The following is a 57671-nucleotide window of genomic DNA, read 5'->3' on the forward strand; positions in this document are numbered from 1 at the left end:
TCCCTCGCGGCTGCGCGAGCTGGTCTTCCTGCGCGTGTCGCAGCTCAATGGCTGTGCCTTCTGCATCGACCAGCACTCGCGCCACCTGCTCGAGGATGAACTGCCCTTGGAGAGCCTGTTGTTGGTGCCCGTCTGGCGAGAGGCGGGCGAGCGGTTCTCCGCGCGGGAGCGCGCCGCGCTGGAGTGGGCCGAGGTGGTCACGCGCGTGGCCGACACGGGCGTGCCGGATGCGGCCTTCGAGGCCGTCTCGGCGCACTTCCAGGGCAAGGAGCTGGCGGACCTCACGGTCGCCATCGGGTTGATGAACAGCTACAACCGGCTGGGCGTTGGCTTCCGCCTGGCGCCCGGCGCGCCGAAGAAGAGCTGACGGCCGCCCCTACTGGGGATCGGGCGTCGTCAGGTTCGGGTCGTCGGAGTCGACGACGAAGACGGCCAGGAGCCTGGCGGGCCGGGTCGCGCTGGCGTTCTCGCTCACGCCGTGGTGCGCGCCGGGCGCCTCGTAGAAGTTCTCTCCGGTGCGATAGACCCGCGCGGGCTCGTCACCGACCTGGCTGCGGACCTCACCGGACAGGACATGGGCATAGATGAACGCCGAGGGCGCGTGCCGGTGGGCGGGCGAGCTGCCTCCGGGCGGGTACTCCACCACGACGGTCTTCAAGGACTTGCCGGGCAGGTTGGGAATGGGCTGGGAGAAGATGGGGGTGACCTTCGCGTTCTTCGCGTCCTTGCCGCTGCCGTGAGCGAAGGCGAGCAGGGGCAGGGACAGGGCGCCAAGAAGAGTCAGGATGCGGGTACGGAGCTGCATGTCGTCCTCCGGGGGTGATGTCCCGGCAAGGTACGGGCGAGGTCCGGTGGCCGGTAGAACCAAGACCCGCCGACCTCGCTGTACCAAGACATGCTGGGGCACCTGCACGACGACATCACCCTTGCCACGTATGCCCACTCGTCCTATTATCGAAACCCATCCGTTTCGTTAATTGAGGACAATGGCCATGACCGCGAAGAGAGCACAGCGAACCCTCGACCAGCTCGCCGCCGGAACGACCCTGGCCGAGGCGCTGGACGTTTACGACTCTCTCGCTCCCGCTACGCCAACCCAGATGATCGGCTCGTGGAAGGGTACCGGCATCAATACCGGCAACCCCTTCGACGGACTGCTGGAGCACTTCGGCTGGCACGGGAAGCGCTTCGAAAGCCTCGACGAGGCGCACCCCCTCATCTTCCGCTCCGGGCAGGGTCGGTTGGTCAGCGTCAATCCGGGGCTCATGCCGATCGGCCTCGTCGCGCGGCACGGACAGCGGTTCCTCGGGTCAGGTTGGGCGACGGCGTTCCGTCTCGCGCGTCCACTCCTCACCACGACCGCCCCCAAGGCGCGTCTTCGCCCCGTCGAGTACCGCGGGGTCGTCTCCATGGCGATGAGCTACGACCAGTTGCCGATCATCGATGTGTTCCGTTCGGTCGACGAGGACACGCTCATGGGCGCCATGGATATGCGCGGCCTCGCCGCTCCCTTCATGTTCGTCTTGAGACGCGAAACCGACTCGGCCGCTGGGAGCGTCGCGTGACCCTCCGCACCGCTATCGTCACGGGAGCCGCGAGCGGCATCGGCGCCCTCGCGGTGCAACGCCTGCGAGCGCGCGGCGTGAACGTCGTCGCCGCCGACCGCACGCCGGCGCTCACCGAGTTGTACGCCGGTGACCGGGGCATCGTCACGGCCGTCGGCGACGTCACTGATCCCGGCTACGCGCCCGACCTCGTCCGCACGGCGGAAACAGCTTTCGGTCCTGTTGACCAGCTGTTCCACTCGGCGGGGATCATGCCCGCCGGCGAAATCGGCGACATCCCCATCGAGCAGTTCCTCACTGTCGTCGACGTCAACTACATCGGAACCGTGCGCATGACCCGCGCCGTGCTGCCCTCGATGCGCGAGCGCCGTAGCGGGCAGATCATCGTACTGGGCTCCATCACGGGCTACATTCCGAGCAAAGGCTTCGCCGCCTATTCGGCGAGCAAGGCCGCGGTCAACAGCTATACCGAGACGCTCGACCAGGAGGAGCGCGGGCACGGCATCCATGTTCTTCTTGTCGCCCCGAACGCCGTCAAGACACCGCTGCTGAGCCAGATGAGCGGAGGGCCCGCGGCCATCGCGGCGCTCGCCCAGAAGGAGTCCTCCCCGCTCATGATCACCCCCGACAAGGTCCTCAATGACATTGAGCGCGCCCTGGCCCGGCGTCGGCACCTCTGCCTGCCCGGTGCCCGCGCGGCCTACACTCTGCGCCGACTCTCCCCCGCCCTCGCCTGGGCATTGAACAATCGGCTCAATCAGGCGTGAGCGCCGCACGATGAGTCCCGAACAACCTGCCGGCCGCAAGAGCCGGTTCAGCGAGGAACGACGTGCCGAGGTGTATCGCGCCACCATCGCGCTGATCGCGGAGCGCGGTTACCAAGGAGCGAGCATCGACGAGATCGCGGTCCGCACACAGACGAGCAAAGCGACGCTCTACCGTCAGTGGGGCGACAAGTCGAACCTGGTGCTCACCGCGTTACGGGCCGAGAGCGGTCTGGCCGTCGAGACCATTGACACCGGTTCACTCGACGGCGACCTCACCGCCCTCATGGACATGTTTGGTGCCCGCGCGGGCCAGAACGTGCGACTGGTCCTGACGATCGCCGATGCCGCTCAGCGCGACCTGGAATTGCACACCACGCTCGTGCGCTACGGCATGCCCGAACTTTCCGGCATCGAGCGTATCCTCTCGCGCGCGGTGGAGCGCGGCGAACTGCCGGCCGACCACCCGGCGATCCCCCACGTGCCGCACCTGCTCATCGGCGCCCTGTTCGGCGTCGCCGTCATCGAAGGGCCGGAGGCGCGCATCGACGCCGAGCGCATGCGCGGATTCCTGAGTGACGTCCTCCTGCCGCTTCTCGGAAGGTGCGAGTAGCAGGGGTTGGCGGGAGCGGCAGAAACCCTTCCTCGAAACGCGGATCGAGGACTGACTCGGTGGTATGTCGTCGGCATTGTGGAGGGGAACGGGGCCAGGGGCAGGGCAGCACCCAGGCCTTGGCACCCGGTCGACATGGAGCGGGACATGAAGGTGCTCGTCACGGGAGCCGCGGGCTTCATCGGTTATCACGTCTGTGAGCGGCTGCTGGCCCGGGGGGACACGGTCATCGGGGTGGACAACCTGGACGTGTCGGGAGACGTGACGCTGAAGGCGACGCGGCTGTCGCGGCTGAGGTCGGCGCCGAACTTCGGCTTCCACCGGATGGACATCCGGGACGCGAGGGCCTGCCGGGAGCTCTTCACGGGGGCGCGGCCGGAGCGCGTGGTGCACCTGGCGGCGCGCGTGGGGGTGAGGGCGGAGCCGGTGGACTCCCAGGACTACGCGGAGACGAACGTCTCGGGCTTCCTCCAGGTGTTGGAGTCCTGCCGGCGCACGGGGGTGGGGCACCTGGTGTTCGCCTCGTCGAGCTCGGTGTACGGAGCGGACACGCCGGTGCCGTTCTCCGAGCAGGCGGCGGCGACCCACCCGCTGAACCTGTATGCGGCGACGAAGCGAGCGGACGAGCTGCTGGCGCACGCCTACAGCTACCAGTACGGCCTGCCCATCACCGGACTGCGGCTGTTCTCGGTGTATGGCCCGTGGGGGCGGCCGGACATGGCGCCCATGCTGTTCCTGCGGGCGATGCTGGAGGGCCGCCCGCTGGTGCTGCACGGCGAGGGCAAGCCCCAGCGCGACTTCACCTACGTGGACGACGTGGTGGAGGCGCTGATGCGGGTGCTGGACGCTCCGCCCACCGGCGGCGTGCCGCGCTCCCGCGTGTTGAACGTGGGCCGGGGAGTGCCCGTGGCGGTGGCGCGGCTCGTGGACCTGCTGGAGGAGCTGCTGGGCAGCAAGGCATGGGTGGAACTCCAGGCCGCGCCCCCCGGAGAGATGCACGTGACGTGCGCGGACGTGACGGCGCTGGAGCACGTGACGGGCTTCCGTCCCTCCATCCCTCTGGAGCAGGGGCTGACCCGGCTCGTGGCCTGGTACCGGGGCCACGAGGGCTGAGTAGCCACGATCGAGTTTCGCACTTATTTGAGGACATCCATGGGACCCAGCAGCCAGTTGCCAGGAGCGTTCGGGTCCGCACTCAGGTAGTATTCGAAGAGGGCCTGATGGAACTCCGCACGACTGATCTCGCCGTCGCTGTCCCGGTCGAGCCTCCTGAAGGCCTCGGTGGAGGTGGTCGGAGGGATTCCAAGCGCGTCGTACATCCCCACGTACTCTTCCTTCGAGAGGCTGCCATTGCCGTCGCGGTCAAGAGCGCCCAGCAACCCGTCGACGATGTTGCCCACGGCAATCTCGAAATTCTTCGGGGCGATCACGACAGCATCCATGATGCGGATGAACTCCTGCTTCCCGATCTTCTCGCTCGCCTTGTTCTCGCGGGCCTCCAGCAGGAGGTTCCACCAGTTCATGAACCCCTTGTTCATCGCACTCTTGTTCTTTTGATCCTTCTCGTCCGCCAGGGCGGTGAACAGCTTGACCATTTTCTCGATGTCGTCCTGGGTGATCCATCCATCGCCATTCTGGTCGAACCACTTGAACACGTAATTGAACTTCTTGGCCTGCAAATCCGTTGTCACGAAGGCACCCCTCTGGATTGATTTGTCACTGTCTGAAGCCGTCTTGGCTCCACCATTGCCACGTATCGGGCAAGCACACAGGGCACGGCAGTTGGAGCGTAGATAGTTCCTGGCAACACGGCAAGGAAAAATGAGGGATTTACGCAATACTTCCAATGGCATTGCCAATGAACGTGAAGCATGGTGGCAGCGAGAGTGCCATGGTCGAAGAGCGCGCGGATGAGAGGGGCTCCATCACGGAGAGTCAGTTCGATGATCTCCCGGGACTTTACGAGAGCATGGCTCAGTGGCCCTTCCGTAAAGAGATAGAAACTCCAAGTGTGCTGCAGCGTCTCGGGAGCGTCGAGCAGATGGACGTGCTCGATTTCGGCTGCGGGTCGGGACTGTACTCCCGCCTCTTGAAGGAGCGGGGCGCGAGGCGAGTGGTTGGCTATGACGAGGCGGAGGGCATGCTTCGCTATGCCTCCCGGCGCGAGGAGAAGGAGCGGCGAGGGATTGAATATACGTCAAGACTTGCGGACCGCCTGGAGGGGCAGTTTGACGTCGTCCTGGGGGTCTATGTATTGCCTTACGCGTCCACGCGTGAGGGGCTGCATGCGATGTGCGCGAGCATGTCTCGGCTCCTGCGTCCCGGTGGGCGACTCCTCACGTTGCCGATTCATCCCGCCTACGAGGGGGACCCGGAGTATTACCGGCCCTATGGCCTGCGCCTCGTCTCCGACCGCCCCCACGAGGAAGGCGGCGCGGTCCAACTGGAGCTGAGCTACGACCACTTATGCATGATGCGACCGGAACACGGGCCGGATTGGGCCACAGCAGGCCATGTTCAAGAGGAGCGGTGATGTCCATCGCGATTCACATCAAATTCAAAGCAACAACTAAAGACTTACTTTCCATTCCGGTAGCTACCCAGGGGACGTATCACACGGTGTGGCTTCCCACGGCGGAGAAACTGGGCCTCAAGTGGGTGCCCCTGTTCGAAAACGGGCCCATGGTCGATGTGAACGATCTGGCTGTCGTGATGAATGAATTCCGAAGGCTACGGGAGGCCCTGGCAATCAACCCGAAGAATGTCTCCATCCTGGAACGCATCGATTTCATCCTGGAGGAGCTTGGTGACGTGCCCCTCGGCGAGGTCTCCGAGATCTTTATTGGTTGAAGCCTCTAACAGGGCCAGGCGGGCGAACGGCAGCTCCTCCTCCCCCTGCACCGGCCCACTGCCCAGCAACAGGGCCCCCATTCCGCCTCTATGCAAGACAGCCAAGAGTCCTGGAACTTCGCGGACTCGCACCCTATGCTGCCGCGCAGCACGCCATGAGCCCAAAACCGACTGCAGAGGGAGTTACCGAGGGCATCGACCTGGCGGGGCAGCGATTTCTCATCACGGGGGCCTCGAGTGGCCTCGGCCTCGAGCTCGCCCGGGTCCTCGCGCTGCGGGGCGCGAGCCTCGTCTTGCCCGTGCGCAGCCTCGACAAAGGCCGTCGCGTGCTCGACAGCGCGGGGCTTGACGAGGAGGCGCGTGGCCGCTGCGAGCTCGTCGTGTGCGACCTGTCGCGCTTGGAGGCCGTGCGCGCCCTGGTCGACTCCCTCGTCCAGCAGGGGCGGTCCTTCCAGGGGCTCGCGCTCAATGCGGGTGTCTTCGGCCTGCCTTTCGAGTTGACGCCCGAGGGCCTCGAGTTCACCTTCGCCTCGAACTTCGCGGGCCACTTCGTGCTCCTCCATGGCCTCCTGCGGCACCGGCTCCTGGTCCCCACCGGCCGGGTGCTGGCGACGCTCTCGGAGGCCGTTCGGCTCAACCCGTTCCTCCGTCCGGACGTCCGCCTGCTCACCGAGCCTCGCGCGCATGCGAAGCGCTTCGGCGCGGCCTCGAGCCCGACGGCGAAGGTCCTCCTCTCGCTCAGTCTGCTGCACCTCGCGCGGGCCGTCCGGGGAACCTGGGCGGAACCGATGGAGTTCTTCGGAGTCGACCCGGGTGCGACGCTCACGGACAACATCAACCAGGGAGGCCGGGTGGCGCAGGCGCTGATGCGCGTGCTCGGGCCTCGACTCCTCAAGCCGGTGGGGCAGGGCGCGGCGGTGCTTGCCTGGGCCCTCACGACGCCATCGCTGCCCGGCGAGCGCGGCTTGCGCTACTTCACGAACGAGCTCGCGCCCGTATCGATCCCACGGCGCTGGCTGGATGCGGACCTCGCCGAGCAGGTCTGGCGCGCCAGCGAAGCGCACCTGGCCACGGGTCCGCTGCGGCTTTGAAACCCCAGAAATTCACAAGCCCAAGTCAGGCATGCGGAGAAGGTGTCAGACACTTCGCGTGGGCTCTGGGCTCCTATCTGGGGGAGCGTCACGCGCCTCTCCTCCGCACCTGCTTGGGGGAGTCAAGAGCGCCAATAACTCCGCATGAGTTCCGTGATCCACTGGGGCTGGAACACCTCTCCCCGCGGCGCGAACTCCGCCACCCAGGGCTTGATATCCAGCACCGGCGAGCCATCGATGGCGTCGAGGCCCTCGAGGTGCAGCTGGATGCCATCCACCTTCAAAACCCGGCAAATGGTAGCCCCCATCTGGTTCGGCCGGTTCTTTCCCCTCTGGGCGAAGATCCCAACCTTCGGCCAATCCGTATTGTTGCGCGGGTGCCTGGCCGTCTTCTCCACCTTGGCGGGATCCACCTGGTCCATATGGAAGAGGATTTCCACGTGGGAAAAATCCGTGAGGCCGGCCAGGGCTTCGGGGGTAAATTGAGTAGCGTCTAGTTCGATATAGACCTTCTCCTCGTCCCAATTATCGTCTTCCGCTTTTCCGCGGGTGGAATGCACTCGGCCGACGGCTTGTAAGGTGATGGTTTTCATAAGCTCCAAGCTATCACCACTCTACCCCTGCGCCTGTGGGAAGTAGGTGGCCGCGCATCGCCGGGGAATGTCGCTCCAGTCCTCGTCGCGTGAAGGCGATCTCACTCTCCGACAACTGGCTTGCAATTGTCACTGAGTTGCATTTAATCCTCGTGATGGGACAGGGGGGGCCGCGGGTGATCGCGGTTCATTCGGAGCGAGGAGAGCATGTCCGACATCGTGAACACCGGTGCGCTCGAGGCCGTCGGGCTCGAGCACCGCTATGGCTCGAAGACCGTTCTTCGAGGGCTGAACTTCACCGTGGAGCCCGGGCAGATCTACGCCCTGCTCGGCGGCAACGGCGCGGGCAAGTCGACGACGCTCGGCATCTTCCTGGGCCTGGTACGCCCGACGGCGGGGCGGGCCCGGGTGTGTGGCCAGGAGGTGGCGGCCGATCCCCAGGCCGCGCGGTCGCGCCTGGCCTATGTCCCCGAGAACGTGGCCCTCTACGAGCACCTCAGCGCGCGGGAGAACCTCGACTACTTCCTGACCCTCGCGGGGAGCGAGCAGAGCGCGCCGTCGGACATCGACGCGGCGCTGGAGGCAGTCGGCCTGGCGCACGAGGCGTGGGGCAAGCGCGTGGGCGGGTTCTCCAAGGGCATGCGCCAGAAGGTGGCGATCGCGCTGGCCATCGCCCGGCGCGTGCCCGTGCTGCTCCTGGACGAGCCGACCTCGGGCCTGGATCCACGGGCGACCGGGGACTTCAACCGCCTGCTGGACACGGCCCGCTCCCGGGGGGTCGCCACCCTGATGGTGACGCACGACTTGCTGAGCGCCGCCGAGATCGCCGACCGGATCGGCTTCCTGGCCCAGGGCCGGCTCGAGGAGGAGCTGGCCGCCACCGGCGAGGGACGGTTCGACGTCCGGGCCTTGCATCAGCGCTACGCGCGGGCAGGGGAGGCGGCATGAGCTTCCGACACACGAAAGTGCTCCGGGTGGCCGCCGAGGAGTGGCGCGCCCTGGTGCGCAACCGGGTGGCGGTGATCGCCAGCCTCACGCTCGTGGCCCTGCTGGTGACCTCCGCCCTCCTGGGCCTGGAGCAGCGCGAGGCCACGCGGGCGGCCCGGGCCCGCTACCAGGCCACGGCGGACGAGGCGTTCGACGCCCAGCCGGACCGCCATCCACACCGGATGGTGCACTACGGACAGTTCGTCTTCCGGCCCCTCTCGGCCCTGGCCTTCTTCGATCCGGGAGTGGATGGCTTCACCGGCAACACGGTGTTCCTGGAAGGCCACCGGCAGAACAGCGCCAACTTCAGCGAGGCGCGGCAGTCCTCACTGCTGCTGCGCTTCGGCCAGTTGACGCCGGCCTTCGTGCTGCAGACCCTGGCGCCGCTGCTCATCGTCTTCCTCGCCTTCGGGGCCGTGGCACGCGAGCGCGAGCAGGGGACGCTGCGGCTGCTGCTGGCCCAGGGCCTGCGCCCGTCCGAGCTCGCCGCGGGCAAGCTGTTGGCCCATGCCGGCGGGGTGGCCGCGATCGCCGCGCCGGCGCTCCTGGTGCTGGCGGCCGTGGCGCTCGCGGGCTGGGCGCCCCCCGTGCCCAGCCTGCTGCTGGTGTCCGGCTATCTCGTCTACCTGTTCATCTGGGCGGTGGGGGCCCTGCTCGTGTCGCTGCTGGTCCGGCGCGCCCGGGATGCGATGATCGTCCTGGTCGCGGCCTGGATGGGCGTGGTCATCCTCGCACCCCGGCTGCTTCCCGAGCTCGCGGTGGCGCGCCTCCCCACGCCGACGCGCATCGAGACGGACGTGACGATCCACCGGGAGCTCAAGCGGATCGGCGACAGCCACAATCCAGACGACCCCTACTTCTCCGAGTTCAAGGCGAAGACCCTCGCCCGTTATGGCGTCGACAAGGTCGAGGACCTTCCGGTCCAGTGGGCGGGGCTGGTCGGCATGGAGGGCGAGCGCCTGACGAGCGGGCTGTTCGATCGCCACGCGCGAGACGCCTTCGCCCGCGAGGCGGCGCAGAACCAGCTCGTGCGCCAGCTCGGAGTGCTCAGCCCGCTCATCGCCGTGCGCCAGCTCTCCATGAGTCTGGCCGCCACCGACACCGAGAGCCATCAGGACTTCCTGGAGCAGGTGGAGCGGCACCGCTACGCCTTCGTCCAGGCGCTCAACCTCCTGCAGGTGACGAAGATCCCGAACCAGAACGCCGGAGCGGACCCCCGGATCTCCGCCGAGCATTGGAAGACGCTGCCGGGCTTCACCTACCGGCAGCCGGACGTGCTCCAGCTCGCGGGCGAGCGGATCCAGGCCAACCTCCTGGTGCTGGTCTGCTGGCTGGCGGTCTTGCTCGCCGGCTGCGGCCTCGCCGCCCGGCGCCTGGAGGAGGCCTCGCGATGAGCACCTGGACCGCGGAACTCCGATTGTTGTTCCGGGCGCCGTTGAGCGCCGGCGCGCTCGTGCTGCTCCTGCTCCTGACGACCCTGTCCGTGGCGGCTGGCCTCGCGGCGACCGCCCGGCAGTCCGCCGTCATCGAGCGGGTGGAGGCCACGCAGGGACTGGACCTGGCCTCGGTGACCCAGGAGTACGGCAAGCCCGGCGCGGAGGCGGGCTCCGCCGCCTACTACACCTTCCACCTCACCACGGATCCACCGTCGCCCCTGGCCTTCGCGGCGCTCGGCCAGCGGGACGTGCAGCCCTATGTCCTGCGCGTGCGGCTGTTGGGCCTGCACTCGCAGCTCTACGAGTCCGAGACCCTGAATCCGGAGCTCGCGCTCCCCGGCGCCTTCGACTTCGCCTTCGTGCTGATCTACCTGGCGCCGCTGGTCATCATCGCCCTGATGCACGAGCTGGTGTCGGGCGAGCGGGAGGCGGGACGGCTCCGGCTCCTGGTTTCCCTTCCAGCCTCCGGTCTCGGGGTGTGGGGACGCCGCGGCCTCCTGCGCTACCTGCTGGTCCTGGGTGCCTTGCTCGTCCCGTTCGGGGTGGGCGCCGCGCTCTCCCGGGCTCCGGTGGCGGGGACCCTCGCCATCGCCCTGGCGGCGGCGCTCTATGCCGCGTTCTGGTCGGGACTGGCACTGGGGGTCGCCACGCGGGGCCGGAGTTCGGCGGCCAATGGCGCGGCGTTGATGGCCTGTTGGATCGCGCTGACCCTGCTGGCGCCCGCGCTGGCCAACGCCGTCATCTCCCGCGCCATCCCCGTGGCCCAGGGCGTCGATCTGACCCTGGCCCAGCGCGAGCGGGTGCACCGCGCCTGGGACATTCCCAAGGAGGAGACCTTCCGGCCCTTCTTCGTCAAGCATCCGGAGTGGCGCGACACGACGCCGGTGCTCGGCCGCTTCCATTGGAAGTGGTACTACGCCATGCACGAGGTGGGGGATGACGGGGTCGCCGCCGAGGTCGCGGACTACCGCCAGAGTCTGACGGCCCGCGAGGAATGGGCCACCCGGCTCGGCTGGCTCCTCCCGGCGGCCGCCGTCCAGACGTTCCTCCACCGCGCCGCGGACAGCGACCTGCGGGCGCAGCTGGCCTACCAGCGCGGCATCGAGGCGTTCCACACCCGGCTCCGCGACTTCTACTACCCGTACCTGTTCCACGAGCGGCCGTTCCAGCGGGCCGACTTCGAGCGGCTGCCTCGCCATGAACCCCGGCCATCGAGCGCCTCCCTGCCACTGGCTCCGCTGCTCGGGCTGCTGCTGCTGACGGCGCTCGCCTCTGGCGCCGCCATCCGAGGCGTCCGGGCCCTGTCCTCGTTCGCGGCCCAGGAAGGACGGTGAACCTCAGTGGGAGGTGCGCGTAGCGGCGGAGGCTGCTGGCATGTTCCACGAGGTAGGAACAGAATGAGCGCCTTTGTGACGTGAGGCGAGCGGGTGCGGCGCGCCGCGAAGGAGTGAGGAATTCATGACGGGTCGAGTTCACTCCCGGAGGACGTTGCTCCAGGGCGCGTTGGTGGCCATGGCATTCAACCCCGCGAGCCGGAGCTGGGCCGCCACGCTGGAGCCCGGCTCCGTCCCCCTTCCTCCGCTGGAAGGGGCGCTGCTGATGGACGCGGCGTCGCTCACCGCGGCTGCGGAGGACTTTGGCCACATCGTCCACCGCACGCCCTGGGCTGTGCTCGTCCCGGGCTCGGTGGGAGACATCGTGGCCATGGTCCGCTTCGCGCGCCGCCAGGGCCTGCACATCGCCGCCGCGCGAGGGCTCGGCGAGAGCCACAGCACTTACGGCCAGTCCCAGGTGCCGGCGGGCATCGTCATCGACATGTCCGCGCTTTCGACCATCCACGAGATTGGCGAGTCGAGCGCTTGGGTGGACGCGGGTGTCCGGTGGCGTCAGTTGCTGGAGGCCACGCTTCCTTCCGGCAGGAGCCCTCCGACACTCACCGACTACATCGAGTTGAGCATCGGTGGGACGCTGTCGGTGGGTGGCATTGGTGGGCAGGCGTTTCGCTGGGGTCTCCAGGTGGACAACGTCCTGGAGCTGGATGTCGTCACGGGGGAGGGCGAACTCGTGCGGTGCTCGCCCTCATGCGAGCGGCACCTGTTCGACGCCGTGCGGTCGGGGCTGGGCCAGTTCGGCATCATCGTGCGTGCCCGGGTACGGCTCGTCGAGGTGCCTCCCCGTGCGCGGACCTACACCGCGCTGTACGGCGACCTCCACCGCTTCCTGGACGACCAGCGGTGGCTTATCGAGGACGGCCGTTTCGACTATGTCGAGGGTGCCGTTGTCTCCTCCGCTGGCGGATGGGCCTTCCAACTCGAGGCGGTGAAGTACTTCACCCCTGGCGCCGAGCCGCGGGACGACAGGCTGCTCGCGGGCCTCGGCTTCCAACCCGGGACGCTCCAGGTGACGGACAGCAGCTACTTCGACTTCGCCAACCGACTCGCGCCGTTGGTGGCAATGCTCCAACAGCTCGGTATCTGGGAGTTTCCGCACCCGTGGATGGACATGTTCGTTCCCGCCCGGTCCGCGGCCGCGTTCGTGGAGGAGGTGCTATCGCAGACCACCGAGGCAGACATGGGGCAGGGGCCCATTCTGCTCTACCCCTTCCGCTCAGCAGCGCTCACCGCCCCCTTCCTCCGAGTCCCCACGGATCCGCACGTCTTTCTCTTCTCGCTGCTGCGTACCGCCATTCCGCCGACGCCGGAGAACGTGGCGGCCCTCGTGCGGAAGAACCGCGCCATCTTCGAGCGGCTCACCGCCATGGGCGGAAAGCTGTACCCCGTGGACGCCGTTCCTCTGAGTCGTGCCGACTGGCGCCGCCACCTGCACCCCTATTGGGAGCGCTTCGAGTACGCGAAGCGTCGCTTCGACCCGGCTCGTATCCTCACGCCAGGTCAGGGCATCTTCTGAGTCAGTCCGCCCTTGCGGTGTCCCAGGTCCTCAACGGCACGGGCATGGCCCTGCTGCTGGTGATGCTCGTCTGCTGCTACCTGCGTTTGACCGGACGCTGGTTGCCGCCGTCCGTGGCCCGGTAGGCCGCCACGCTCCCTTCACAAACGCTTGGAGCAGCTCACGAAGGCGCGCTCTCCCTTGCCGAGGTGCGGGAGGCCTGACAACTTCCGGAGTTCTTTGACGCCTTTCCGAGACACCACCTCCGAGGTTTTTTGTCACCATCCCGGGTTATAAGCGCTTACTCCCGCTGATGTGCGGCAAAGGAGAACATCAATGCGTCAATACGCGGTGTCTTGTCTGGTGGCGATGGCGTTGTCCGTGGGGTGCGATGAATCAGGTGCCCCGGTCAATCAGGGCGCGGTGCCTCTCCACGACACGCCCATGGATGTGTATGGCAGAGCGCTCGTTGGCGCGGAGGGGCCCATGCGCTATCGCGACGGCTCGGGCTCCCCCGCGCCTGAAGCTTCCAACTCGTCGCCGGACTCGGCCCTTCGGAGCAGCCTCGTGGGTGTCCAGTTCTCCCTCGGCGCGTACACGAGCCGTCCCGTCGGCAGCTCGCCGGAGGCGGTGGCGATCGGTGATGTCACCTGCGACGGGCGCCCCGATGTCGTCATGACGACGACCTATTATTTCGATGCCGCGAATGATTACCGCGTCTTCGTCTTCCCTCAGCAGGCGGGTGGTGGCCTCGGCGCGCCGGTGTCGTATCCCTACGCGGCCACCGCGACTCGGAATGGAATCGCGCTGGCGGACCTGAACAGGGACGGTTGTCTGGACGTCGTCGTCGGTCACGGGTCGGGGATCAGTGTCCTGCTCGCGGACAAGGCGACAGGTGGCCTCCGGCCCGCCGTCGTGGTCGCCGACCGTGATGCGGACACGCTCGCCGCCACGGACGTGAACCGCGATGGCAAGCTCGACATCATCTCCCTGGGCTGGAGCCGCGGCGCCTCCCTCTTCCACGGCGACGGCACCGGGGCCTTTTCGCGGATCGTCCCGTTCGCCACGAAGGCGGCGGGCTACAATGACCATGAAGTCGGTGACCTGAACGGCGACGGCATCCCGGACCTCGCCGTCATGTCCGGGCAGCTCTACGCCGTGCCGAACCTCTCGGTCCACCTGCATGATGGCACCAGCGCCCTCGGCACGACCCCCAACAGCTACTTCATGGGGCAGAGCGTGCTGACCGGTGGAATTGGACTCGGTGACGTGAACGGCGACGGACGGACCGACGTGGTGTTGTCGAAGCCCGGCAACAGTCCGACGGTCCTGTGGCTCATGGTGCAAGACGCCAACGGCAACCTCGTCGGCCCCACGGCCATCTCGTCCTACGACATCCCCGAGTCCGTCCAGGTCGCGGATATCGACAAGGACGGAGACGACGACGTCGTGGTGCTGCACGGTGGATGGTTCAAGGTGGGCGTCTACCTCCAGGAAGCCGGGGCGTTGCGGCCGGAGATGCTCTATTCCATTCCGTATGCGAGCCATTACGCGCCGCAGGGTCTGGCGCTCGGTGATTTCTCCGGAGACGGCTGCGGTGATATCGCCATCGCGGACTACAACAACGGGCTCGTGACGCTCCACGGCAAGTGCCTGCGCTAGTGCACGAGCGCCCCGGACGGGACCGCCCGCGACGACGGCGATGACCGCGCGCGCGCCGCACCTGATGGGGTGCGTGCGCCACACGCCGAGGTGGAGCGACTGCCGCGAGGTGCTGTTCCGCGCCTTGCCCTCACTCGACCGTGAGAACGATCTTCCCTTGGATGTGCCCTTGGGTGGCGCGCTCATGCGCTTTGCGCGCATTCGCGAGCGGAAACGTGCTGTCAATCGCGATGCGAACCGTGCCGGCGTCCAGCAAGGCTCCGAGATTCGCGAGCTGAGCCCCGTTCGAGCGCACCTGCGTCATCGACACCGTCACACCTCGCTTCGCGGCCTCCTCCGCGTCGGAGAAGCCCAGGTACACCGGAAAGAGAGCGCCGCCAGGCTTGAGGGTGCGCAGGAAACGGCCGGTCGTGGGACCGCCAAGGGTGTCGAGGACGAGATCGACGTCATGCGCGACGTCCTCGGGCGGGCCCTTGGTGTAGTCGATGAACTCGTCGGCGCCGAGATCGCGCAGGAACGCCTCATGCTTGCCCGACGCGACCGCGATGACGTGGGCGCCCTTCCACTTCGCCAGTTGCACCGCGATGTGCCCCACGCCGCCCGCGGCACCATTGATGAGCACGGTCTTGCCGTCGAGAGGTACCGGGCGGTGCCTCTCCGGTTGAAACGGGTTGGCTGCGTCGTGCCCAAGTTCGATCAGGAACTGCCACGCGGTGAGCCCCGCCATCGGGGCACCCGCGGCATGGACGTGCTCAATGGCAGTCGGCTTGAGGGCGAGATCCGACGCGGGCGCGGAGATGTATTCGGCATAGGCGAGGCTGCCCCCGAAGCTGGGAAAACGGATCATGCCGAAAACCTCGTCTCCGACCGAAAAGCCCCGCACGTCCGCGGCGACGGCCTCGACGATGCCGGAGACGTCAGACCCCGGAATGACGGGCAAGGGCACCTGCGGCCGCCAATCGGGCGGCAGCGACTTGTAGCCTTCGCGCAGATACCAGTCGGGGGGATTGATGCCGGTGGCGTGGACGCGGACCCGCACCTCGCCCGGCTTCAGCTCGGGCTTCGGCGCATCCTCGTAACGCAGCACTTCAGGGCCACCGAACTCGTGGAGCCGGATCGCCTTCATCGTTTTCATCGACATTGCTTTCCCCTTCGCGAAAGATGCGCTATTGGATTCGGAGCAGTGCTCCGTATATGTGGAGCACCGCTCCGCTTGTCAAGTCGAGGTCATGCGAGCCGACGCGAAGAAGAACTACGATCAGCTGCTCACCGCCGCGCGCGAAGTCGTCACCGAACAGGGCGCCGACGCGTCGCTGCGCGACATCGCTCGCAGAGCCGGCGTCGGGCTCGGCACGTTGTACCGTCACTTCCCGACGCGAGAGGCGTTGCTGGAAGCCTTGCTCCGCGTGTGCTTCGACGAGCTGACGACGAGGGCAGGCGAACTCGAAACGTCGAGGTCCCCCGGCGACGCCCTCGTGTCGTGGCTGCGCGAAGCCGTGACGGTCTCGCGAAACTATCGCGGAGTGACGGAGTCGATGATGGCCGCCATCGCCGACCCGGACTCTGCTCTCCATGCTTCGTGCGTCACGATGCGCACGGCAGGCGCGCGGCTTCTCGCCCGCGCTCAGGACAAAGGCCTGGCTCGACCCGACATGGACGGCACGGACCTGTTCGCACTGATCGGAGCGCTTGCGTGGCTCGGAGACCAGGCCGCGCTCGCGCAACGCGCCGATCATCTTTTCGGTATCATCGCGAGCGCGATCCTGACGGAGCGAGCAGGGTCCGATCGCGATCGGACGTGAAGCCCGATGGAGCGCGAGTTGGCCCGTGCCCCCTGGAGCAGAGGCTCGCCCGGCTCGTGGCGTGGTACCGGGGTCACGAGGGCTGAGCCTGGCGGAGCATGCCGCCCCCTACGCTGGGTGAACCACGAGGGGAGGTGAGGCAGGCGGCCGAAGGTCGGGATGCCATGACGGCTTGCGCCCAGGTGGCGCGGGTCGTCTTCCTCTCGCTACGCCCCACCTGGGGCGGCATACGATTCGGTGTGCTGGCGCCACGCCTCCCCGAGGAGCGACTCCCGCCACGAGGACACCTCTTCATGTTGGACATCCCGGGTTTCAGGATTCTCGGCACGCTGCGCGCGACGGGTTCGAACGTGCTGTTCCACGCGGTGCGCGAGGCCGATGGCGTCCCCGTCATCCTCAAGACGCCCATGTCCTCCTCGCCCGGCGCCAGGGAGAACGAGCGGTACCGACGGGAGTTCGTCCTCCTGCGGCGACTCCAGGACGTGCGTGGGGTGGCCAGGGCCTATTCCTGTGAGCGCATCCACGAGCGGCCCGTGCTGCTCTTGGAGCGGGTGCAAGGCGAGCCCTTGTCCGAGTCCAGCGGTCAGCCGATGGAGATCTCCCGGTTCCTGAGCCTGGCGCGCTCGTTGGCCTCCACCCTGGCCGAGGTCCACAACCGCGACATCATCCACAAGGACATCAAGCCGTCGAACATCATGCTGGAGCCATCCGGAGAGGCACGGCTCATCGACTTCGGCCTGGCGACGCTGCAACAGGTGGAGCGCCTGGAGGCGGCGCCCGCGCACCTCATCGAAGGGACGCTGGCGTACATGTCGCCAGAGCAGACCGGACGGATGAACCGCGCGGTGGACTACCGCACGGACTTCTATTCCCTGGGCATCACCTTCTATGAGCTGCTCACGGGGCGCAGGCCCTTCCAAGCGAAGGACGCGCTCGAGTGGTTTCACGCGCACCTGGCGCACAACCCGAAGCCGCCCCACGAGTTGAATCCCCAGGTGTCGCCGGCCTTGTCCGCGCTCGTCATGAAGCTGCTGGCCAAGGTGGCCGAGGAGCGCTACCAGAGCGCCGAGGGCTTGAAGGCCGACCTGGAGCGCTGCGACGAGACGTCGAGCCGGAGCACCCAGGAGGTGTTCCCGTTGGGAACCCAGGACGCGCCCCAGCGCTTCCAACTGCCGCAACGGCTCTACGGGCGTGAGACGCAGGTGAGCACCCTGCTCGAGGGCTTCGAGCGGGTGGCGCGCACGGGCCAGCCGGAGTTGCTGCTCATCCGCGGGTACTCGGGCATCGGCAAGTCCTCGGTGGTGCACGAGTTGTACAAGCCCGTGGTGCAGCGGCGCGGGTTCTTCCTGCGTGGCAAGTTCGATCAGTTCCAGCGGGACATTCCCTACACCACCCTGGCGCAGACCCTTCGTGCACTGGTGCAGCAACTGCTCGCGAGGAGCGAGGAAGAACTCGCGAGGTGGCGCGAGCAGGTGAACCGGGCCTGGGAAGGGCAGGGACAGGTGCTGGTGGACCTGGTGCCCCAGTTGGAAGCGCTCGTGGGCCCTCAGCCCGCGCTCCAGGAGTTGCCCGCCAGCGAGGCGCAGCAGCGCTTCTTCCGGGTGGTGCGCCAGTTCGTGTCGGTGTTCTACACGAAGGAGCACCCGGCGGTGGTGTTCCTGGATGACTTGCAGTGGGTGGATCCCTCCAGCCTGTGGCTGCTCGAGCAGATGTTGTCACGGCCGGGGGGCCCCACCGTGTTGTGGCTCGTCGCCTACCGGGACAATGAAGTGAGCCCTTCTCACCCGCTGATGGCGATGTTGGAGAGGGTGCGCGAGGCGGGGGCGCGTCTCACGGACGTCCGGTTGGAGCCGCTGAGCGTGGCGCAGGTGGAGCAACTGGTGGGCGACACGCTCCCGGGAGCGGGCCGGGAGGTGGCCGCCCCCCTGGCGGTGCTGGTGCACGAGAAGACGGGGGGCAACCCCTTCTTCCTGCTGCAATTGCTGGTGACGCTCCACCAGGATGGCTTGATCATGCGCCTGCCGGAGGGCGGGTGGCGATGGGATGCCGAAGGGGTCCGTGCCCGGGGCTACTCGGAGAACATCGTCGACTTCCTGGTGGGCAAGCTGCACCAGCTCCCCCCGGGCACGCAGAATCTGCTGCGGCTGGCGGCGTGCGCGGGCAGCGTCTTCTCGCTCCAGATGTTGGGCATCCTCTCGGAGCTGTCCGAGGTGGAGGAGGTGGAGCAGGGCCTCGAGCCCGCGCTGCGTGAAGGCATGCTGGGGCGCGTGGGGGTGGAGAAGTTCCGCTTCCTGCACGACCGCATCCAGCAGGCGGCGCATTCACTCAGCTCCGAGACGGAGCGCCAGGAGGTGCACCTGCGCATCGGCCGGTTGCTGCTCGCGAGCCTGTCCCCGGAAGAAGTGCGCGAGTCGCTCTTCGAGGTGGTGAGCCAGCTCAACGCCGGGGTGGCGCTGATGGAGGACCCCACCGAGCGCCACCTGCTCGCGCGACTCAACGCCGAGGCGGGCAGGAAGGCCCGGGCCGCGCTCGCGCTGCGCCCCGCTCGCACCTACTTCGCGACGGCCTTCGCGCTCATTCCCGCGGACCCCTGGGAGACGGACTACGCCCTGGCCTTCCAGGTTCGACTGGCCCAGGCGCGCGTGGAGCTCATGAACGGCGACCCCTCCGCGGCACAACGTCTCGGCGAGCCACTCCTCTCCCAGGCACGCACTCGCGCGGACACCGTGGCCGTCTACTTCCTGTGGCAGGAGATCCACCTCGCCACGGGTGAGTTCCTGGAGGGAATGCGCTACCTGCTGGAGTGCCTGTCGTTGCTGGGCATGCCGGTGTCGTCGCATCCCACCTGGGAGGAGGCCGTGGCCGCCCATGAGGAGGTGTGGACCTTGCTGGGGCAGCGTCCCATCGAGAGCCTCATTGAGTTGCCCCCCATGACCGACCCGGACATGAAGCTGGCCGTCGTCGCCCTCTTCATGCTCTTCACCGGCGCCCAATCCACCGACCCCCACCTGCTCATCATCATCATGAGCCGGCTTGTCTCCCTCACCCTGCGCCACGGCTTCGTGGACGCCGCCGTGAACGGGTATGCCTGGTTCGGCATCAGCTCCGGCTGGTTCTTCAATCGCTACCGGGAAGGCTTCGCCTTCGCACGGCTCGCCCTCGGACTCGTCGAGCGCTACAACCTGTCCGCCTTCCGGGGGACGGTGCTGTTCGGCATGCAGTGCAGCAGCTACTGGGTCCAACCCCTCGCCCGAGCGCAGGAAATCGCCCTCGAAGGCCTGAACCATTCGCTTCAAGTGGGTAGCGTCGGGCCCGCCGCCTACAGCAGCGTCTACCTCGTCACCAACCGTCTGGCCATGGGACACCCCCTGGACGAGGTCTACCAGGAGTCGCTCGTGCGCGCCGAGTACCTGCGCAACACGGGCTTCGTGGATCCCCAGGACTGGCTCCTCGTGGGTCAACGCTACGTGCAGCAGCTGCGCGGCCACTCCCTGTCGTTTTCCACCCTGAGCGGGGAGGGCTTCGATGAACGGGCCTACGAGGCGCGGATGACGCCCGAGCGAACAGGCAGCACGCGCTGCCATTACTGGGTCCTCAAGATGCAGTCGCGCTTCATGTGCGGCGCCTACGGGGAAGCCCGTGAAGCCGCGGACCAGATGGCCGGGTTGATGTGGGCCAATTCCGGCTCCCTGGACAATCGCGAGGGCCACTTCTTCCGCGCCCTGACCCTGGCCGCGTGCTTCGAGGAGGCCCCGCCCGAGCAGCAGCGGGAGTGGCTCGAGGCCATCGAGCGGCACCACCAGCAGCTCTCGGAGTGGGCGGAGAATTGCCCGGAGAACTTCCGCGCGCTCGAGCGGCTCGTCTTCGCGGAGCGGGCCCGCCTCGATGGGCGCTCGGAGGCGGCGACGCGGGCCTACGAGGAGGCCATCCGCGTGGCCCGGGAGAACGGGGCCACCCAGTACGTGGGGCTGTCCAGTGAGCTGGCGGCGAGCTTCTGGCGCACGCGCCAGGCACCCATCGTCGCCCACGCCTTCGCGCGAGAAGCCCGGGCGGCCTACCAGCAGTGGGGGGCTCGGGCCAAGGTCCAGCACCTGGAGTCTCAGTGGCCGGAGCTCATGTCCACGCGTGGCTCCCAGGACGCCCTGACCACCAGCAGCACGGACTCCACGCGCCTCGACGCGCTCACGGTGGTCAAGGCGCAGCAGGCCGTTTCAGGCGAGATAGAGCTGGAGCGCCTGGTGACGGCGCTGATGCGGGCGGCGATGGAGAACGCGGGCGCGCAGAAAGGCGCCCTGCTCCTGCCCGGTGGGGAGAACACGCTCTCGGTGGCGGCCCTCTTCCAGACCTCGCCGGAGGGGGCCCTGGTGCCCTTGGACGGGGGCGGCGCCCAGGACTTGCCGTGGACGCTCCTCTCCTATGTCCGGCGCATGCGCGAACACGTGCTCATCGGGGATGCCTCCCAGCCCCATGCGTTCTCCTCCGATGCGTACCTGGCGCGCAGCGCGGCACGCTCGGTGTTGTGTCTGCCGTTGCTGAGGCAGGAGGTGTTCTCCGGGGCGCTGTACCTGGAGAACGACCTGGCCACCAACGCCTTCAGTCCGGCGCGCCTGGCGCTGCTGGGACACCTCGCCTCGCAGGCGGCCATCTCCATCGAGAACGCGCGTTTGTACGCGGACGTGCAGCGCGCCCGGACGGAGCTGCGCCTCGCCAATGACGAGCTGGAGCGGCGGGTGGAAGAGCGCACGCGCGAACTCACGCGAGCCCAGGCGCGCCTGGTGGACACCGCGCGCGAGGTGGGCATGGCGGAGGTGGCCTCCAACGTGCTGCACAACGTGGGCAATGTCCTCACCAGTGCCGTCGTCAACATGGAGGTGATGAGCAAGGCCGTGGGCGCCCTGCGTGTGGGCCGGGTGAGGCAGGCCGGCGCCCTGCTGCTGGCGCACCGGGAGGCCCTGGCGGACTTCCTGACGAAGGATCCGCGGGGTGGCCAGATGCCGGAATACCTGGTGGCGCTCGGCGACGAGATGATGCGCGAGCAGACGCGCCTCATGGAGGACATGGCGATGATGAACCGGCACATCGAGCACATCCGCGCCATCGTCCAGGTGCAGCAGACCTATGCGCGCAACGCGCTGATGACGGAGGAGTGCGAGCTGTCCCAGCTCATCGACGACGCGCTGCGCATCCAGCTGGCGTCCCTACGGCGTCACGGCGTCACCGTTCATCGGGAGGTGTCGGAGCTGCCCCGGGTGAAGATGGACAAACACAAGGTGCTGCAAATCCTCATCAACCTCATCAGCAACGCGAAACAAGCGCTGGACGGAGTGCCCGAGGGCCGGCGCAACCTCTGGGTGAGGCTGGCGGCCGAGGGCAACGTGGCGCGCATCCAGGTGGCGGATGATGGAGTGGGCATCGCGCCGGAGCTGATGGGGAGTCTGTTCACGCACGGCTTCACCACGCGCAAGGACGGCCACGGCTTCGGGCTGCACTCGAGCGCCCTGGCGGCGCAGTTGCTCAAGGGCTGCCTCACCCTGGAGAGCGCGGGCCTCGGCCAGGGCGCCGTGGCCACGCTGGAGCTTCCGCTCGCCTAGGGCCTACCAGCGGCCCTGGACGCGCTGCATGAAGTCGTAGGGGTAGCCCAGCTCCAGGGCGCTCGCCTCGTCCAGGCGCTTGAACTGGGCGTCATCCAACTCGAGCTCCGCCGCCTTCAGGTTGTCGTCGAGCTGCGCCACGGTGCGCGCGCCGAAGATGACCGAGGTGACGGCGCGCTTGCGCAGCAGCCACGCCAGCGACACCTGGGAGGCCGAGGCCTTCAGCTCGGCGGCCACCGCGTCCACGGCGTCCAGGATGCGCCAGTTGCGCGGGGTGTCGAACTGGGTGAACCGGTCCTTCCACTTCGCCAGCCGCGAGGCCTCCGGCGGGGGCTGCCCCTTGCGGTACTTGCCGGACAGGAAGCCGCCCGCCAGCGGGGACCACGGGAGGATGCCCAGGCCGAACTGCTCGCACACCGACACGTGCTCGCGCTCCAGCTCGCGCGCCACCAGGCTGTACTGCGCCTGCAGCGCCACGAAGCGCGAGAGGTTCTGCGTCTTGCTCGTCCACAGGCTGTCCACCAGCCGGTAGGCCGCGTAGTTGCTCGCGCCGATGTAGAGCACCTTGCCCTGGCGCACCAGGTCCTCCAGCGCTCGCAGCGTCTCCTCCTCGGGCGTGTCGATGTCCTGCATGTGCAGCTGGTACAAGTCGATGCGGTCCGTCTTCAGCCGGCGCAGGCTCTGCTCCACCGCGGAGCGCAGGTGGTAGCGCGAAGCGCCCGTGTCGTTGGGGCCCTTGCCCATGCGGAAGCGGAACTTGGTGGCCAGCACCACCTCGTCGCGCCGTTGGGAGCGCTCGAACCAGTTGCCCAGCACGCGCTCGGTGAGGCCGTCGTTGCCGTACACGTTCGCGGTGTCCCAGAAGTTGATCCCCGCCTCGAGCGCGCGATCCATGATGGCGAAGGACGTCTTCTCGTCGGCCCCCACGGCGTGCATCATCGAGCCCTCGGACGCCTCGCCGAACGTCATCGTCCCCAGGCACAGGCTCGACACCTTCAGCCCGCTGTGTCCCAGCTTGCGGTACTCCATCGTGCGCCTCCGTGTCTCAACAGAACTCGTGGAGCGCAGCCCTTAGCAGCACGAAGCCCGTGCTGTCTCTGCCGTGCGGCGGGACCGGGACGTATTGCTTCTCTCCCGAGGACTGGACGTGATCCTGAGCCAGCAGGAAGGCGAGGCACCGGGCGCGCCCTCGGGGGACCCTGGCACGCGCGCGGCTCCACTCCCAGGTTCCTCCCAGGAGGAAACCATGGGCGAGGCGCAGATGACCCGAGCGCTGCGGGAGCTCGTCTCCCTGCATGCGCCGACGCACTCCGAACTGCTGCTGGATGAAGCCGTCCAGGCTGCCTGGCGCCAGCCCCCGAGCCGCGCCGGAGGCCCTCCGCCAGGCGAGCTCATGGATCGCCTGCGCGAGCAGCTCCGGGGCGAGCTCGTCGCCTTCCACCAGCGCCTGCCCGTGCGCCCCTATGAGGGGGTCGACGTGTCACCCACGCCCGGCTGCTCGCTGTGGCTCGTGGGCATCCCCCTCACGCTTTTTCCCAAGCGAGACCAGGGCTTCTCGCGGGTGGAGTGCATCGTGGACTTCCGCGCCGAGGCAGCCACGTGGGACGCCTTGCGCGTGGTGAAGCTCCTGCCGGAGGAGCGCACTCAGGTGATGGCGAAGGCCGAACTCGGCGGCGAGCTGCAGTTCGAGGCGAGCGCCAAGGTGGGGCTTCGTCTGCCGGTGTCCCCCTCGATGCTCGCCGACGAGGTGGGCGCGCGGCTCTACGCGAAGGGGCAGGTGGGGCCCTTCGTCTACGAGGCCAGCCGTATGTGCGTGGAGACGGAAATCCTCCAGGGCACGGGCGCGCGCTGGCGCCTGGATGACACCTCGTCGTCGGAACGCGTCGGGGCGGAGAGCCACCAACTCGCCGTGGTGCTGGAGGTTCGCTCGGGGGCGCCGCGCATCGACGCCGCTGGCTACCTCCAGGCGTACAGCGATGTCCACTGGCTCACGCAGACGGTGGGCAGCTTCTGGATGAACCTCAAGGGGGCCCTGCGCGGCTTCTTCCACAGCGGCATTCCCGTGGAGGCCTATGGAGAGTGGAGCGACGTCCTGCCGCGCGGGTTGTGGGAGCAAGCCCGAGGCGGGCCCGGGCCCGAGCCCGCGCCGCCTCCCGGGCCCTGAGCCCTCTCCAGGAGGCGGCCGGGGATGAGGATGGAACTGGAGCAGGAGGACAGAGCGCTGGCGTGCCGCTTCGAACTCGTTCACGGCGACACGGGCTACCAGGTGCGCTTCAGCGCGGGTGGCGTCCAGCCCATCGAACGGCCCTTCGGCTTCGAGCTGCCCCTCGGCGCCCGCACCCGGAGCGTCATCGCCCGCATCGAGCAGGGCATCTGCACCCGGCCGGATCTCCAGGACGTGGGCAGTCAGCTCTGGAACGCGCTGCGTCCCCCGGGCGTCTTCGAGGCCTTCGTGAAGCTGGAGGAGCAGGCGGACGAGACCCGACCCCTCTTCATCTGGCTGGACATCCCCCCCGAGGCCGAGGTGGAGCGCTTGCCGTGGGAGGCCCTCCACGACGAGATGGCGAGCAGCTTCCTCGGGACGGACGCGCGCTACTGCCTGCTGCGCCCGCCGCCGCGGGGCTGCCCGCCCGCGCTGCGGCCCCCAAGCGCCGAGCAGCCCCTGCGCGTGCTGGTGGTCATCCCCGAGGGCTCCGGTCTCCAGGTGCAATACGAGTGGAACAACCTGCGGGGCGTGGCCCGGGGCATGGGGGAGGTGCTGCACCTCGGGCTGGTGGAGGGGAGGGTGACACCGGACCGGCTCCTGGCCGAGCTCAAGGCCAGTCCCTGGGACGTGCTGCACTACATCGGCCATGGCGAGGTGACGGAGGAGGGCATCACCCTGCGGCTCAACCAGGAGACGCCCGAGCAGGGCGACTTCTGGATGGATGCCGGCACCTTCGCCAACCTGGTGCAGGGACAACAGCTGCGGCTGGCGCTGCTCAACTGCTGCCTGGGAGCCTCGCCCTCCATCTCGCGGACGCTCTCGGGCCTGGGCCCCCACCTCATGCGCGCGGCGCGCGTGCCCGCCGTCGTCGCCATGCGCTACGAGATTTCCGACACGGTCTCCATCCGCTTCGCGGACAGCTTCTACCGCGAGCTGCTCACCGGAGGCGCCCCCGGGCACGTGGGCCTCGCCGTCCAGCAGGCGCGACGCTCGCTGCGCATCAACGCCAGCGGGGACACCGTGCGGGGCTTCATCACCCCCGTGCTCTACCTCACCCCCGGCTGCGAGCGGCTCTTCGACATCCGCCCGGCTCCGGAGCGCCAGCGCGTGGCGCCGGCGCCCGCCCGGCCCATGCTGCGGCTCCCGGAGACGCTGGTGCGGAGCCTGCGCCATGGGCGCCTCATCCCAGTGGTGGGCCCCGGACTCCACCGGCTCGCGCCGATGACGCGGCGGCGCAACGTGGAGGCCCCCGTGCTCGCGCCCACCCTGGGCCAGCTCATCCACCGCCTCGCCCAGGAGTGCGGCTACCCGGAAGAGGAGGACCTGCTGCTCATGGAGCGGGCCCATGACTGGTTCCTCGCCCTGCTCCTGGCGCGCGTCTGCCAGCACTACCAGCGCAACGGCCAGCGCTACGAGCTCATCGAGTCCATCCAGACGGTCTGCGGCCACGCGGAGCCGCCGGCCCCCTTGCAGCAGATCGCCACCTGGGACGTGCCCGGCATCTTCTACCTCCACTTCGACGGGCTGATGGAGGAGGCGCTCAAGCGCGCCCGCAAGCTGCCCCGCGTGCTCAACCGCGTGGAGCAGTCCCTGCCGGGCGAGCATGCCGAGCCCCTGCTGCTCAACGTCCTGGGCACGCTCACCCATGCCACCTCGCTGGTGCTCAGCGAGACCGACCACGAGCACCTGTGCTGGGAGCGCCTGCCACACGCGAGCCTGGAGGTGGTGGACCTCATCCACCAGATGGGCCGGGGCTTCCTCTTCCTGGGCGTGTCCCCGCGCGCCCACCTGGTGCGGCGCCTCGCCTCGCTCCTGGAAGTCGGTGAGGCCTCGATGCAGGGCCCCTGCTTCTTCGTCTCCGCCGCGGCCACCGAGGTGGACGCGGCCTACTGGAAGCCCTTCAACGTCCAATGGATTCATGAGGAGCCGGCCGCGGTCGTCGAGGAGCTCACCTCGCGGCTGGAGAAGCAGGAGGAGCCATGAGGCTGGAGCGCTCACCAGACCCAGCGGAGGGCACCACCACTCCTCCGTACAAGTTCCTCAACTACTTCGAGGAGGAGGATCAGGCCAGCTTCGCCGGGCGCGAGGACGAGGTGCAGGAGGCCCTGGCCGGTCTCACCCGCGGCCGGACGTACGTGGTGTACAGCCGCTCGGGGTTGGGCAAGACGTCCCTGCTGCTCGCCGGCCTCTTTCCCCGGCTGCGCCAGCGCGGGTTCCACCCCATGCGGGTGCGCCTGCTGGAATCTCCCGTGGAGGACTTCTGCGCCGCCCTGGCCGCGGAGTTCCAGCGCCCGGAGCTGGCCCATCCCGCCGAGCGCCAGGAGCGCGTGCCACACCTGCTGGAGGAGCTGTCCGCCCACACGCCGTTGGTCATCGTGTTGGATCAATTCGAGGAGTTCTTCGTCCGCTTCCGCGACCGCCCCGCGGCCCGGGCCGAGCTGGTGGCGCTTCTGGGACACATCTACCGGGAGCACGCCGTCAACATCCGGCTCGTCTTCAGCCTGCGCGAGGACTACTACGCCGAACTGGAGGACTTGCGCGCGGAGTTGCCCGAGCTGACCCGGTACGGCCTGCGCCTGCTGCCGCTCACCGCCTATGGCGCGCGGCAGGCCATCGTCCGGCCGCTCCAGCACATGCACCTCACCTACGAGGAGGGCTTCGTCAACCGGATGGTGGACATGCTGGCGGACTGGAACTTCGACCCGCCCGTGCTGCAGATCGTCTGCACCGAGCTGTACCGCGACGTGGTGGCGCGACGGGGCCTGCCCGTGTACCTGACACGGGAGGACCTGGAGCGGCTGGGCGGCGTGGATGGCATCTTCCGCGGGTATGTCCACCGGGTGACGAGCGGGCTGGCCGCGGAGCGGATGCTGCTGGTGCGGGTGGTGCTCGGTGCCCTCATCTCGTCCGAGCGGACCCGGTATGCCCTGCGCGCGGAGGATCTGCGCTCCGGCCCGGTGCGGGCGACGTACGCGGAGCTGCGCGCCGTGCTCGATCACCTCACCGAGCAGGGCCTGCTGCGCGTGGAGCAGCGCCAGGGCGAGCGCTGGTACGAGCTGCTGCACGAGCACCTCATGTCCATCGTCGAGTCCTGGCTCTCCAGCGACGTGGACTACGTGCGCTTCCGCACGACGTACGAGCTCGTGGACACCCTGAGCGAGGACACGCAGTGGCGCTCGAACCCACGGTGGCTGCTCACCGCGCCCCAGCTCGCGGAGCGGGTGGACCCGTGGAAGGATTGGCTGCGGCTCGACGAGACGCAGGCGGAGTTCCTGCTGCGCAGCAGCCTCCACGGGGAGGCGGACTCGGTGGCGGACTGGAGCGCCCGCTTCGACGAGTTCGGCGAGGGCCGCTCCGTGGGACTGGTGCTCGAGCTACTCGATCACCCGGAACTGCCGGTGCGGCGCGGCGCGGCGGCCTCCTGCGGGAAGCTGCGCGACCCATCGGGCCAGCTCGTCGGGCGGTGCCTGGCGCTGGCGCTGACGGACAAGGAGGAGGAGGTGCGCCGCGCGGCGAGGAAGTCGTTCGTCGCGCTCGTGGGGCCGCGGCAGCTCGCGATGCTCCGCGGCGCGCTGGAGGTGCCGGGGCAGCGGGCGCTCGCGCTGGAGCTGCTGGCGGACCTGCTGGAGGCGGGCCGCTCGCACGAGGGCGTTCCCGAGCGCTGGCTGTGCCATGCAAGGGCCCTCGTCCGGGCTCGCCGGATCGAGCGGGAGCAGCCCACCATCCGCACGCGGATGACGACCGGTGCGCAGGTGGGCACCTTGATCGCGCTGCTGTGGGTTCTCTCGATCGGGCTGCTCGCGGGGGCCTACTGGCTCTGTACCATCCACCCGGAGCTGGTGTCGGTGCACTGGCCGAACGTTTTCCTGGGCCAGATGCTGTGGCTCATCATCGACAACGTCCCGTTCGTCTTCGTCCCCTGGGCGCTGGTTCTGGGCTGGAGTGTGGCCCGGGAGGCGGCGATCACCGCGGCGGCCGAGGGACGGGAGGACTGGAACGCCGTCGTGCTCCGGAGCAGGACGCTGATGTTCAGTTGCGTGCTGCTCCATCTGGTGGTGGTGATAACGGCCGAGGTGACGTCCATCCTGGAGGACGAGGCCGAGCTGACGCGGCAGCTGGGGCTCTCCCGTGGGCTCGTCTTCCTCGCCGTCCTCGTGCTGACGTCCTTCGTGGCGTGGCTGCTGACCGTCGGGCTCGTCCGGCTGGGCAGCCGCTGCATCACTCCGGGGACGAGGTCCTCGGTGGTCTTCATCTTCGCGGCCCTGTGCAGCTCGGTCTTTCCCTACACGCTGAATACGCTCTTGAGCATGGGGGGGTGGTGGATGGGCATCCAGTCCGGAGCGCTCCAGTTGATCTGGAGCGCCATCCTGGAGATCGCGACCTTCACGGCCAACTACCAGACGCTCATCATCCTCACCGTCCTGGCGGTGGAGCGCGCCAGGCGCCCGTGGGCACCTCGGGGCACGACACTCCGGGCCCGTGCCTCCGTCCTGCTGGGCGCGCTGGCCTCCACCCTCGTCTTCTTCTCCGTCCACGAGGTCGGCACGTTTCCCGGCATGGGGAGGGAGTACCAGCTCGTCCAGGAGGCGCGCATCGAGGGGCGCGTCTGGCAGCACGCGAAGGACGTCGAATACTTCTCGCTGGAGGTCCCCTCCGACGAGCCGTTCGCCGTGTCCATCCACGAGGGGGACAGCTCCCACTCCCGGCTGGTCCTCGGTGGTAAGCAACTCACGAGCGGAACCTTGCTGCTCTCGGGCTGGTCGCACCTCACGGGCGCCGTTGCCTCCCGGCCAGAGCTGGACGTGCCAAAGGGGCCGCCACCTCCGCCCATCCGCACGGACTACCACTATCTGCTGCGCCAGGAGCCCCTCCTCCAGATGGGGACAGGCGAGCTACGCGCGGACCAGTGGACACTGATGAAGCTCCCGCTGGAGCGGGTGGAGGGCGCCGCCGGAGAGGGTCCCTTGTGGCGCATCTCCCTGAAGGGAAGGCTGACGCCCCTCCAACTCCGGCAGGCTCGGGGCGTGTACGTGCGGCCCGTGCTGGTGGACATCGCCGGGCTCCCGCCAGGGGCGTGCATGGGTGTCTCGAGCTCCGCCAGCCCCGAGGTGGGAGGCCTAGACACCTTCGTGCTCACGAACCGGGCAGGCGTGGGCACCGTGCCCCCGCCGACCCTCCAGACGCAGCTCTTCGCGGAGGGCTTGCGCGTCTCCCCCGGCGCGGACGGGAGCTGGGGCACCGCCCTGTCCCTCACGACGATCGTGGACTTCCGGCCCCACAAGTGCGAGCCGTCCACCGAGAATCCGCTGTCGACAGGCGCCTGGCGGACCCCCGTTCCGGACCTGTACGGGGAGAGCCCCAGCCTGCTGGTGGCCGTCACGCTGTATTGAGCGTGGGGCGCGGGGGCACCGTCCTACCACTGCGCGGCGAGCATGAAGAGGGTGTAGGCGCGGCCCCCGGGGTCGAGGACGTGCACCGCCGCCGAGAAGTGGCCGAGCTCCATGCCGACGAGGAAGCCGCGCTCGAGCTCGAAGCTCGTCTTGCGCTCCTTGGTCCGCTGGAAGACGAGGCCGACGCGCCCCCACTCAATGGGCCAGAGGGAGAGATCCATCCAGCTGTAGAAGAAGCTGGCGTCTCCCGCTCCCAGCGCGAAGACGTACTCCAGCTCCGAGTAGAGCTCGAGCTTCCACCAGGAGAGGTCGAGGGTGAGCCCGGGGGCGAGGCCGCTCGTCCGTCCGAGCACCACCCCGGCCATCGGCGTGAGCTCCATCCGGAGTTGCTCGCCGAACCCGAAGTTCAAGCCGACGAAGGTGGAGGCGGTGCGCAGGTCCTCGTAGTTGTAGCGGGCCTCGAGGTGGAGCAGGCCGTGGTCCGCGGAGGCGAGCCAGAGGATGTAGTCCGTGGCGTCGGGGAGTGCGTAGTAGTCGCCCTCGGCCCAGAACGACCAGGCCGGCGGCTCCCGGCTCTCCTCGGAGGAGGCCTCGCTCGCGGAGGAAGACGCGGCGCGGAGCACGGCGAGCAACGCCACGAGTGCGCGAAGACGCGGTCCCGTGCGGAGCCCACCTCGTTGGAAGGGACGGATCAAAACTCTCCCGTGCGCACGGTCTCGGTGGCCGGGATGAAGATCGACGTCTCGCCCGACTGGAGCTGCTCGAGGACCCTGTCATTGGCCCGTGGATTCACGAGGAGTTCCCCGACGGTCGTGGAGGCCAGTGACAGGCCGAGGGCCCGCGGACTGCCCGAGCCCTCCTGCTGCCGGGCCTGGACCGGCTCTTCGGACCCCAGCCGCAACAGGGTGAACACCCTGCCCAAGCCATCCACGTGGCCCATGACCATGGCGAGCTCGGCGAGTTGATGATCGACGAGCCTCTTGTGCGCGGCCTCCACGTCGCCGCCATCCAGCGAGGTATCGAGTCGTCTCAGGCCCGCGTACAGCTCGTGCCGGTTCTCCCTGTCCAGGGCATCCCTCAGGCCCTGCTCCATCCGGTATGCCTCATGGGGCCGCGTCACGAGCTCCTCGGCCCAGCTCATCGCCACCCGTTCCAACGCGGAGAAGACGCCCTCCGGTGCCTGGCGATGCGAGTGCGCATGCGTCAGCAGGGTGCTCGCGCGCTCCTGGGCTCGCGCCCTCGCCCGGGCCTCGTCGGCATCACTCATCGACGGCGGGCGGAACGTGCCCGTGCCGTGCTCGCGGAGCAAGTCGTCGAGGAGCAGGAGACCGTGGTGGGCGATTCCGTAGCGGCATCGCTGCAGGCGGAAGATCTTCTGGTTCACCACTTCCTTCAGGCGGCGCGTGACGAATCCGCCCGTATGGACGCCGTTGCGCCACGTGTCCTCGTCGAAGAGCACCGGGAGCGAATAGGGAGGCAGGTAGCGGGCCAGTTCCCCGTGGTGTCTCAACAGGGACATCACCTTGTCCCTCGGGCCCTGGGACGGAGCGCCCTCGTCGGGCACGAGCGGCACCCTCGCGCCCTGGAGAGGCGCGGGCTCCACGACGACCCGTCCCTCGAGGATGGCCTGGAGCGGAACGGGGACCGCAGGGGGCAGGGTCGGTGCCATTCCTTGCCCGCCCGCCTCGTTGAGCTGGTTGATCTTCGCGATCACCGGGGACGGCACGACTTCCTTCAGCGTCGTCGCGAGGAAGTCCTCATCATGGACGTTGAGCGCGGAGAAGACTCCCGTCAGCGCCACGAACTGGAGGCAGACGAAGGCCAGCTCCACCACCTGGCCATTCACGAGCCGCTCGTTGGCCTCGCTGGACAGGTGCCGCGTGCCAGCGAGGGTGGCCGCATCCCGTGAGGACTCGTCCAGGGCGGCGCCCTCCAATCCCCTGAGGAGCCCCATGCTCCGGGCTCGCCGTGCCGCCGCGAGCTGCTCGAGCCAGCGTCCCTGCTGTCCGTGGCGCCGCTCATTCTCCCCGGCGAGTGCCGCCCGCAGCTCCGCGTACTGGTCATCCGAGTAGGCCTTCGGGTTCGTGGCGAAGGCGGCCGCGAAGTCCAGCGCGGCCAGCTCCGCCCGGGAGAAGAGTTCCGCGTGCGCGCGGTGCTCGTCCAGCTGGCTCCACCTCGCGGCGAAGTCCTCATCGCTCATTCCGTGCCGGGTGGCCGTGAGCTTGCCGAGGATCGCGTGGTGCGTCATGGAGTACCAGCAGCGGCGCCGCTGGGCGATGAGGCTGATGACCATCTCGCGCAGGGGGCGCGGCAGCATTCCGGAGATCTGCACCCCGTTCTTGAAGGACGGCTCGTCGAAGATGAGCGTGGTCGAGTAGTGGAGTTGCTGCTCGAAGACGGCGGGGATCTGGAGGAAGTATCTCCCCAGGTTGTTCGGGAAGACCACCGGGTTGAGGTTGGCGCTCCACACCCACTCGCTCATGGACTGGAGGCCCTTGGTCCAGTTGCTGTTGCCCGCGCGCAACTCGGCCTCGGGCAGCGGCACCGAGCAGGCAACCCTGCCTCGCTGGGAGCGTGGTTCGATCGTTCCAAAGAGCCCGGAGGCCATCATCGAATCCTTTGCTGGGAGAACGCTCAGGCGAAGAGGAGGCGCTCCTTCTGCTTGGGGCTGTCCTGCTCGTAGAAGGGGAGCGTCCAGGAGTCATCCGGCGCGAGATGGATGGAGATGGGCCTTCCCGTCCTCGAGTCGGCCGGGGCACCGAACTCGGTCCCCCGGAAGCGGAAGTGCACGAAGAGGCGCATGAACTCCGTCAGGTAGAGGTCCGCCACCCGGGTGTCTCCCTGGATGATCAGCATGTTCTCGTCGTTGTTCTTCGTCGAGTTCTCGCTGAAGTTGGCCGAGCCGGAGATGACGAGCGGGGAGTCCCCCAGCGGATCGATGAGCATGTACTTCGTGTGGACGTACTGGACGTGCTTGTTCAACCCCGAGAGATGCTCGGTGCGCCACGTGCGGTGGAACCACGCGTCGATCTCGCTCTGATCCAGCAGATCCCCGACGGACACCTGGTTGCCCGGGTGGCGCACGATGAGATCGATTCCCTTGCCGGGTTTGTCCAGGAGCAGATAGCGCAGATAGGAGCGAGGCCGCGAGAAGGTCTGCTGGAAGAGCGGGTTGAGGCCGAAGGCCGCCGTGAGGAAGACGCTCGTCGTGGCGTTCTCCAGGACATGGGCGTACCACTCCAGGGCCTCGAGCGAACTCCGGGGGCTGAAGACCGTGGAAGTCCCAGGGTGCCCCACCTCTTGCAGCGGGGGATGTGAATCGTTCCAACTCCGCAGTTCCTTGGCGAGTGGATCCCTCTCGAGCTGGTGCCAGTACTCCAGGTAGCGCCGGGCCACCTCGGTGTCCCGCACCTGGTGTCCCACGTTGGAGTGCCCGAAGATGCCCCCCTCGGTGATGTTGGTGGAGCCGGTCCAGACCTGCTGGGGCACGCCGTCCTGAAGGAGCAGGAAGAACTTGTTGTGCGAGATGAAGGAGGTGTTGGCCTTGCGCGGGAGGGTCAGCTCCGTGAGCCCCGCCTTCTCGATCGCTTCGAGATTGGCGCGCGCCGGCTTGTCCTCGCCCTCCTTGGCGTCGTAGATGATGCGGACGTTGACTCCGCGCTCGTGCGCGGCCCGGAACTCCTGGAGGATGGGCAGGTAGGAGAACTCGTAGACCGAAGCATAGAGGGCCCAGCCCTTCCCCCGTGCCTGGCGGAGGAAGCGGATCATCGCCTGGTCCAACCCGCGTGACAGCCACCGGTAGGCAGGCTCCCCCACCTGATTCGGCGGGAGGTTCTGGAATCTCTGCACGTACGCCTGTGAGGCCGCCACTCCACGATTGAAGAACACCGAGTGGATGCTCTCGGTGCAGCTCTCGGTCGAGATCCTCACCGTCACCGAGGGGCCATGTTCGAGCTGGCCGGGCTCGCCGTAGACGGGGAAGACCTCATAGCCGTAGTCGTGTTCCGGTTTGGCGGAGTAGTCACCCCAGAGGAACCCCTGGATCGGCGCCTCCCAGGTGCTCGGGCTCATCCCCTGATGGAAGCGCGAGGAGTCGCGCTCGAAATACCGCAGGCCCCTGAGCCACACCATTTCCCCCTCGGTGTGGTCGGTGCGCCGCACCGAGAAGCCCAGCAACCCCCGGCGGGCTTCTGGCGTGGCGTCGAAACCGAGCAGGGTGACGTAGCTGCCCGCGATCGCCTGGACCGAGATCGCTTCATTCTTCGCTCGTCGTCTCATGGATATGACCTTTGCTGAAGCTCAGGGCCTGTCGGGCTGGTCGAAGATGAGCCAGTCGGCGTTCTCCACGTACTTGTCCTGTTCGAGATCCCACCGCTTGGGGATGCTCTCGTTGAGCGCATCGAGGTACGGCAACAGGGGCCTCTTGGGCGGGTTGCGCGCCTCCCGCTCGTCGAGCGGCCCCCGCTCCCACCCGAACTCCTGGAGGTAGGGCCCGAAGCCGAAACCGTCGAAGAAATAGCTGCCGTCCAGCAGCGCCATGTACCAGAGGCTCGGGATGGCGCCGGGATTGGGTTTGAGGGAGGCCTCGGCCTCGAGTCGCGCGAGGAGTTCGAGGGCCCGCGTGTCGGCCTTCTTGCCCAGGTGGGCCCGAAGTTCCTCCAGCACGGTCCCGTCCACCGGTGGGCTCACCAGGAGGACGGGCTTGTACTGCTGCCGGGCCAGGGCAATCTCGTGGGCCGTCCCGACGCTGTAGACGTTCGTGGGGGTGTAGGCGATGAGGAAGTCGCTGGTGTCCACCATCCGCAGGTCGATGTGGAGCGTGGGCCAGAACTGGGCGGAAAGCTGCGCGCGCGCGCGCGCCCCCTCCTCGGTGTCCTCGAACGTCCAGTTCTCGCGCCGCCGGGCGGAGAACTCGTCCTCCTTGCCATAGTGCGGCATGCCCATGACCTCGGGCTTGTTCCACGGATCATAGACGGTCGTCCGGAAGCGTTTCGTCAGGAACTCGCCCACGCGGGTGCGCCAGCCGTTGCGCTTCTCCTCGGCGCGCGAGGCCACGAAGTCCATGGGACCCGAGAGGTAGACCCGCGCCTCCGCGAGGAGCTTGCCCGCGAGGGATTTCGTGCGCTCCGCCAGGGCCTTCTGGACCGTGGGCACGGTCTTGTGGTGGGAAACCTCTTGCATGTCTCGTTCTCCTTGGGACGGCGGGGCCTCGCGAGGGAGCGTCCTGGCGGGCGTCAGTGAGGCGCTCCCGGGGACGTCACACCGCTCCAGCCGGGCCGGGAGTGAACCCAGGGCTCTTCCACGCCCGGCCCCGGGCGCTTGGCGGCCCACCAGGCCTCGGCCACCTGGTTGCGCACGGCCAGGAAGTGCTTCTTCAACCGGGCGTGGTAGGCGCAGAACGCCGTCCGGAACAACTCCCACGCGCGCTCGTAGTCGGCTGGAGTGCCGTCCTTCTGCCTGGCCAGATACTGGTTCTGCGACTCGTCCAGGCTCGCCTTCTGCCGCAGCAACTCCAGGCGCAACTCCTCGTCACCCTGCCCGATGCTCTGGAGGTACCTGAGCCAGCCATCCATCCGGGCATGGGACTCATAGGTGCGATTGACGAGCGCGAGATAGGGGAGGATGGCGGCTCGGCGCTGGGCCTGGAGATCGCCCCGCAGATCCTCTCCCGTGGACGTCCTCAGCACCCGCTCCGTTTCCGCCGTCCAGAAGGAGGTGGCGGGGTTGCGCTGCTCCCTGGCGGCATCGTAGGTGGTGTCGCTGATGATCCAGAAGATCTGCTCCGCCTCGATGGAGCCCGCCTGGCCCAGGAGGATCCCCGCCCGGCGGGCCAGACGCTCGGCCTCCATGAACTTCTCGCGGCCGAGGAGGGGAATGGCCCCGAGGGACTCCCGGACGTGGGGTTTGAGATCCCCATCCACGGAGCCCAGGAGCACCCAGCGCGACTTGTGCCGGGTATCCGTGAGGAGCGAGGGCATGCCGAGCACCTGGGCCTCCTCGATCATGAATCGGATCTTCTCGAAAGGATCGAGGATGGCCCGCGGAGATTTGCCGCGGTTGCGGTTGTCCACGAAACCGCTGTAGGGCTCCAGGATGCCAATGGGCATCAGGAACATCCTTTCGGGGATGTGGGGCGTGCGCTGCAACTCCCGCCACACCCGCCGGGCCGAGAGCGCGTCCAGGGCGAGCCACATTCCCATCTTGAGGATGTCCACCGACAGCGTCGTGAAGACGGACTGGATGCGCTGGGCGGACGTGGCGGCGGTGTAGACCGGGTCGATGGGACGTCCGTCGCAGAGGATGACACCGCGCGCATCCGAGTAGTCGGCCAGGTGGTTGAGTTCGGAGCAGGTGAAGTACTCGAGCAGGTTCGGCAACCACTCGTCCTCGTTCTGATCAGCCACGGCCACGAAACGCAGTCCGGCCCGCTGCGCGGCGTCGATCGCCTTGCGCGTGGCGATGACCCGGGGGGTCTCCTTGAACTGTGTCTGTGTGGCCTCCGCGTTGCCAGGGTCCATCTCCAGCAGCAGGTAGAGGGCGATCTGCTCCCGCTCCGCCGGGGAAAACGGTTGCAGGACCGCCTGGATGAAGCCATCCAGGTCGGCCTCCGCGAGCCCGCTCACGTCGATGGCGGCACCGACATCCGGGAGGAACTCCCGATCGGTGGGGGTCGTCTGCGCGACGAAGGCGCGGTAGCGCGTCAGCTGCGCACGAACCTCCTCCTGGGCATCCTGCAGACGTGCCGCCGTGGCATGTCGGGGGCGGAACAGGTAGCCCCGGATCGGCGCGACATCCATGATCTCGGGGTGGGCGAAACTGCTGTAGGGAATGGATTGGATGTCCTCGGAGATGTTGCTGCTCGTGGCCAGGGACGAGGCGAAGAGGCGTGTGGCCATGCCGAGGAAGGGAGGGATGGGCGCGACGGCCTGTCCGGGGACGATCAGCTCGCCATCGAGGCCGTAGGGCACGAGACCCAGGTCCCGCAGGGCCTGGGCCTCCGGCGACTGGGCGATGCCCATCGTGAAGTAGTAGCCCGCGTCGCCATCGCTCGCCGAGACGAAGTGCATGGCCCCGCAGGGCATCTCCCACATGCGACTCAGTCGCCGCGCTCCCTGGGGAGGCAGCGGAAACCTGCCATGCTTCGCCATGGCCTCCCAACCCAGACGCAGGGCGACCTTGGCCTCGGCCGAGAAGTTGAAGTGGACCTCCGAGAAGGGCTCCACGTCGAAGAGGGCCCGCTGTGCCCGCTCGATGATGCGGACGGCGACGAGTGCCATGGCCTCGAGCAGGTGGCTCGTCCGCAATTCAGCGAGGGGACTTCCATCGGAGACGGGCCCACAGCGAGTGAGCAGGTTCGACTCCAACGAGGGAGAGACCGCGACCTGGTAGCGCGTCCTGAGCTCGCTGAGGACAGCGCGAACCTCCTCGGACAGGAGCGCTCCGCCAGCCAGCCCCTCCAGGAGAGCGCGCAGCTCATCGGCCTCCACATCGATCGCTACCTCGACGCGAGGGAGGCGCAAACGCCCTTCGTCTCCGGGAGGTTCCGGACGAAAGACGAGCCCGGACGGTCCCTCTCCCAAGGCCAGGGAGAGCAGCGTGGGATGAAGTCTTGCCTGGCATTCTCTCGAAGCACCCATGCTCCCGCTCCCGCGCTGGTGGCTGGAATATCGAATGAGGATGATGCGGAGCGCCCGGTGCCATGGCCATTACCCATGGGTAGGAGAGATGCTGAGTTTCCTGAACATGCCCTCTCTTGGCCCCCGGGTCAGTGCGGCCGGTGAGGGAGGGGCGGCAGGGTTGTACGAAGGGGGTAGACCCGGGGCCCGCGCGGCCAGGGACGGCACACCCCTCCTGCGCGAACTCCGTGTCTCCACAACGCAAGAGCACGCGGCCTGCCAGGGGCGGGCACCCAGGCAAGCACGCGGGATTTCAAGACACCTGGAGCCGGGGCCTCCAGACGGGTGACGTTTTGCGCCAGCACCCTGACGAATCAGGGCAGGGGTCCCGGGAAGGTCAGAGCAGGGCGCTGGCGCAAAGCACCGCCACCAGTCCGACGACTGAAATCACGGTTTCCAGCAGCGACCAGGTGCGGAACGTGTCGGGGGTAGTCGTCCCGAGATAGCTCTTGACCAGCCAGAAGCCGGGATCGTTCACATGGGAGAAGAACACGCTCCCCGCGCCAATGGCGAGGACGACCCACTCCGGAGTGACTCCCGTCGCGGTGACGACCCCGGACATGACGCCGACGGTGGTGATCGTCGCCACGGTGGCCGAGCCCGTCGCGAGGCGGATGGCCACCGCGACCAACCAGCCCAACAGGAGCGGAGAGATGGCTTGGGCCGAGGCCAGCTTCGCCAGGAGGTTGGAAAGGCCGGCCGAGACCAGGACCTGCTTCAGCGCTCCGCCGGCGCCGATGGACAGCAGGATGGCTCCCGCCGACTTCATCGTGTCCGTCCAGATCGTGTCCTGCACCTGGGGGTCGCGCAGCTTCCGCCCGAAGAGCAGCGGCAGGGCGACGAGGTTGGTCAGCAGGAGCGCGGGCACCGGATGGCTCACCGCGCTCAGCCAACCCAGTCGGGACGCGGTCCACGGCGGCAGCAGCCCGCGTAACTCCCCCGCCGCGATGAGCACCACCGGCAGGAGGATGACGAAGAGCGAGGACGCCTTGGGCGGCGCGGCGAGCGCGAAGTCGTGCCGCTCGATGACGGGCGCCATGAGCCGGACATCGCGAGAGGTGAAGAACGCCAGTAGCGGACCGGCGACGATCGCGGTGGGGATCGCGACCAGGATTCCGTAGAGCATCGTGCGGCCCATGTTCGCGCCGAGCGCGTTGACGGCGAGCAGGGGGCCTGGATGGGGCGGGACCAGCGCGTGCACGACGGACAGGCCGGTCAGGGCGGGCAGCATGAGCCGGAGTTTGGCCGCGTCCGGGTTCGAGCTGTTGGGCAGGGTGGCCGCGGCCGCCACCACGATCGGCAGGAGGAGCACGAGGCCGGTCTCGAAGAACAAGGGCAGGCCGATCACCATCGCCACGAACAGGCTCGCCCACGGCGCTCCCGCCGGCCCGGTGAGCTTCAGGCTGGCCTGTGCCAGCGAGGACGCGGCATTCGAGAGCTGGAGCATCGCGCCGAGCGACAGGCCGAGCGCCACGACCAGCCCCGTGCTCCCGAGGATGTCACTGACGCCCTTCTGGACCGCCTTCGCGGTGTCCTCCATCGGCAGGCCCGCCACCAGGCCGACGGTGAAGGCCCCGCAGAGCAGGGAGATGAAGGGGTGCAGGCGCCCCTTGACGATCAGCCCCACGGCCGCCGCGATGCCGAGGACGGCCGCGAGGAGCAGTCGGAGGTCCGCGAGGCTCAACTTCGCACGCTCTCCGACAGGGCCGCGTTGAGCGCCAGGAGCAGCCGGCGCACGGCATACCCCTCGAAGTCCTCCACGGGGTCCACGGTCGCGGGAAACACCTCGAGCGCGCTCTCGATCATCGCGAGTGCCGGCCGGAGGCCCTCCGGGCCCGGGCCCCTGGGTGCCTGGTCGAGGAGGAAGGCGGTGTTCACCAGGTTCGCCCAACGGTTGTCGTCCGCCATTGCCTGGCCGCCTCCTCGCTCACAGATGGAAGTCACCGGATGCCTCGGGCTGGTAGAGGATCTCCACGATGCGGAACCGGGTACGGCGTGCATTCGGCAACGGCCACTCGATGATGTCATCCTTCTTGAGACCCAGCACCGCCAACCCCGCCGGCGCCAGGACCGAGATCTTCGACTGTTCGATATCCGCCTCTTCTGGATAGACCAGCGTCGCCTCGCGGCGACGGCCCGTGTCCACGTCCTCGAAGAGGATGCGCGATCTCATGGTGACGACATCGGGCGGAATCTGCTCTTGAGGCTCCACCACCGCGCGCTCCAGCTCTCCGTCCAACTGTTCGGCCGCGGCCGCCAGGGAGCCGTCGAGGTGCCGATCCACCACCACCCGCAGGCGCTGCATGTCCTCGGCGGTGACTCGCACGGTGGGAGCGGATGTCGTGACGCGCTGCTCGATCTCTGGACGTGAGTTCATGGAGAACCTCGGTGCCCCTGGCGCGCCACGGCGAGCCAGAAGCCTTGGGAAGAGGGGTGGATGAGGGGGGAATGCGGTCTTGCTAGGAAGCGGGGGAGCGGAGCGCCGTCGGCGGTGGGATCAACCCGTCACCGTCGAGGCGCGCCCCCAGGGCAAGGCGTTTTGCGGACACACCTTCCCTGAGCGCCGCGCCGGGGCATCGATGCTCTGAGCGAGAAGGTGAATCGGGACAAGACGCCTCCAAGTGCCACCCTGAAGGTACTTGCTCAAACGTTCTTCCGCAACCCATGGGAGCGAGCGGGTCCAACCCGGGAGCGCGCGGGCCTCATACCCCTCGTGGTCCGTTCTACTCAACCTTCGGGCGCCGCTCGGCGAGCTAGGCCGTCAACGCGTCCGAGTCCGTGTCGATCAGGCCGAAGAGGAAGCCGAGTTCCGCGGGGTCATGGGTCGGCGAGACCAGGAGGTACAGCTTGTAGTCGACATTGTCGTTCCCGTTGGTGACCTTGAGCTGCTCCACGAGGATCGTGGTGAGGGCCGCGTTCACGCGCTTGTCCGGGACGGACTGCGAGATCCGGATGAGTCGTGGAAGTGCTCATGAGTGCCTCGTGGGGTTGGGAGTGGCGGCGCTCCTATAGCCATTCCCCGCGGAGGGCCCTCATCTGCTTTTTCAAGCGTTGACAACGGGAACGAATTGTATTCCGCCCGGAATGGGGGGCGATGCATGGATGCGCATCCGTTGTCAATTCAGCTTAAAGCTCATCACTCCAGGTCCACGTGATTGGCTATAGGCCGCCGACACCCTCTGTCATTCCAAGGCCCGAGTCCCGACATGACCCTTCCTTCCGACAAGCAGTCGAAGATCCAGGCGGATCGCATCTATCGCGGCGGTCCCATCCTGACCATGAATGATGCCTGGCCCCAGGTGGAGGCCCTGGCGATCAGCGGCAAGCGCATCCTCGCCGTGGGGACCTGGGAGGAACTCCAGACTCTCGTGGGCGAGGACACGGACGTGGTGGACCTCCAGGGCCACACGCTCTTGCCGGGCTTCATCGATGCCCATGGCCACCTCATGGGCTGGCTGCTCTACTGGGGCACGCCGAACCTGGCGCCACCGCCCGCCGGTCCCATCACGTGCATCGGAGACATCCTCCGGGATTTGAGGGCATACATCCAGGAGAAGGCCATTCCCGAGGGCACGCTCGTGCTCGCCAGCGGCTATGACGACTCCCTGCTTGCCGAGCAGAGGCATCCGACCCGCGAGGAGCTCGACTCCGTCTCCACTCGGCACCCCATCTGCATCGTGCACACCTCGGCGCATCTGGCGGTGTTCAACAGCCACCTGCTGGACGCGGTGGGCTACCACCAGGCGAGTGACGCCCCGAAGGGTGGCGTCATCCGGGTGGACGGGAACGGCCGGCCCACGGGGGTGGTGGAGGAGGAGGCCGTCAATGCCTACAATCAATTGATGCCGGAGCCCAATGTTCCCGGTCTGCTCGAGACGCTCGGTGAGTTGCAGGCGTACTACGCGAGTCTGGGCATCACCACGGTGGAGGATGGCCTGGCGACGGCGCCCGGATTCCAGTTGCTGCGGGCCGCCGCGGATCTGCGGCTGCTCTACCTGGACGTCGTCGTGTTCCCCAAATACACGGAGACGGAGGTCGTCGACCAGATTCCCCCGCTGCCCGGGAGCCAATACCTCAACCACCTGCGGGTGGGCGGGGTGAAGATCACCCAGGATGGTTCACCCCAGGGCAAGACGGCGTTCCTGTCGGAGCCCTACTTCAAGCCGCCCGAGAACGAGTCCGCGGACTACCGGGGCCAGCCCATCCTCACGCAGGCGGAGCTCGACGCGGAGGTGGAGAAGGCCTTCGAGATGGGCCGGCAACTGCACGTGCACTGCAATGGTGACGCGGCGGCGGACATGTTCCTGGACGCCGTGGAGCGCGCCACCACGAAGTTCGGCCCGGGAGACCGCCGGCCGGTGATGGTGCATGCGCAGACGGTGCGTGAGGACCAGTTGGAGCGGATGAAGGCGCTGGGCATCCTGCCCACGTTCTTCGTGTCACATACCTTCTTCTGGGGGGAGTGGCACCGGAGCGAGACGTTGGGAGAGGAGCGGGCCCGGCGCATCTCCCCGCTCAAGTCCGCGTCGGACCTGGACATGCGCTACACCATTCACAACGACTCGCCCGTGGTGCCCCCGGACATCCTTCCGCTCCTGTGGAGCGCGGTGACCCGTACCACGCGCGACGGGGTGCCCCTGGGCGCCGAACAGTGCATCGACCCCCCGCGGGCGCTCAAGGCGGTGACGGCCTGGGCCGCGTACCAGAACTTCGAGGAGAGCCAGAAGGGCACCCTGGAGCCGGGCAAGCTGGCGGACCTGGTGGTGCTGTCGGACAACCCGCTCACCGTGGATCCGAAGACGTTGAAGGACCTGAAGGTGATGGAGACCATCAAGGACGGAAGGACCGTCTACCTGCGCCCCCCCGACGCCGCCCGCTTGGGCCGGTCGCCGCGCACCACCGCGCCCATCAAGCTCTCCCTGTCCCGGCACACCTGCTGCTGAGCCCGGGATCCCGTCTCGGAGGGGCGGCTACAGGCGGCTCAGCAGCTCCGCCTTCTTGGCCGCGAACTCCTCCTCGGTGAGGACGCCCTTGTCGCGCAACTCCGCCAGGCGCTCGATCAGCGACAAGGGATCGGTGGCCGCAGAGGGCGCGGCCGCCGGGGTCGCGGAAGGGCTCGTGGGCGCCACGGGGGCGGGTCCCATCACGGGGAGCTCGGAGAGGCGGATAGGACCGAACTGGCTGGTGAACGTGAGTGACTGGCCAGCGCCTTGCTGCTGGGAGACGCCGCTGATCCGATGCTCCCCGGTGTCGTGGATCGTCACCTGCCCACCCCGCTGGATGACGAGGCGGCGGCGGTCGGGGAAGTACGCGTAGCGCACGTCCCCTTGCGAGCCACTGGAGGAAGGCGCACCGAACTCCGCGGGCCAGGAGGCGCCGGGCGTGGCCGGGGTGAACAGGGGTCCCACGCGCATCCGCCGGGCGAGCTCCACGCAGAGCGCATCGACGCGGGCCTTCAGGCCGTGGTCGAACATGTTGCCGACCATGAGCATGCCGCCTTGCGACCACTGGCCGAGTCCACCGAGCTCGGGATGGTTGAACTGGGCCTGGGTACCGCCTCCGGCGGCGAGGGCCTCGAGCAGGACCCGTACGGCCTCGCCGCTCACGCCATGCCGCTGGGCCAGCTCCGCCACGGCACGCTGTCCTTCCGAGGTCAACTCCAGCATGCCAGGCACTCCCGTGAGCGAGGGGCGGACCGGGGGCTACCCGGGCAGGGCGAAGCGCTCCCAACCCGAGGACCACGGGATGCGCGCGTAGGTGAAGTGGTGGGCATCCTCCGCCGGCCAGGCCGCCTCCAGCGGCTCCTGCACCAGCTCGAAGACGCCATGGTCGAAGGGCTTGCCCTGACCCGGCGTGCTGCGCACCACCCGCTCGCGCAGTCCCCGCCCCGCGAGCTCCAGCGTGCGGTAGTGGCAGTAGGGATTGTTGCCATTGCGGTTGAAGAGCACGTGCGCCATCTGCGTGCACCCGCCCCGGCACGCCTCGGCGTACTTGCAGCTGCCGCAGTAGCCCCACATGTGCGCGGTGCCTTCCTCCGTGCCAGCCTTGGCGTTGAAGGTCAGCTCGCGCGAGTCGAGGATGTCCGACAGGGGCTGCTGGCGGATGTTGCCGCCGATGTACTCGGAGGGCAGGGTGGGGCAGCCCTTGATGCCCCCGTCGGCGTGGATGCCCAGCACGGACAGCCCCGCCTTGCACCCCGCCCACACCTGGCCCACGTTGGCGAAGAGCAGGTCGTCATACGGGCCGAAGTAGCCGATGTTGTTGGAGGGCGCCAACGCGAGCTTCGCCTCCTCACGCGCCCGCACCGCGATGCGCGCCAGCATCCGGTAGAGATCCGGCAGCTCCGCGGGTTGCAACAGCATCCACGCGTTGTCCCCGCCATTGCCCATGGGGTTGGTGATCTGGAATTGCCAGGCGCTACAGCCCGCGTCCCGCAGCCGCTCGTACAGCTCGGGCATCTCGGGGGCGGACAGCCGGTTGATCTGCGTGTTCGAGCTGAAGAGCAGGCCCGCGTCGCGAAAGTGCCCCAGCGTCTCGAAGCAGTAGCGGAAGGAGCCGCGCCGGCCACGGATGCGGTCATGCGTGGCCTCCAGCCCGTCCACCGACACGGAGACGTGGGAGATGCCCGCCTCCTTCATGCGCCGGGCCGTCTCGCGCGACAGGCCATAGCCGCCCGTCGTCATGGTGCAGCGCATGCCGTGGTCGGTGATGGCCCGGGCGATGTCGAGCCAGTCGGGACGGAGAAACGCCTCGCCCCCCTCGATGGTGACTTCCTGGATCCCCACCTCGGAGAGCTGGCGGACCAGGTCCATCGCCTCCTCGCGCGACAGCTCGTCCTCGCGCTTGGAGCCCGCGCGCGAGCCGCAGTGGCCGCAGGCGAGGTTGCACTTCAGGGTGAGTTCCCACACGGCGTAGGCCGTGCGGCGTTGCAGGACGGGAAGCGGCATGGGGGCGAGCGCGCGGTCAGGGGGAGGACTTCAGCGCAGGTCCGGCGGGGGCGGCAGGCCGTAGATGGAAGCGTCTCCACGCTCGGCGCCTCCCGTCACGTTCTCCAGGTTCTTCTCCTCCAGCTCGAGCACCTTGCGCGTGCGCTCGCTCTGCCGATTCAGGATCTCCGTACGAGGGAACTTCTTCTCGGTCTTCGTCGTCATGAGGACTCTCCTGCAGAATGGGTGAGCCCCCAAGGATAAGAATCACTGATGGTGCGTGTCAATGTCAGCCGTCCGCCACGACGACGCGCATGGGCTCGGTGGCAGTCGATGCCCTGGCAGCTGCCGCCCGAGCAATCGAAGCCCGAGGTGCAGTAACCGGGCCGCCTGGGAGTAGGGGCAGTCCTGCTTCGTGTAGCGCGTTACGTGCGCCATCCGTGGGTGCCTCCATCCACACCTGCCTCCAAGCTAGTCACCCCGGGCGCTCGGGTACCGCCGGGGTGACAACGGCTCGGAGGGCGGGCGGGCTAGAAGGTCACCGCGGCGCTCACCGACAGCGAGGTATCCGTGGGGAACTTTCCCGGCGCGGGCATGCTGTCGTACTGCACGAGGAAGGTGGTGGCGATGGCGAGCGCCCGGGTGAGCCGCACGTTGAGCTGGGCCTGGTTGGTGACGAGCAGTCGCGATCCCTCGATGAGGCTGGGCAGTACGCTCAACTCATCCACGAAGGCCACGTCCTTGGTGAGGCCATGGCGGAAGGCCAGGCCGGCGCGCGGGCCGCCCAGCGACACGTCCGGCAGATCCGTGCGCGTGGGGTAGTACTGGAAGCGCGTCTCGCGGGCGTAGCTCAGGGCCAGGTCCGTGCGCAGGAAGGACTCGCTGCCGTCCTGGCGCTTCACGTCCCACCAGATGACGCCGATACCCACTTCGCCGCTGCCCCGGAACTCCACGCTCTTCACGTGGTCCGTCTCACCCCGGCCGAGGATGTAGCCGCTGATCTGCGGGGTGAAGCGATGGTCCGCGCGCAACTGCAGGGCCGCGTTGAGCGCCACCACCTGGTTGGGTGCCTCCGCCTGTCCCTCCAGGGTGGGCGCGCGGCTCTCGCCATACGAGCCCGAGGCCTGGGCGGAGTAGATCCAATGCTCCGACTTGCGCTCCGCGGTGGCCAGACCGTTGAGCGTCACGGTGGACGCGTTGCCGGAGATGAAGATGAGGCCCAGACCCACCGTGGCGTTCCAGACATCCGGCTGGGGGGGCGGTGGCGCGACGGGCTTGCCGTCCGGGCCGGTCGTGGTGAGGTCGGGAGCCGCGCGGGAGATCTCCTGGGCGAGCTGCTTGATGGCCTCGGTGATGCGGGCGTTGGCGGCGGCGGCGCGCTCGGCGGCGGCGGCGGCGCGCTCGGCGGCGTCCGCGGCGGCGGTGGCGCGCTGCTCGCTGGCGGCGGCCTTGTCATCGGCGGGCGCCGGGGGCACGGTGGGAGGGGTCTGCAGCAGGAGGACGGTGGACAACAGGGTAGGGACGGAAATCACGGTGAGACATCCTGAAGAGGGCTGAACGGCGCGCAGTCTTCTCCCAGGATGGGTCCGGGTTGCAATGCCCTGCATGGAAGTGAGACGAAGGCACACCGGGCGGGACTCGCCACGAGGGGTCGCGGGAGAGACGGGAGATGGAGCAGAAACGAGGGATGACACACGCTCCCGGAGGAGGACGGGCCGTCTGGCGGGCGCTGGGGTATCTGCGGCGCTACCGGGTCGAGACGGTGGGGGCATTCGTGTCGCTGCTGCTGGCCTCGGGCGCCAACCTCGCCGCGCCCCAGATGGTGCGCCTGGCCGTGGACGAGGGACTCGCCCGGGGGTCGCTGTCCGTGGTGCGCGCGGCCGTGGTCGGGCTGGTGGCCATCGCGCTCGTGCGGGGCTTCTTCAACTTCCTCCAGGGCTACCTCGCGGAGCGGGCCTCCCAGGGCGTGGCGTTCGACTTGCGCAACGCGCTCTTCGCGCGGCTGCAGCGCTTGAGCTTCAGCTACCACGATCAGGCGCAGACGGGGCAGTTGCTCACGCGGCTGACGAACGACGTGGACCAGGTGCGCGCCTTCGTGGGCGGCGGGGTGGTGCAGGTGGTGGCCTCGCTGCTCATGGTGGTGGGGTGCTCGGGGCTGCTGTTCCTCACGCACCCGCTGCTCGCGCTCGCGGCGCTGGGAGCCATTGCACCGGTGCTCTGGGTGCTCCGCCAGTTCATGGGCCGCATCTCCCCGATGTTCGGCCTGGTGCAGGCCACGCTCGGACGGCTCAACTCGGTGTTGCAGGAGAGCCTGCGCGGCATCCGGGTGGTGCGCGCGTTCTCGGGCGAGGGGCGCGAGGCGGCGCGCTACGGGCGCTTCAACGACGAATTCCTGGAGCACAACCTCCAGCTCATCCGCATCATCTCCTCGCACTTTCCCCGCGTGGGCCTGTTCGCCAACCTCGGCACCTGGGTGGTGGTGGGGCTGGGCGGGTGGCTCATCTTCCACGAGCGGCTGAGTGTCGGCGAGCTGCTCGCGTTCAACAGCTACCTGGGCTTCCTGTTCATGCCGCTCGTGTCGCTCGGCTTCCTCGCCGCGCAGATGTCGCGCGCGGGGGTGTCGGCGGTGCGCATCTTCGAGCTGCTCGATACGGCGGTGGAGGTGGTGGACAGGCCCGGGGCCCGGCAGCTGCCCGCCTTGAGTGGCCGGGTGGAGCTGCGCGACGTGCGCTTCCGCTACGCGGGGGGCGAGCGGGAGATCCTCCGCGGGGTGAGCTTCGAGGTGGAACCGGGACAGCTCGTGGCGATTCTGGGCACCACGGGCTCGGGCAAGAGCACCCTCATCAACCTCCTTCCCCGCTTCTACGACGTGACGGGAGGCGCGGTGCTGCTCGACGGCCATGACGTGCGCGAGGTGACGCTCGCGAGCCTGCGCTCGCAGGTGGGCATCGTGCTCCAGGACGCGATGCTCTTCTCGGGCACCCTGCGCGAGAACATCGCCTATGGCCGTCCCGAGGCCACCCTGGAGGAGGTCCAGGCGGCGGCGCGGGCGGCCCAGGCGGAGGAGTTCATCGCCGCGCTGCCCCAGGGCTACGACACGGTGGTGGGCGAGCGCGGCGTGGGCCTGTCGGGCGGACAGCGCCAGCGCGTGGCGATCGCCCGCGCGCTGCTCACCCAGCCGCGCCTGCTCATCCTCGATGACAGCACCTCGGCGGTGGATGCGCGCACCGAGGCGGAGATCCGCCGGGCGCTCGATGAGCTCATGCGCTCCACGCGCAGCACGGCCATCGTCATCGCCCAGCGGCTGAGCACCGTGCGCGACGCCCACCTCGTCATCGTGCTCGACGAGGGGCGTGTGGCCGCGCGGGGACGTCACGAGGAGCTGCTCGCCACGAGCGCCCTGTACAATGAAATCCTCGGCTCCCAGCTCCAGCCGGACTCCGTGGAGGCCGCATGAGACGGCCCGCGGACCTTCGGGGCATGGCGGAACTCGAGGTGGAGCGCGCCCGGAATCGGGGCGCGGTGGCGCGGCGGTTGTTGGGGGAGACCCGGCCCCATCGCCGCTCGCTGCTCATCGCCCTGGGCTTCGTCGTGGTGGGCGCCCTGGCGCAGGCGGCCGGGCCGTACCTGGTGGGCCATGCCATCGATCACGACATCATGGGCCGGAATGGGCGGGGACTGCTGCGCGAGCTGGCGCTCCTGCTGGTCGTCTACGCGGTGTCCATGGTGGCCCAGCGGGAGCAGACGCTGCGCATCGGCGAGACGGGACAGCGCGTGCTCGCCGGGATGCGCGCGCGCCTCTTCGAGCGGCTCCAGACGCTTCCGCTGTCCTACCTGGACCGGCGGCCCCTGGGCGACTTGATGAGCCGGTTGCTGGGGGACGTGGATCTGCTCAGCCAGTTCTTCTCGCAGGGGATCGCGCAGCTCTTGGGCTCGGTGCTCGGGCTGGTAGGCGTGCTGGTGGCGATGGTGTCGCTGGATGTGCCGCTGGCGCTGGCCTGCTTCTCCATCATCCCGGTGATGGTGCTGACCACCTGGGCCTTCGCCGCCCGGGCCCGGCGCGCCTACCGCAAGACGCGCGAGACGGTGGGAGACGTGACGGCGGGGCTCCAGGAGGAACTGGGCGGCGTGCGTCAGGCCCAGGCGTTCAACCGCACCGAGGTGAACATCGAGCGCTTCCGGGCGCGCAACGCTGCCAACCGCGACGCGAACGTGTCCGCCACCGGCATCACCTCCGCGTTCTCGCCGGTGATCGACGTGCTCTCCACGCTCTCCATCGCGCTGGTGATTGGCTATGGCGGCTACCGGGTGCTCGAGGGACATGCGAGCGTGGGCCTGGTGGCGGCCTTCCTGCTCTACACCCAGCAGTTCTTCCGGCCGCTGCAACTGGCGTCCTCGGTCTACACGCTGATGCAGTCGGCGCTCGCGGGCGCCGAGCGCGTCTACGCCATCCTCGACGAGCCCCAGGAGCCGGAGGACGCGCCGGACGCGGTGGAGCTGGAGCGGGCACAGGGGCGGCTGTCCTTCGAGCGGGTGTCGTTCGGGTACGACGCGGCGCGGCCGGTGCTGCACGAGGTGAGCTTCGAGGTGGGGCCGGGGCAGACGGTGGCGCTGGTGGGCCCGACGGGGGCGGGGAAGACGACGGTGACGAGCCTGTTGCCACGCTTCTACGACGTCACCGGGGGCGTGGTGCGGCTGGATGGGCGGGACGTGCGCCACATCAAACGGGCGAGCCTGCGCGCGCAGATGGCCACGGTGCTCCAGGAGCCGGTGCTCTTCTCGGGCACGGTGGCGGAGAACATCGCCTACGGCCGGCCGGACGCGAGCCGCGAGCGGATCGAGGCCGCCGCGAGGGCGGTGCACGCGCATGACTTCATCACCGCGCTGCCCCAGGGCTACGACACGCAGCTGGCACCGGGCTCCACCACGTTGAGCCAGGGGCAGCGGCAACTGGTGTCGTTCGCACGGGCGGTGCTCGCCGATCCGCGAGTGCTCATCCTCGACGAGGCCACGGCGAACATCGACACGCGCACGGAGTCCCTCATCCAGCGCGCGCTGACCACGCTGCTCGCGGGGCGCACGAGCATCGTCGTCGCGCACCGTCTGAGTACCATCCGTCACGCGGACCTCATCCTGGTGCTCGAGGGCGGGCGGATCGTCGAGCGGGGGACCCACACGGAGCTGATGGCCCGGGGGGGCCTCTACGCCACGCTGTACGGCCAGCAATCCCCCACGCCCCGTGACGGCGGTGAGTCCACGGTAAACCCTGAAAGGAGCGTTAAGTAGTTTAAAAGACTTTTTAATGAAAACAAGTATTCCAGGTTAGACTCCCGGCCCTCCCGCCACCCAAGGAGCGGTTCCATGGAGTCTTCCCCCGAAGCCATCACCCCTCGCGCGAAGAAGTTCACGGCGAGGTCTCTCATTGCTTGCCTGGGCGCCATCCTGCTGTGGGCGCCCTCCGCCTCGGCCCAGAGCGCCGCGGACTACCACGCCCGCGCCGACAAGGCCTTGCAGAGCTACCTGCTGAAGTTCTGGAAGGCGGATGCGCAGTACCTGCATGCGAGCTACCCGTCCAACGGCTCGACCACGGGCTATTGGACGTATGCGAATGGCCTGGACGCGGTGCTGGATGGGGTGGAGCGGACGAACAAGCAGCAGTACCTGGGCCTCATCGAGACGTTCTACCTGGGCCAGGAGCAGCGCGGCTGGTTCGTGGATTATTACGATGACGAGGCCTGGATGAGTCTCGCCCTCATCCGCGCGTATGACCTCACGGGCGACGCCAAATACCTGAACAAGGCGAAGGAACTCTACGCCGACATCCGCAACGCGTGGGACACCACGTGTTGTGGCACCACCCGGGGTGGCATCTGGTGGAACCGGGCGCACACGCAGAAGGCCACCGCCTCCAACGCGGGGCCGGTGATCGCGGGCGTGCGGCTCTACCGCCGCACGGGGGATGCCTCGTACCTCTCCTTCGCCCAGCAGGTGTATGACTACTGGTTCAACAACATGGTGAACACCTCGACGTGGCAGGTCGCCGACCACTTCGAGCCCAACGGGACGAAGGTCTGGTGGAAGTTCACCTACAACGAAGGGTTGATGATTGGCGCGAGCGTGGAGCTGTACGAGGCCACCCAGAACGCGACCTATCTCAACCGGGCGCACGGCTTCGCGGGCTTCATGGTCAGCCAGGAGGTCACCTCCAGCCTGTATGGCAATGTTTTGTATGACGGCACGAACACCGGCTGCGCGGGGGACTGCCATGAATTCAAGGGCCCGGGCTACCGGTATCTCCTCCGCCTGTACCAGAAGGACACCAGCAAGACGGCCTATTACAACGTGTTGAAGGCGAGCGCGGACGCCCTGTGGAACCAGGCGCGCAACACCACGAACGACACCTTCGCGGTGAACTGGGCCGGTCCGTCCATGTCGGGGGCCTCCGAGCCGCAGCAGAGCGCGGCGACCGCGGCGCTCAACCGCTTCGCCCAGCACTACGGCGCCTATCCCGGCTCGGGCATTCCCTCCAACCGGTACGAGGCCGAGAACGCCGTGCTGCACCGCCTGGGGCTGGAAGCCAATGGCGCGGGCTTCACGGGCTGGGGGTATGTCGCGGGGTGGAACGGCGACAGCCAGTGGATTGACTTCCGGGTGTACAACGCCACGGCGGGCACGCGCACGCTCACCTTCCGGTACGCGGGGGGCGCGGGCAATGCCAGCCGCCTCGTCTTCATCAACGGCGCGAACGCGGTGGCCAACAAGAGCTTCCCGGGCACCGGCTCCTGGAATACCTACGGCACCGTGAGTGTCACCTCCAACCTGCCCGCCGGGTGGAGCACCGTCTCGCTCATCTACAACAGCTCGCAGGGCAGCTCGAACTACCTGAACCTCGACAGCCTCACCGTGAATTGAGGCGGAGGGCCCTTCTTCCGGATTGAGGGAGAGGTGGAGGAGGACGACCCTCCACCTCCCGGGTACTCGGAGAGACTCTGGATTAGAGCTTCACGAGCTCCACGTCATCCATGTGGATGAAGTTGGCGCCGTCCGCCGTGGTGGCCTGGGTGTGGAAACCAAACTCCAGGTAGCCGCTGGTGACGTTGATGGTGGGCGTCTCGACCAGCGACCAGGCGCCGTACGTGCCGAGCGTGGTGTAGACCGGCGCGGCCGAGCCGCTCGTCTTGCCCTGGAGCCGGGCGATGGCGAAGTTGCCACCCTTGCGCACCCAGGCGCGCACCTTGTAGTTGCCATTGGCGAGGCCCGTCTTCACCTGGTACGTCCAGGTCTCGAAGGGCGAGTTGCTCCAGTGCGTCAGGTGGTAGGAGCCCGAGTGCCCGCCGTTGTAGGTCTCGCTGAAGGCCGCGCCGGCGGTGCCGTTCGGCGTCCAGGTCGACCAGTCGGCCATGCCGGACTCGAAGCTCGCGTTGGAGACCCCGCTGCCCGTGGGCGGGGGCGGGGTGCTGCCCTGCTGGTACCAACGCACCCACTCCACTTCCATGGTCTTCGGCTGGCCCTGCGTCAGCGCGATGCTGCCGGCGGCGGGGAAGCCATACCAGTTACCGCCCATGGCCAGGTTGAGGATGATGTAGTGGTTCTGCTGGAACTCGGTCTCGTTGTGGTAGAACGTCGTGCCCGCGTACCTGCCATCCAGCCGGAACACCATGGTGCTGGCGGTCCACTCCACCTCGTAGGTGTGGAAGGAGTCGGCCAGGTTGTAGCCGCCGCTCTGGCCCGTGCCCCAGTCCGCCTGGCCACCGTTGTACCAGTGATTGGCGGACTTCATCCACGTGGGCTCGTTGGAGTGCCACTCGAGGATGTCGATCTCCCCGCTGGAGGGCCAGCCCACGCTCTGCACGTTGGAGCCCAGCGTCCAGAACGCCGGCCACATGCCGTAGCCCGAGGGTACCTTGATGCTCGCCACGAGCTTGCCGTAGCGCCGCTCCACCTTGCCCTTGGAGTGCAGACGGCCCGAGAACAGCGTGCGCTGATGGGCGCCACACCGGGTGTCACTCACCGTCGTCGCCGCCGTGCGCTCGGCCTTGAGGATGAGCTTGCCGCCGCTCACCGACACGTTCTGCGTCCGGGGATACTCGAGCTCCCCCGTGCCGAAGTTGCAGTTGTTGGTGACGGGATCGAAATCGCTGTTGAGCGTGGTCCAGTTGCCGGTGTTCAGGCTGGTGCCTTCGAACTCATCCGACCACGCGAGGCTCCATCCGGAGCCCGGGTCATACTCGAGCTCGGACTGGGTTTGCGCCACCGCTTCGGCCCGCGCGGTGGGCGCGGTCTCGGAGGCGTCCAGCCCACATCCGGAGAGCGCCACGAGGCAATAGGCTGCCATGAACTTCGAGGAGAAGACCTTGGGGGACATAGTCGTACCTGGGGCAGGGTGATTCAAGACAGAGGCGTGTCGATTCCGAAAAAACCGTGAAACATGCAGATTATCCGAAGTACTAGAAAAACTGTTGCTTGACCAGATGTTCTTCTTGGGCTCCAGGAATTGAGAAACGCGCGCTCCCATCTGGTCCGCTCGCGTCAATGTTTTTTGACTCAACCGTCTCACTGCCTGCGGCGGCAGGTATCTTCGTTGCCTGGGAGCGTGATGAGAACGTTTCGATCGCTGGGTTTCACCCTTGCTACCGCTGCACTCCTCTCGGGGTGTGGCTCCTCGCCGCCGGAGCCAGGACTTGATCTTCCGCGCACGCGGGCGTGAACTCCCGGTGCATTTCTCGCGTACGCCGGGAGTTCCGACATGGGTGGTTTGAAGGACAAGGTCGTGATCGTGACGGGAGCGAGCTCGGGCATCGGCCGGGCCACGGCCCTGGCGCTCGCGGACGAAGGGGCCAAGGTCATCGCGAGCGCGAGGCGCGAGGCCCAGGGCCAGGAGCTCATCGCGCGCATCCGGGAGCGGGGCGGCGAGGCCACCTGGGTCAGCGCCGATCTCCTCGTCGAGCGCGACATCGAGGCGCTCGTCGAGACCGCGCTCTCCACCTACGGCCGACTGGATGGCGCCTTCAACAACGCGGGTGGCAGTCTGTCCAAGCCCTTCCTGGACACCACCACCGAGGACTACGAAGCCATCCTCAATACCAACCTGCGCGGGGCCTTCTGGTGCATGAAGTACGAGCTGCGCGCCATGCTCGCGGGGGGAGGGGGCTCCATCGTCAATTGTGCATCCGTGAGCGCCTCGCGCTCCATGCCAGGACTGTCCGCCTACAGCGCCTCCAAGGCCGCCCTGATCGCGCTCACCCAAGGTGTCGCGGTCGAGCACGCGCAGAAGGGCATCCGTGTCAACGCGGTGAGCCCCGGGGTCATCGAGTCCGAAATGGCCACCGCTGGCTGGCGCCTCAATGAGCGCATGGGACGCGCCTTCGCGGCCTCTCTCCATCCGATGAACCGCGTCGGTACGCCCGAGGAGGTGGCCGGGCTCGTCACCTTCCTCCTCGGTCCCCAGTCCTCCTTCATCACCGGCCAGGACTTCGCCGTGGATGGAGGGTTCACCGCGGCGAGCGTCTCCGCCACCCTGATGAACCGTCCCCGGTGAGCACACCTCTCACCACCGTGATTCCCAAATCAATCCGTTGAGGACGCGTTTTTCGAGAAATTGACACCTGGCCTGTTGTGCTCACATTCCGTTCAGTGTAGAACCCTTCACTGTAGGGCAAGTCGGTTCACGGCAACGACTGGTGGAGCGGGAAGCCTCCCGGCGGCTTTCCATTGCATCGGTGGGATTGTCGCCTGGCAGGGATTGCACCTGCTGGGTTCCGCTGCCCGCCCAGGCTTCGCCTGGCGAACTGAACGCTGACGAACCTTCATCGCGGGAGAAGTGTGTCGATGGCCGCAGACCCGGTCCATGGAGCGCAGTTCCATAGTCTCATCGATCTGATCAGGCACCACAGCGAGCGCCGGCCCGACAAGACGAGTTTTGTTTTCCTGGAGGACGGAGAGAAGGAGTCGAGCGTCCTGACGTTTGGCCAGCTCGAGCAGCGCGTGCGCGCCGTGGCCGCGCAGCTCCAGGAGTTGGGAGCGACGGATCAGCGGGCGCTGCTCCTCTATCCGCCAGGGCTGGACTTCATCATCGCGTTCCTGGGCTGTGTCTACGCGCGGGTGACCGCGGTTCCGGCGTATCCGCCCCGCAACAATCAGAACCTCACGCGGCTGCGGACCGTCATCGAGGACGCGGGCGCGAAGTGGGTGCTCACGACGTCCTCGCTCGCGTCCAACCTGGGTACGCAGTTCGAGCGCGTCCCCGAGCTGAGCACGCTGCGGTGGCTCGCGACGGATGGCATTGCCGTGGAGCGACGGGACGCCTGGAAGGAGCCGGTGGTGGGCCCCGACACGCTCGCCTTCCTCCAGTACACCTCGGGCTCGACGGGCGCGCCCAAGGGCGTGATGGTGTCCCACGGGAACGTGCTGCACAACGAGCGGATGATCCAGCTCACCTTCGGTCACACCGAGCGGACCGTGTTCGCCGGCTGGCTGCCGCTGTTCCATGACATGGGGCTCATCGGCAATGTGTTGCAGCCGCTCTACCTGGGCATCCAGTCGGTGCTGATGCCTCCGGCGGCGTTCATCCAGAAGCCCGCGCGCTGGTTGCACATGATTTCGCGCTACCGGGCGACGACGAGCGGCGGGCCGAACTTCGCCTACGAGTTGTGCGCCCGCAAGGTGTCCGCCGAGCAGCGGGTGGGACTCGACTTGAGCAGCTGGGAGGTGGCGTTCAACGGCGCCGAGCCCGTGCGCCCCGGCACGCTCCAGCGCTTCGCGGACGCCTTCAAGGAGCACGGCCTGCGCGTCTCCGCCCTCCATCCCTGCTACGGCATGGCGGAGACGACGCTGCTCGTCTCCGGAAAGGTGCCCGCGCGGCAGTCCAGCCTCTACTCCATCCAGGCTGACGCCCTGGAGGAGGGAAGGGTGGTGCCCGTGGACGCGGCGGCCAGCGCGAATGGGGCACGGGAGCTCGTGTCCTCCGGCCGCAGCCTGCTCGAGAAGGTCCGCATCGTGGATCCGGCCTCGCTCACGGAGTGCCCGGAGGATCGGGTGGGTGAGGTCTGGGTGTCGAGCGCCAGTGTCGCCCAGGGCTACTGGAACAAGCCGGAGCTGACGCGGGAGGCCTTCCAGGCACGCCTGGCGGACACGGGAGAGGGTCCCTTCCTGCGCACGGGTGACCTGGCGTTCCGCCAGGGCGAGGAGTTCGTCATCACCGGCCGCCTCAAGGACGTCATCATCATCCGTGGCCGCAACCACTATCCCCAGGACATCGAGCAGACCGTGGAGGAGAGCCACCCGGCCCTCAAGGCCAACGGCGGCGCCGCGTTCTCCGTCGAGGTGGAGGACGAGGAGCGCCTCGTCATCGTCCAGGAGGTCGAGCGCAGCTATCTGCGCGACCTCGACGTGGGCGAGGTGGTGGGCAGTATCCGCCAGGCCGTCTCCGAGCATCACGAGCTCCAGGTCCACGCCGTGGTGCTCATCAAGACGAGCAGCATCCCCAAGACGTCCAGCGGGAAGATCCAGCGCCATGCCTGCCGCAATGGCTTCCTCCACAAGACCCTGAACGCAGTGGGCGAGTGGGTGGAGAACCTCCAGACGGAGGCGAAGCAGGCGCCTGCCGCGGCGGCGCCCGCGAATGGCCATTCCGAGGAGGCCATCCAGGACTGGCTGCTCGGCCGCATGGCCCAGTACCTGGGCGTCGCCGCCGAGGAGATCGACGTCCAGGCGCCCTTCGCCCGCTACGGGCTGGATTCCGCCGTGGCCGTGAGTCTGACGGGTGAGCTGGCGGGATGGTTGGGCCGGGAGTTCGAGCCCACCCTCTTCTGGGAGCACCCGAGCGCGGAGGTCCTCGCCCGCCACCTGGCCGATGAACTGAAGGCCTGAGCGAAGGTTCTACGGCCGCGAGGCCCGACAAGTCAGGAGGTGCATTCGTGGAGTCAGTGGCGCGTCCCAGCGTTGACGTCAAGGAACTGAGTACACCCAGACGCTCGTCCATCAAGTTCAACATGTTCGACCCCGCCTTCCACGCGGACCCGTATCCGGTCTACGCGCGGCTGCGGGAGGAAGCGCCCGTCCACCGCACCGTCATGGGGGCCTGGATCATCTCCCGCTACGCGGATGTGAAGGCCCTGCTTCGGGACAACAACTTCGGCGTCTTCGACATCCCGACCCGCATCGAGCGCAAGAGCCCGTTCCTCGAGCGCAAGAAGATTGGCGAGCTGCGCACGCTCGCCTCGGCCATGCGCCGCTGGCTCATGCTGTGCGATCCGCCGGATCACACCCGGCTGCGCAGCCTGGTCAACCGCTCGTTCACCCCCACCGCCGTCGAGTCCCTGCGCCCGCGCATCCAGGAGACGGTGGATCGGCTGATCGCCCGCGTCCGGAGCTCCGGCCGGATGGACATCGTCAATGACCTGGCCTGCCCGCTGGCGGTGACGATGATCGCCAGCATGCTCGGCGTGCCGGAAGAAGCCCACGCCTCGGTGACCCGCTGGGCCGACGGCCTGTCCCGTGTGCTCGATCCGCTGCGCTCGCTCGAGCAGTACGCGGAGATGAACAACGTGGCGCAGGAGTTCCTCGCCTACTTCCGCGAGCTCTTCGCCGAGCGCCGGAGGAATCCGAAGAACGATCTCATCAGCAGCCTCATCGCCGTCACCGATCAGGGCGACCGGCTGACCGAGGACGAGATGCTCTCGGTCTGCATGCTGATGTTCATCGCGGGCGAGAAGACGACGGTGAACCTGCTCGGCAACGGCATGCGCGCGCTGCTGCTCCACCGGAGCGAGTTCGAGCGGCTGCGCCAGGAGCCGACGCTCATCCGGAGCGCCATCGACGAGATCCTCCGCTACGACAGCCCGGTGCAGCTCAACACGCGCGTGCCCAAGACGGACGTCGTCCTGCACGGGCAGACCATCCCGGCGGGGGATCTGGTCTACTTCTCCCTGGGCGCGGCGAACCGGGATCCCGCCCAGTTCGAGCAGCCGGACACGTTCGACATCACCCGCCGCGAGAACCGTCACCTCGCCTTCTCGGGTGGCATCCACTACTGCCTCGGTGCGGCCCTGGCGCTCATCGAGGGACAGATCGCGATCGGCACGCTCGTCCGGCAGTTCCCCGACATGGCGCTCGTCCCCGGTGAGACCGAGTGGATGAAGGAAATCATCTTCCGCGGTCCGCAGACGCTGCCCGTCACCTTCACCCCGTGAGGGGTTCTCCCGGGGGGGAGGGCTGGCTTTCCCCCTCGGGTTGTCAGTTCAATCCACGAGAGATCTGATGAACCGCGAACCCATTGCGATCATCGGCCTGGGCTGCCGTTTCCCGGGTGCGAGGGATTCAAGGGCATTCTGGAAGCTCCTGCGTGATGGCGTGGATGCCATTACCCCCGTCCCCCCCGGACGCTGGGACATCGACTCGTTCTACGATCCGGACCCCAGCGCCGAAGGCAAGATGAGCACCCGCTGGGGCGGGTTCGTGGAGCAGGTGGATCAATTCGATCCGCAATTCTTTGGCATCGCCCCGCGCGAGGTCACCACCATGGATCCCCAGCAGCGGCTGCTGCTGGAGGTGACGTGGGAGGCATTGGAGGACGCGGGCCTGATTCCCGAGCGGCTGGCGGGCTCCAAGACGGGTGTCTTCGTCGGGATGTCCA

45 protein-coding genes (2 of these 45 cut by a window edge) are annotated in these 57671 nt (G+C 68.0%); 26 read left to right on the forward strand and 19 right to left on the reverse strand.

Annotated features, from left to right (window positions below; genetic code table 11):
* Positions 1–367 carry the 3' portion of a carboxymuconolactone decarboxylase family protein gene (locus D187_RS40300; RefSeq protein WP_002626095.1) on the forward strand. 89 nt of this gene lie to the left of the window's left edge, so 367 of the gene's 456 nt are visible here — the last part of the coding sequence; its start codon lies off the left edge, out of view; its stop codon occupies positions 365–367.
* A 9-nt stretch (positions 368–376) separates the two neighbouring features.
* Here the strand turns inward: D187_RS40300 and D187_RS40305 are convergent, their stop codons facing one another.
* Positions 377–805, reverse strand: coding sequence for a cupin domain-containing protein (locus tag D187_RS40305; protein ID WP_002626096.1), 429 nt, complete (start codon positions 803–805; stop codon positions 377–379).
* Between the two features lie 187 nt (positions 806–992).
* Between D187_RS40305 and D187_RS40310 the strand changes: the two genes are divergently transcribed.
* From D187_RS40310 to D187_RS40325, 4 genes are all read left to right on the forward strand, one after another.
* The gene (locus D187_RS40310) at positions 993–1565 is read left to right on the forward strand and encodes a DUF4334 domain-containing protein (RefSeq protein ID WP_002626097.1); all 573 of its coding nucleotides are present in this window, start codon (positions 993–995) and stop codon (positions 1563–1565) included.
* On the forward strand, positions 1562–2332 hold the full coding sequence (locus D187_RS40315; RefSeq protein WP_002626098.1) for an SDR family NAD(P)-dependent oxidoreductase: 771 nt from the start codon (positions 1562–1564) through the stop codon (positions 2330–2332). The genes D187_RS40310 and D187_RS40315 overlap by 4 nt, the downstream gene beginning before the upstream one ends.
* Positions 2333–2342: 10 nt before the next feature.
* Positions 2343–2942, forward strand: coding sequence for a TetR/AcrR family transcriptional regulator (locus D187_RS40320; RefSeq protein ID WP_020918601.1), 600 nt, complete (start codon positions 2343–2345; stop codon positions 2940–2942).
* A gap of 147 nt (positions 2943–3089) precedes the next feature.
* On the forward strand, positions 3090–4055 hold the full coding sequence (locus tag D187_RS40325; protein WP_020918602.1) for an NAD-dependent epimerase/dehydratase family protein: 966 nt from the start codon (positions 3090–3092) through the stop codon (positions 4053–4055).
* A 23-nt stretch (positions 4056–4078) separates the two neighbouring features.
* On the opposite strand, the gene D187_RS40330 is transcribed toward D187_RS40325, so the two are convergent.
* Complete coding sequence (locus D187_RS40330; protein ID WP_211241633.1) at positions 4079–4633, reverse strand: EF-hand domain-containing protein; 555 nt, start codon at positions 4631–4633, stop codon at positions 4079–4081.
* Positions 4634–4833: 200 nt separating this feature from the next.
* On the opposite strand from D187_RS40330, the gene D187_RS40335 reads away from it, so the two are divergent.
* The 3 genes from D187_RS40335 (at position 4834) to D187_RS51125 (ending at position 6883) form a co-directional block, all read left to right on the forward strand.
* Positions 4834–5475 (forward strand): class I SAM-dependent methyltransferase, encoded by a 642-nt coding sequence (locus D187_RS40335; RefSeq protein WP_081714056.1) that lies wholly within the window; start codon positions 4834–4836, stop codon positions 5473–5475.
* On the forward strand, positions 5475–5792 hold the full coding sequence (locus tag D187_RS40340) for a hypothetical protein (protein WP_043434072.1): 318 nt from the start codon (positions 5475–5477) through the stop codon (positions 5790–5792). Before D187_RS40335 ends, D187_RS40340 begins: the two co-directional genes overlap by 1 nt.
* A 155-nt stretch (positions 5793–5947) precedes the next feature.
* A complete protein-coding gene (locus D187_RS51125) occupies positions 5948–6883 on the forward strand; it encodes an SDR family NAD(P)-dependent oxidoreductase (protein ID WP_002626103.1) in 936 nt (311 codons plus the stop codon).
* Positions 6884–7005: 122 nt separating this feature from the next.
* Here D187_RS51125 and D187_RS40350 read toward each other — a convergent pair whose 3' ends face one another.
* A complete protein-coding gene (locus tag D187_RS40350; RefSeq protein ID WP_043434074.1) occupies positions 7006–7476 on the reverse strand; it encodes an SAM-dependent methyltransferase in 471 nt (156 codons plus the stop codon).
* A gap of 207 nt (positions 7477–7683) precedes the next feature.
* Here D187_RS40350 and D187_RS40355 point away from each other — a divergent pair, with 207 nt between their 5' ends.
* From D187_RS40355 to D187_RS40375, 5 genes are all read left to right on the forward strand, one after another.
* Entirely contained in the window at positions 7684–8424 is a 741-nt protein-coding gene (locus D187_RS40355) for an ABC transporter ATP-binding protein (RefSeq protein ID WP_002626105.1), read from the forward strand.
* Positions 8421–9857: an ABC transporter permease gene (locus D187_RS40360; RefSeq protein WP_020918606.1), complete on the forward strand. Its 1437-nt coding sequence runs from the start codon at positions 8421–8423 to the stop codon at positions 9855–9857. Before D187_RS40355 ends, D187_RS40360 begins: the two co-directional genes overlap by 4 nt.
* Positions 9854–11233 (forward strand): DUF3526 domain-containing protein, encoded by a 1380-nt coding sequence (locus D187_RS40365; protein ID WP_002626107.1) that lies wholly within the window; start codon positions 9854–9856, stop codon positions 11231–11233. Before D187_RS40360 ends, D187_RS40365 begins: the two co-directional genes overlap by 4 nt.
* A gap of 124 nt (positions 11234–11357) precedes the next feature.
* Entirely contained in the window at positions 11358–12806 is a 1449-nt protein-coding gene (locus tag D187_RS40370; RefSeq protein WP_002626108.1) for an FAD-binding protein, read from the forward strand.
* Between the two features lie 315 nt (positions 12807–13121).
* On the forward strand, positions 13122–14447 hold the full coding sequence (locus D187_RS40375) for an FG-GAP repeat domain-containing protein (RefSeq protein ID WP_002626109.1): 1326 nt from the start codon (positions 13122–13124) through the stop codon (positions 14445–14447).
* Between the two features lie 130 nt (positions 14448–14577).
* Here the strand turns inward: D187_RS40375 and D187_RS40380 are convergent, their stop codons facing one another.
* Positions 14578–15582, reverse strand: coding sequence for an NADP-dependent oxidoreductase (locus tag D187_RS40380; RefSeq protein ID WP_211241634.1), 1005 nt, complete (start codon positions 15580–15582; stop codon positions 14578–14580).
* A gap of 94 nt (positions 15583–15676) precedes the next feature.
* On the opposite strand from D187_RS40380, the gene D187_RS40385 reads away from it, so the two are divergent.
* Together D187_RS40385 and D187_RS40390 are read left to right on the forward strand one after the other, a co-directional pair.
* Positions 15677–16249: a TetR/AcrR family transcriptional regulator gene (locus tag D187_RS40385; RefSeq protein ID WP_002626111.1), complete on the forward strand. Its 573-nt coding sequence runs from the start codon at positions 15677–15679 to the stop codon at positions 16247–16249.
* A gap of 293 nt (positions 16250–16542) precedes the next feature.
* Positions 16543–21840 carry a trifunctional serine/threonine-protein kinase/ATP-binding protein/sensor histidine kinase gene (locus D187_RS40390; RefSeq protein WP_020918608.1) on the forward strand — a complete coding sequence of 1766 codons (5298 nt, stop codon included), beginning with the start codon at positions 16543–16545 and terminating at the stop codon, positions 21838–21840.
* Positions 21841–21843: 3 nt separating this feature from the next.
* On the opposite strand, the gene D187_RS40395 is transcribed toward D187_RS40390, so the two are convergent.
* Entirely contained in the window at positions 21844–22869 is a 1026-nt protein-coding gene (locus D187_RS40395; protein WP_002626113.1) for an aldo/keto reductase, read from the reverse strand.
* A 217-nt stretch (positions 22870–23086) separates the two neighbouring features.
* Here D187_RS40395 and D187_RS40405 point away from each other — a divergent pair, with 217 nt between their 5' ends.
* Genes D187_RS40405 through D187_RS40415 form a run of 3 tightly spaced genes read left to right on the forward strand, consistent with a single transcriptional unit; the run spans position 23087 to position 29436 of the window.
* Entirely contained in the window at positions 23087–24004 is a 918-nt protein-coding gene (locus D187_RS40405; protein ID WP_155893941.1) for a hypothetical protein, read from the forward strand.
* Between the two features lie 24 nt (positions 24005–24028).
* Entirely contained in the window at positions 24029–26029 is a 2001-nt protein-coding gene (locus D187_RS40410) for a CHAT domain-containing protein (protein ID WP_002626115.1), read from the forward strand.
* Positions 26026–29436, forward strand: coding sequence for an nSTAND1 domain-containing NTPase (locus tag D187_RS40415; RefSeq protein WP_002626116.1), 3411 nt, complete (start codon positions 26026–26028; stop codon positions 29434–29436). Before D187_RS40410 ends, D187_RS40415 begins: the two co-directional genes overlap by 4 nt.
* Positions 29437–29459: 23 nt before the next feature.
* Here the strand turns inward: D187_RS40415 and D187_RS51130 are convergent, their stop codons facing one another.
* From D187_RS51130 to D187_RS55995, 9 genes are all read right to left on the reverse strand, one after another.
* A complete protein-coding gene (locus D187_RS51130) occupies positions 29460–30074 on the reverse strand; it encodes a hypothetical protein (protein WP_002626117.1) in 615 nt (204 codons plus the stop codon).
* Between the two features lie 53 nt (positions 30075–30127).
* Positions 30128–32047, reverse strand: coding sequence for a hypothetical protein (locus D187_RS40425; protein WP_155893942.1), 1920 nt, complete (start codon positions 32045–32047; stop codon positions 30128–30130).
* A 23-nt stretch (positions 32048–32070) separates the two neighbouring features.
* The gene (locus tag D187_RS40430) at positions 32071–33714 is read right to left on the reverse strand and encodes a phospholipase D-like domain-containing protein (RefSeq protein WP_002626119.1); all 1644 of its coding nucleotides are present in this window, start codon (positions 33712–33714) and stop codon (positions 32071–32073) included.
* A 21-nt stretch (positions 33715–33735) separates the two neighbouring features.
* The gene (locus tag D187_RS40435) at positions 33736–34617 is read right to left on the reverse strand and encodes a TIR domain-containing protein (protein WP_002626120.1); all 882 of its coding nucleotides are present in this window, start codon (positions 34615–34617) and stop codon (positions 33736–33738) included.
* Between the two features lie 53 nt (positions 34618–34670).
* Positions 34671–36956 carry a hypothetical protein gene (locus D187_RS40440; RefSeq protein WP_043434088.1) on the reverse strand — a complete coding sequence of 762 codons (2286 nt, stop codon included), beginning with the start codon at positions 36954–36956 and terminating at the stop codon, positions 34671–34673.
* A 493-nt stretch (positions 36957–37449) separates the two neighbouring features.
* Positions 37450–38796, reverse strand: coding sequence for a GntP family permease (locus tag D187_RS40445; RefSeq protein ID WP_002626123.1), 1347 nt, complete (start codon positions 38794–38796; stop codon positions 37450–37452).
* Positions 38793–39020, reverse strand: coding sequence for a hypothetical protein (locus D187_RS40450; protein ID WP_002626124.1), 228 nt, complete (start codon positions 39018–39020; stop codon positions 38793–38795). The genes D187_RS40445 and D187_RS40450 overlap by 4 nt, the downstream gene beginning before the upstream one ends.
* A gap of 19 nt (positions 39021–39039) precedes the next feature.
* The gene (gene rnk, locus D187_RS40455; protein WP_002626125.1) at positions 39040–39489 is read right to left on the reverse strand and encodes a nucleoside diphosphate kinase regulator; all 450 of its coding nucleotides are present in this window, start codon (positions 39487–39489) and stop codon (positions 39040–39042) included.
* 376 nt (positions 39490–39865) lie between these two features.
* Positions 39866–40033: a hypothetical protein gene (locus D187_RS55995; protein ID WP_002626126.1), complete on the reverse strand. Its 168-nt coding sequence runs from the start codon at positions 40031–40033 to the stop codon at positions 39866–39868.
* A 285-nt stretch (positions 40034–40318) separates the two neighbouring features.
* On the opposite strand from D187_RS55995, the gene D187_RS40460 reads away from it, so the two are divergent.
* Positions 40319–42055 (forward strand): amidohydrolase, encoded by a 1737-nt coding sequence (locus D187_RS40460; RefSeq protein WP_002626127.1) that lies wholly within the window; start codon positions 40319–40321, stop codon positions 42053–42055.
* 27 nt (positions 42056–42082) lie between these two features.
* Here the strand turns inward: D187_RS40460 and D187_RS40465 are convergent, their stop codons facing one another.
* The 4 genes from D187_RS40465 to D187_RS40475 form a co-directional block, all read right to left on the reverse strand.
* Complete coding sequence (locus D187_RS40465; protein WP_002626128.1) at positions 42083–42778, reverse strand: SHOCT domain-containing protein; 696 nt, start codon at positions 42776–42778, stop codon at positions 42083–42085.
* 36 nt (positions 42779–42814) lie between these two features.
* Complete coding sequence (locus tag D187_RS40470; RefSeq protein WP_002626129.1) at positions 42815–44059, reverse strand: radical SAM/SPASM domain-containing protein; 1245 nt, start codon at positions 44057–44059, stop codon at positions 42815–42817.
* 30 nt (positions 44060–44089) lie between these two features.
* Complete coding sequence (locus tag D187_RS56870) at positions 44090–44263, reverse strand: hypothetical protein (protein ID WP_002626130.1); 174 nt, start codon at positions 44261–44263, stop codon at positions 44090–44092.
* 305 nt (positions 44264–44568) lie between these two features.
* On the reverse strand, positions 44569–45570 hold the full coding sequence (locus D187_RS40475; protein ID WP_020918609.1) for a DUF481 domain-containing protein: 1002 nt from the start codon (positions 45568–45570) through the stop codon (positions 44569–44571).
* A gap of 155 nt (positions 45571–45725) precedes the next feature.
* Here D187_RS40475 and D187_RS40480 point away from each other — a divergent pair, with 155 nt between their 5' ends.
* The 3 genes from D187_RS40480 (at position 45726) to D187_RS40490 (ending at position 50950) form a co-directional block, all read left to right on the forward strand.
* Entirely contained in the window at positions 45726–47495 is a 1770-nt protein-coding gene (locus tag D187_RS40480; protein WP_155893943.1) for an ABC transporter ATP-binding protein, read from the forward strand.
* Positions 47492–49324 carry an ABC transporter ATP-binding protein gene (locus D187_RS40485; RefSeq protein WP_020918610.1) on the forward strand — a complete coding sequence of 611 codons (1833 nt, stop codon included), beginning with the start codon at positions 47492–47494 and terminating at the stop codon, positions 49322–49324. The genes D187_RS40480 and D187_RS40485 overlap by 4 nt, the downstream gene beginning before the upstream one ends.
* 75 nt (positions 49325–49399) lie before the next feature.
* On the forward strand, positions 49400–50950 hold the full coding sequence (locus tag D187_RS40490) for a glycoside hydrolase family 76 protein (RefSeq protein ID WP_002631295.1): 1551 nt from the start codon (positions 49400–49402) through the stop codon (positions 50948–50950).
* An 82-nt stretch (positions 50951–51032) separates the two neighbouring features.
* Here the strand turns inward: D187_RS40490 and D187_RS40495 are convergent, their stop codons facing one another.
* Complete coding sequence (locus D187_RS40495; protein WP_043434092.1) at positions 51033–52403, reverse strand: glycoside hydrolase family 16 protein; 1371 nt, start codon at positions 52401–52403, stop codon at positions 51033–51035.
* Between the two features lie 381 nt (positions 52404–52784).
* Here D187_RS40495 and D187_RS40500 point away from each other — a divergent pair, with 381 nt between their 5' ends.
* From D187_RS40500 to D187_RS40515, 4 genes are all read left to right on the forward strand, one after another.
* Positions 52785–53576 (forward strand): SDR family NAD(P)-dependent oxidoreductase, encoded by a 792-nt coding sequence (locus D187_RS40500; protein ID WP_002631293.1) that lies wholly within the window; start codon positions 52785–52787, stop codon positions 53574–53576.
* 290 nt (positions 53577–53866) lie between these two features.
* Positions 53867–55906 (forward strand): AMP-binding protein, encoded by a 2040-nt coding sequence (locus tag D187_RS40505; RefSeq protein ID WP_002631291.1) that lies wholly within the window; start codon positions 53867–53869, stop codon positions 55904–55906.
* Between the two features lie 47 nt (positions 55907–55953).
* Positions 55954–57228 (forward strand): cytochrome P450, encoded by a 1275-nt coding sequence (locus D187_RS40510; RefSeq protein ID WP_002631290.1) that lies wholly within the window; start codon positions 55954–55956, stop codon positions 57226–57228.
* A 67-nt stretch (positions 57229–57295) separates the two neighbouring features.
* Positions 57296–57671, forward strand: the beginning of a protein-coding gene (locus D187_RS40515; protein WP_002631289.1) for a hybrid non-ribosomal peptide synthetase/type I polyketide synthase. It continues 9968 nt past the right edge of the window; only the first 376 of its 10344 coding nucleotides appear in the window; the start codon lies at positions 57296–57298; the stop codon falls past the right edge of the window.

The organism is Cystobacter fuscus DSM 2262 (genome assembly GCF_000335475.2).
Taxonomy (GTDB): Bacteria; Myxococcota; Myxococcia; order Myxococcales; family Myxococcaceae; genus Cystobacter; species Cystobacter fuscus.

What these genes read in the sequence shown, in the direction of transcription:
- D187_RS40340 (WP_043434072.1), top strand. Translation starts at nt 5,475, where the DNA reads ATGTCCATCGCGATTCACATCAAATTCAAAGCAACAACTAAAGACTTA.
- D187_RS40335 (WP_081714056.1), top strand. Translation starts at nt 4,834, where the DNA reads ATGGTCGAAGAGCGCGCGGATGAGAGGGGCTCCATCACGGAGAGTCAG.
- D187_RS40360 (WP_020918606.1), top strand. Translation starts at nt 8,421, where the DNA reads ATGAGCTTCCGACACACGAAAGTGCTCCGGGTGGCCGCCGAGGAGTGG.
- D187_RS40460 (WP_002626127.1), top strand. Translation starts at nt 40,319, where the DNA reads ATGACCCTTCCTTCCGACAAGCAGTCGAAGATCCAGGCGGATCGCATC.
- D187_RS40470 (WP_002626129.1), bottom strand. Translation starts at nt 44,059, where the DNA reads ATGCCGCTTCCCGTCCTGCAACGCCGCACGGCCTACGCCGTGTGGGAA.
- D187_RS40325 (WP_020918602.1), top strand. Translation starts at nt 3,090, where the DNA reads ATGAAGGTGCTCGTCACGGGAGCCGCGGGCTTCATCGGTTATCACGTC.
- D187_RS40375 (WP_002626109.1), top strand. Translation starts at nt 13,122, where the DNA reads ATGCGTCAATACGCGGTGTCTTGTCTGGTGGCGATGGCGTTGTCCGTG.
- D187_RS40310 (WP_002626097.1), top strand. Translation starts at nt 993, where the DNA reads ATGACCGCGAAGAGAGCACAGCGAACCCTCGACCAGCTCGCCGCCGGA.
- D187_RS40405 (WP_155893941.1), top strand. Translation starts at nt 23,087, where the DNA reads ATGGGCGAGGCGCAGATGACCCGAGCGCTGCGGGAGCTCGTCTCCCTG.
- D187_RS40490 (WP_002631295.1), top strand. Translation starts at nt 49,400, where the DNA reads ATGGAGTCTTCCCCCGAAGCCATCACCCCTCGCGCGAAGAAGTTCACG.
- D187_RS56870 (WP_002626130.1), bottom strand. Translation starts at nt 44,263, where the DNA reads ATGACGACGAAGACCGAGAAGAAGTTCCCTCGTACGGAGATCCTGAAT.
- D187_RS40450 (WP_002626124.1), bottom strand. Translation starts at nt 39,020, where the DNA reads ATGGCGGACGACAACCGTTGGGCGAACCTGGTGAACACCGCCTTCCTC.
- D187_RS40500 (WP_002631293.1), top strand. Translation starts at nt 52,785, where the DNA reads ATGGGTGGTTTGAAGGACAAGGTCGTGATCGTGACGGGAGCGAGCTCG.
- D187_RS40415 (WP_002626116.1), top strand. Translation starts at nt 26,026, where the DNA reads ATGAGGCTGGAGCGCTCACCAGACCCAGCGGAGGGCACCACCACTCCT.
- rnk (WP_002626125.1), bottom strand. Translation starts at nt 39,489, where the DNA reads ATGAACTCACGTCCAGAGATCGAGCAGCGCGTCACGACATCCGCTCCC.
- D187_RS40390 (WP_020918608.1), top strand. Translation starts at nt 16,543, where the DNA reads ATGTTGGACATCCCGGGTTTCAGGATTCTCGGCACGCTGCGCGCGACG.
- D187_RS40385 (WP_002626111.1), top strand. Translation starts at nt 15,677, where the DNA reads ATGCGAGCCGACGCGAAGAAGAACTACGATCAGCTGCTCACCGCCGCG.
- D187_RS40370 (WP_002626108.1), top strand. Translation starts at nt 11,358, where the DNA reads ATGACGGGTCGAGTTCACTCCCGGAGGACGTTGCTCCAGGGCGCGTTG.
- D187_RS40480 (WP_155893943.1), top strand. Translation starts at nt 45,726, where the DNA reads ATGACACACGCTCCCGGAGGAGGACGGGCCGTCTGGCGGGCGCTGGGG.
- D187_RS40430 (WP_002626119.1), bottom strand. Translation starts at nt 33,714, where the DNA reads ATGAGACGACGAGCGAAGAATGAAGCGATCTCGGTCCAGGCGATCGCG.
- D187_RS40320 (WP_020918601.1), top strand. Translation starts at nt 2,343, where the DNA reads ATGAGTCCCGAACAACCTGCCGGCCGCAAGAGCCGGTTCAGCGAGGAA.
- D187_RS40355 (WP_002626105.1), top strand. Translation starts at nt 7,684, where the DNA reads ATGTCCGACATCGTGAACACCGGTGCGCTCGAGGCCGTCGGGCTCGAG.
- D187_RS40425 (WP_155893942.1), bottom strand. Translation starts at nt 32,047, where the DNA reads ATGATGGCCTCCGGGCTCTTTGGAACGATCGAACCACGCTCCCAGCGA.
- D187_RS40465 (WP_002626128.1), bottom strand. Translation starts at nt 42,778, where the DNA reads ATGCTGGAGTTGACCTCGGAAGGACAGCGTGCCGTGGCGGAGCTGGCC.
- D187_RS40305 (WP_002626096.1), bottom strand. Translation starts at nt 805, where the DNA reads ATGCAGCTCCGTACCCGCATCCTGACTCTTCTTGGCGCCCTGTCCCTG.
- D187_RS40410 (WP_002626115.1), top strand. Translation starts at nt 24,029, where the DNA reads ATGAGGATGGAACTGGAGCAGGAGGACAGAGCGCTGGCGTGCCGCTTC.
- D187_RS40495 (WP_043434092.1), bottom strand. Translation starts at nt 52,403, where the DNA reads ATGTCCCCCAAGGTCTTCTCCTCGAAGTTCATGGCAGCCTATTGCCTC.
- D187_RS40435 (WP_002626120.1), bottom strand. Translation starts at nt 34,617, where the DNA reads ATGCAAGAGGTTTCCCACCACAAGACCGTGCCCACGGTCCAGAAGGCC.
- D187_RS51125 (WP_002626103.1), top strand. Translation starts at nt 5,948, where the DNA reads ATGAGCCCAAAACCGACTGCAGAGGGAGTTACCGAGGGCATCGACCTG.
- D187_RS40395 (WP_002626113.1), bottom strand. Translation starts at nt 22,869, where the DNA reads ATGGAGTACCGCAAGCTGGGACACAGCGGGCTGAAGGTGTCGAGCCTG.
- D187_RS40505 (WP_002631291.1), top strand. Translation starts at nt 53,867, where the DNA reads ATGGCCGCAGACCCGGTCCATGGAGCGCAGTTCCATAGTCTCATCGAT.
- D187_RS40365 (WP_002626107.1), top strand. Translation starts at nt 9,854, where the DNA reads ATGAGCACCTGGACCGCGGAACTCCGATTGTTGTTCCGGGCGCCGTTG.
- D187_RS40485 (WP_020918610.1), top strand. Translation starts at nt 47,492, where the DNA reads ATGAGACGGCCCGCGGACCTTCGGGGCATGGCGGAACTCGAGGTGGAG.
- D187_RS40350 (WP_043434074.1), bottom strand. Translation starts at nt 7,476, where the DNA reads ATGAAAACCATCACCTTACAAGCCGTCGGCCGAGTGCATTCCACCCGC.
- D187_RS40380 (WP_211241634.1), bottom strand. Translation starts at nt 15,582, where the DNA reads ATGAAAACGATGAAGGCGATCCGGCTCCACGAGTTCGGTGGCCCTGAA.